This window comes from Campylobacter sp. 110, assembly GCF_002383965.1.
GTDB classification, from domain to species: domain Bacteria; phylum Campylobacterota; class Campylobacteria; order Campylobacterales; family Campylobacteraceae; genus Campylobacter_D; species Campylobacter_D coli.
Genome location: NZ_NXBD01000042.1, coordinates 111,871 through 169,092, shown reverse-complemented (window position 1 = coordinate 169,092; position 57,222 = coordinate 111,871). Strand labels below are relative to the sequence as shown.

Below are 57,222 nucleotides of genomic sequence, written 5' to 3'. Positions count from 1 at the left end.
TGTTCTATTAAAGACAAGATGCGTTTAGGAGATTCGTAAATAACACTAGGATAAGGATGATTGAGTATTTTTTGGATATCTTTTTGGCGTTCTTTGCCTTTATTGGCTAAAAAACCCATAAAAATAAATTCTTTTTTGCACAAAGCCGAGCTTACAAGTGCCACCAAAGCTGCATTAGCACCGGGTAAAACTTCAAATTGAATATCATTTTCTAAAGCAAAATCAATTAAAAATTGTCCAGGATCACTAATCCCTGGCATACCCGCATCACTCAAAAAAGCAATGTCTTGATTAAAAAATTCCAAGTCTAAATTTTCTAAAACTTTTTTTTCATTGTGGGTGTGAAAAGATATAAATTTTTTATCTCCAAAATCGATTTCAAATTTAGAAGAAAGTAAAGAAAGTAAAGACTTGCTTACCCTTGTATCTTCACAAAAAAAAATATCGCAAGTCTTTAAAAGCTCTAAAGCACGAAAAGAAATATCGCTTAAATTTCCTATGGGTGTAGGAATAAAATAAAGCATAATTATTGCATTGCGTATTTTTTCTTAAATTTCTCTACACGACCTGCTGCATCTACGATTTTTTCGCTACCTGTGAAGAAAGGATGGCAGCTCGAACAAATATCAACTCTTAACTCACTTTTGTTTGATTTAGTAACAAAAGTATTGCCACAAGCGCAGCTAACTTTGCATTCTACATATTCTGGATGAATTTCTTTTTTCATAGCTTTTTCCTTAAAATTAAAACAATAAGCGGTGATTATATTAAATTTAATATAAAAAAAACATTAATTTAAGTAAAATTAAAGCAATATTTTTGCAGCCACTGCAATGGCAGCACTTTGACTTCTCAAAATATTAGGAACTTTAAGGCAAATTTTTTCTTTAAACATTTGTTTTTCTTTGGGGCTAAATCCACCCTCTGGACCTATAAAATAAAGTCGAGTTTTATCAAATTCCTTTACCTCACCTTCAAAATCAACCAAAACAGCATCAGGAAAAACCTTGCTAAATTCTTGTATATTTTTATAGCTTTGAATTTGCATTTTGTGACTTCTTCCGCACTGCTCACAAGATGAAATGATGATTTTTTCTAATCTCTCAAAATCAAGTTTAAAATTTCTTTGAGAAAATTCAGTAAAAACAAGGTGTAATTTTTTAACTCCAAGTTCATTTAAAAAAGGAAGTGTTTTTTCCAAAATTTTAGTATCAATAACCGCCAAGGCTAAATCAAGTTCGCTTTGTGGATGAGACTTAAAATGCTTATGTAAAAAATAAAGCAAACAAGAATTACGATCTAAATTTGAAATTTTATATTCATAAATAAAATCATCCTCTAAATTTCTTAAAGATAAAATTTCACTTTCTTTAATTCTTCTTGCTTTCAAGTGAGCAAATTCTTCGCCCTTAAGTTTTAAAATTTCTTCCCCTGCTTGCTTGTGGTATAAAAATTGCATTTATAAATATTTACCTGTTAAAAAAGGTAAGATTAAAAGGACAAGTTCACAAAATAAAATCATAAAACTAATGCGTCTAAAAGTTATATAGCGTCTTAATCTACGAGCTTTTTTAAATTGTATAAAATGAAAAATAGCTAAAGCAAAAATAAAAATCCAAGAAAAAATCATGAGCCAAAGATTTAAATGTGTTTGAAATTGTTTAATCGCTAAAAGCAAAGAACCTGTAAAAAGCATCAAGGCTAAAAAAACATAGTATATAGGTAAAAACAAACAGATTCTGCGGATAAATATAAATTCGGTTTTAAAATTTCCTTGAGTCAAGACAAGATAAAAAAACATTAAAAATCCACTAGCATAAAGACTATAAAGATGTAGAGCTAAAAAAAATTCATAACTTTTATCCATTTATTTCTCCTTGCTGATATATTTTGCTAAATTTTCTCTTTGTTCTTGGGTTAAGAAATTATGAGCTTCATCTTTTAAATTTTGAAGTCTTTGAATAAATTTTTCACTGCTTAAATTTTTAATTGCAATACCTTTTTTGGTTTTAACTTCTCCTTTTTCTCCATGACAAGTAGCGCATTTTTGTTTATATAAAGAATTAATAACACTTGGATTTACATCATAGTCTTCGCTGATACTGGCCTCATCATCAACCGGTAAGGGCAAATTCGTATCGCTAAATTCGGTTTTTTCATCATTTTGTTCAATTTGTACTATTTCTTCGGTAGTATTTTGGTTTTTGTGATTAAATTCTTTATCATCACTACAAGCGTTTAAAAATAAAACTGCAAATAAGCTTATTAAAATACTTAAGTTTTTACCCATTAAACCTCCTTAGGATTTGTAAAAATGTGTAAATTTTTCAACTTATCATAAAATTCTATATCATTCCATTCTGCTTTTATAGCAGGTGAAAATTCTATATCTTCAAGTGTGATTTTTGGCATAGTAGGACTATAAGCATCTTCTTTAAACCCTTGTGCATAGCCTGTTCTTGTTTCATGTACTATAATGCTTTGCAAATTTACACCTTGTTCGCCATTTATCATCTTGGTTTGTTTTAATAAAGCATCGATTAAAATAAAAAATACACGGCAAAAATTTTCAGCACTGACATTAACAGGCAAGCTTATCCAGCGCTGCGAGTATTTTTTCATTTCATTTAAATAAGATTCATCATCTTGATTAAAAAGTGTAATAGCATGATCAAAGCTGTCAATAATTTGACGCATATGGGTTTTTAAAAGCCCAAAGTCATAAACCATTCCCGCATTATCTAAATACTTGCTTTCAAGTAAAACCTCAACCTTGTAAGAATGTCCATGAATACTACTTTTACAACGACTTGAAGAACAAAATCTAACAATATGAGCATTTTCAAATTCAAATAATTTTCTTATAATCATACACCCTCTTTATCATTCCAAAGACGAATATGGATTCTATCAGAATAATTATAACCATTTTTAATACAAAACTCGGCTATTTTTAAAGCATTTTGTTTTAAATTTTGCTCATTTTCCCCCATGGGCATACAAAAAATTTCATTAGGCGCTTTTTCTAAAATTTCTAAAATTTCTAATGCTGAACTTTCTAATTGACTAGAATTTAAAACAAATTTATAAAAACTATCTTTAGCGTATTGCTTAAAAGCTTTAAGAGCGTTGATATTTAATCTTCTTTCTTTACTCATCCCGCTATTTTGAAGCTTGACACTTAAAGCAAAAATACATTCTTTATAAAAAGGATATTTTTCAAAATCAAGTTCTATGCTTCCATTGCTTTCAAAATACACTTCAAAATTATTTTTCAATAAAGCTTGGATAAAATCGATAAATTCTGGATTTTCATGATGGATTAAGGGTTCTCCTCCAGTAATCACCACAATAGGATTAAAATCTTTTTTTAAATCAAGCACGCGTTTAAAAAGTTCACTTGCATTTAAAATTTCATATTCTTCATTAAATTCTTTAGTAAAAACTGCCCTTATAGTATCGCAACCTTTAAGAGTTTTTCCATTTTTAATAAGCTTTACCCCAAAGCCTGAGCAATTAAAATTACATCCTGCAAAACGCATAAAAATGGCTAGTTTTCCGCTATATTTGCCTTCTCCTTGTATACTTAAAAAACTTTCAACAAGTTGCAAATTTAACCTCCGGTTTGATAAAAAGCGCGAGATGAAGTTTCGTTATCTACCACACTCCATCTATTTTTTTCAGGTTTATTGCGTAATACTTCTTGTAAAATGTTTGCAGCAGCGTTAATATCACCTTTTCTCACTGCTTCTTTAATGCTTAAAGCCTCATCAAAATAAAGACAAGGTATAAGTAAACCCTCAGCGCTTAAGCGAATGCGGTTGCAAGAATCACAAAATTCATGGCTATGTGGATCTATAATCCCAAATTTATAACCATCCGCACTATAAATACTCACAGGAGCTTTTTCAGCTTTTTTAATGAGTTTTACTTGATATTTTTGACTTAGAATTTGTATGATTTCATCTCTTTTTAGACCTTGTAATTTCCCATAAGCGTGTATATTTTCCATAAATTCTATAAAGCGAATTTGAATATTTTTTGATTTTGCAAATTCCAAAAGAGGTATCAACTCATCATCATTTAAACCCTTTAACACAACAGTGTTTAGCTTGACTTTTAAACCTACGCTTAAGGCCTCATCAATCCCCGCTAAGACACTATCTAAAACATCTTTTTGCGCGAGAATTTTTGCTTTTTTGCTTTCTAGGGTATCAAGAGAGATATTTAAACGCTTCAGTCCAGCATCTTTAAGATCTTTAGCAAAATCTTTTAATAAAAAACCATTCGTTGTAATGGCTAAGTCAAGATCTTTTTTATAATCATTTATCATTTTTATAAACACACTTAAATCTTTACGCAATAAAGGCTCTCCTCCAGTGATACGAATTTTTTCGATCCCTTCATCAATAGCCACTTTAACAAACAAAAAAAGCTCTTCAAAGCTCAGTAAATTTTCTTTAGGTTGATGATTAAAAGGAATTTTTGGCATACAATAAAGACAACGAAAATTACATCTTTGGGTTACTGATATTCTAAGATAATTAATTTTTCTACCAAACTGATCAATTAACATTTTACCCTCCCTTGCGATTATTTGATAAGTTGTTTAAATTTTAAAACAAGCTCGACATTTCCCGTGCCTATGCGTAAATCTTTTGCAATTTGCTCTATACTTTTTCCCTCTTTAAACAAATCCACAATTTTTTGTTCTTCAGTATCATAATTTGGCGTTAGCTTTGTCATGCTTTGTGCCTTTTGTTCCAAATTTAAAATACGATTTTGTTGTTCATTTTGAAAATCTTCTATAATATACTCCATGGTTTTTAAAGTTCTTAAAACAGGAGTAATTTTTGCACTGATTTGTTTTTCAAGCGTGATTTGAATTTCTTCTTTTAATAAAGTGATTTTATAATCCTCTTCCTCTTGATCACCCTCATCTTTGACACCCAATTCTTTACGCAAATAATGAAGTTCTTTTGTGATATCTTCAACCACGCCTTGGAGTTTGTTTATTTTTGCATTGCTTTCTTTATCTTTGATATTCATATAAGCTAATATTGCAACCAAAAGCACGATCATAAAAACTAAATAAAGCACATCGTTACTCATTTTTGTCCTTTTTATTTCTTATCATATCTCTTTGCAACTGAACCACAAAAGCATCAAAAGCTATCCTATCTTCGGGTTTTATTTTGATAATTTGGGCTAATTTTTTATTTTGAGCTTTAGCAAAAATAGCCATTTTTTGATTATTAAGATCAAATCTTATGTAATACTCTTTTCCTTCTTCTAAAATTTCATCTAAAAAATTTAAATACTCAAAATTTAAAGATTCAACCACGCCTTTTTGTTTGAGTGCTAAAAGATCTTTATTTTTATCCAAAGAATCCTCAAGTCTTAAAATATCTTCTTTTAAGCTCAAAAGTAAATCAAAAATGATTTTCTCACCCTCATCAAAATCCACACGCAAGGCGAGTTTTTTCCACTTTGAAAGTTGAGAAATGGCACCTAATTTTAAATATTCTTGTAAAAAGTGGTTGTTTTCAATATCACAACACTCTAAAGAAGCTTCAAAGCCTGCTTTAAAAAGACTTATTTCCATACTAAATCAATCCAAATAAAAATAAAAAATATTATACTTAAATATCCATTTAAAGTAAAAAATGCTTTATCAATGTGAGCAAAATTTTTATGTACGATTTTATGTTCAAAAGCTAAAATAATGCCGCTGATAATCACTCCAAGTAATGCGATATTTCCAAGTGCTACTCCCCAAACCTGCCAAACAAAAAGCAACCAAAACAATACTGCTAATATATGACAAAAAGCTGAGATAAATAATGTCGCTTTAGAGCCAAATTTAGCAGGGATAGAATGAAGCCCTACTTTTTTATCGTACTCCATATCTTGTAAAGAATAAAGTAAGTCAAATCCAGCCGTCCAAAAAGTGACCCCTAAGCATAAAATCACGCTATAAATGTGAATTTCACCCATGACTATTACACTACCTGCAATAGGTGCAAGTCCTAAACAAAATCCTAAAACCAAGTGCGCTAAAGAACTAAAGCGTTTAAAAGCAGAGTAAATTGCTAATACAAAAAGTACAGGAAAAGAGAGATAAAAAGCCAAAGTATTGATAAAATAAGAACATACTATAAAAATAATTGCATTAAGGATGATAAAAATCCAAACGCTTTTGCGTCCTATTTTTCCACTGACATTAGGACGATTTGCACAGCGAGGATTGTCTTTATCGATATCTTCATCCATTAAACGATTCGTTGCCATAGCAAAATTTCTTGCACTTACAGCACAAATAATACCCAAAATCAAAGCCTTAAAACCAAACCAAGCGCTATCATTAACGAGTTTTGAAGCCACTATCATAGATGAAAATAAAAAGGGCAAGGCAAAAATAGAATGCTTAAATACCACAAGTTCTAAAATATCTTTAAATTTATTCCAAATTATATTCATGTTTCCACTTTAAAATATTTTTTGCTATGATTTTACTAAAATTTTCATAAATTTTAGGATAAATTATCACATGTTTTTTCAAATCGCACTTATAGGAACCACAGCCAGCGGAAAGACTTATATAGCAAATGCCTTAGCTAAAGAATTTAATGCAGTGGTTTTAAGCCTTGATAGTCTTTGTGTTTATAAAGAAATCAATATAGCTAATGCTAAGCCATCTAAAGATGAGCTTATGAATTTAAATTACTTTGGAGTAAATTTATTAAGTGTTGATAAGCATTTTAATGTAGAATTATTTATAAGAGAATACCAAAAAGCAAAAGAATTTGCTCTTATGAATGATTTGCCTTTGATTATAGTGGGTGGAACAGGCTTTTATCTAAAAACGATGATAGATGGTTTAAGTCAAAAAATTCAAGATACAACTAGCATTCTAAGTAATGATGAAATTTATACCCTTTTGTTAAAAATTGATCCGGCTTATAAAATAGAAAAAAATGATACTTATCGTCTTAGAAAATGGTTAAGCATTTATGAAAATACAAAGGAAATTCCTAGTGATTTTTTAAAAAGAACACAAAAAGATGGAGTGCTTAAGGATATTGAAATTTATGAACTTGTATGGGATAGGGAAATTCTAAGAAAGCGCATAGAAGCAAGAACAAAAGAAATGATTGATAGTGGGCTTATAGAAGAAGCAAGAATGCTTTTTTCAAATTTTGACAACAATCTTAAAGCATTAAATTCTATAGGGCTTAAGGAATGTAAAGAGTATTTAGAAAATAAAATTTCTTTAAAAGAGCTTGAAAGTTTGATTAGTATACATACATCACAGCTTGCCAAGCGTCAAAGAACTTTTAATAAAAAATTCCAAAGCACTCCTTTGGAATTTTCTAAAGCCCTAGAATTACTTAGAAATAAATTTTTAGCTAAAGAATAAATGCTCAACTAAAATTTTTATCCCTAAGATTATCAAAACAGCTCCTCCTAAAAATTCAGCTTTGTTTCTAAAGCGAGTGCCAAATTTATTGCCTAATTCTAAAGCAATAGCACATAAGATAAAAGTAATAGAGCCTATTAAAAATAATGCCAAAAACAAATCAACATCTAAAAAGGCAAAGCTAACTCCTATAGCTAAGGCATCAACACTTGTAGCTACAGCTAAGGCAAACATGATTTTAAATCCAAATTGATTTGAATTGGTGTCGCAATTTTCATTCTCAAAAGATTCTTTAATCATTTTTAGCCCAATTAAAGAAAGTAAAACAAAGGCTATCCAATGATCAATACTTGCAATAAAAGATGCAAAAGTGATACCTATAGCATATCCAATAGCTGGCATTAAAGCTTGAAAACCACCAAAATAAACTCCTGTAATAATATAGTGTTTTAAATTCAATTTTTTAACACTAAATCCCTTACATAAAGATACAGCAAAAGCATCCATCGCTAGTGCACAGGATAAAAGAATAAGACTATAAAAATCCATGATGACTCCTATGAAAGATGTAAAAGTTGAGAATTATAATAAAAATTTTCTTAATTAATTTTTTTAATGAAATTATGATTAAAAATTTATAGCAGTGGATTATATTTAATTAAACTTTAAGAATAAAAAATATATAATTCAACTTCATTTTTATTTTTACTCCTTTTAAACGTGGCCCATTCGTCTAGCGGTTAGGACATCGCCCTTTCACGGCGGTAACACGAGTTCGAGTCTCGTATGGGTCACCACTTAAATCCTTTTTTAATATTTCCGAAATCAATCATAGATGTTCTTTAGGATTTTTGCTTAATATTTTTATTGTTTTTCATAAAAATGGATTTATAAACTTATAAGAATTTTATTTGTAGAATTTTTTGTTTTATTAGAATGATGAGGATTAATAAACAAATGAGCCATGATACCAATTTTTTCTTGTTATATTTTAAAGATAAAATTCCAAAGGATTCTTTAATTTTTCTTAAGGAAAGTTTAGAAAAAGCAAGCGAAGAACAAAAAGAAAAGCTTTTGTTTACTAAACTGAAAAATCCCCTATATGGACTTTTATTTGCTTTTTTTGCTTCCTGGTTTAGATAGAATTTATAATGGCAATATAATTTTAGGTATACTTAAAATCATATCAGCAATACTTGTTTCTATAGGTTTAATAATAGCAGAAGATAAAAATGATGAAAGCGCTATGTTAATTTTTATAATTTTAGTTTTCATGCTAAGTGTTTGGGTGATTTTGGATTATTTTTTGGTATGGAAAGATATTTGTCAAAATAATCTTAAAAAAATTTTTGAAGTTTTACAATGAAGCAAGATAAAACGATATTGCTCATATTTAAAGATAAGATTCCCGAAGAAAGGCTATTTATCTTAGAGGAAGAATTAAAAAAAGCCAAAAAGATCTAAGTGCTCTTTATGCTATCTCTCTTAAAAATCCTTTGGTTGGCCTTGTATTAAGTATAACTGTGGGATTATTTGGGGTTGATAGATTTTATAAGGGCGATATCTTGTTAGCTTGTATTAAATTAGCTTTTTTTATAATACCTTTATTTGCTACTTTTGCTATCTTGATAGCATTGTTAAATGACAATCATTCGATTTTTATAGATTATTTTGCCATTTTTGCTTTAATGTTTGTTGTTGCTAGCATTTGGAAGCTTGTAGATATTTATCTTGTTTTTGTAGGTATTAAAAAAGATAATTTTCATAAAATTCTTAATTTTTTCTCTTAAAAAATGTCTTGGAAATTTAAAGAAATAATTAAAGACTTTCTTAGTCTTTTTATATAATTTTTATGCTACAATATTTTGTCAAACTACTAAATTAAAGGAGAAATTATGTTTGAATTAAGAAAATTACCTTATGATACCAATGCTTTTGGTGATTTTTTAAGTGCTGAAACTTTTAGTTATCATCATGGAAAACACCACAATACTTATGTAACAAATCTTAATAATCTTATCAAAGATACTGAATTTGCAAGTAAAGATCTTGTAAGCATTATTAAAAGTTCAAGTGGTGGAGTATTTAACAATGCTGCTCAAGTTTATAATCATGATTTTTATTTTGATTGCATTACTCCAAGCGCCTGTGAAGCAAAAGGCGATCTTAAAGCAGCCTTAGAAAAAGAATTTGATTCTTTAGAGAATTTCAAAGCTGAATTTATCAAAGGTGCGACAGGGGTTTTTGGTTCAGGTTGGTTTTGGTTAGTTTATAATACTAAAAATCAAAAATTAGAATTTGTGGGTACTTCAAATGCAGCTACGCCTATCACTGAAGATAAGGTTCCTTTACTTGTTGTGGATGTTTGGGAGCATGCTTATTATGTAGATCATCGCAATGCGCGTCCTGCGTATTTAGAAAAATTCTATGCTCATATTAACTGGGAATTTGTAGCAAAAGCTTATGAATGGGCTTTAAAAGAAGGTATGGGATCAGTTAGCTTTTATGCAAACGAACTTCACCCTGTAAAATAATACAAGGCATCTTCAAAGATGCCTTTTTACTCTCCTAAACTTGGAGTCATTTCGATAATCTTCCATGGAAGTCCTTGAGAATTAAGCTCATCCATAAAAGGTTTTGCGTCAAATTCTTCCATATTAAACACACCTTTTCCTTGCCAAATTCCTTTAGCGATTAGTTTTGTACCTATCATCGCAGGAACTCCTGTAGTGTAGCTTACCGCTTGTGCGCCGGTTTCTTTATAACATTCTTCGTGATTGCAAACATTATAAATATAAACTTGTCTGTCTTTGCCATCTTTTATACCACGGATTACACAACCTATATTGGTATAACCTTTTGTGCGAGGACCTAAACTTGCAGGATCAGGAAGTAGGGTTTTTAAAAATTCTATAGGAATGATTTCTTTACCTTGATGCATCACAGGTTTTATACCTAGCATTCCGACATTTTCAAGGCATTTCATATGGGTTAAATAACTTTGTCCAAAAGTCATAAAAAAGCGAATTCTCTTCAAGCCCTTGATATTTTTTACCAAGCTTTCAAGCTCTTCGTGATAAAGTAAGTAACTATCTTTTACGCCTACTTCAGGATAATCCCATTCCATTTTTATTTCCATCGGTTCGGTTTCTATCCACTCGCCTTTTTCCCAGTAGCGTCCCTTAGCAGAAACTTCTCTAAGATTGATTTCGGGATTAAAATTAGTCGCAAAAGCATAGCCATGATCGCCTGCGTTACAATCTAAAATATCTATATAAGAAATTTCATCAAATAAATTTTGCTGCGCATAAGCACAAAAAACATTTGTAACGCCAGGATCAAACCCACTTCCTAAAAGTCCTAAAATTCCTGCTTCTTTAAATTTATCATTTCTTGCCCATTGTTCTTTATACTCAAATTTAGCTAGATCTGGATGCTCATAGTTTGCTGTATCAACATAATCAATTCCTGCTTTTATGCAAGCATCCATCAAGCTTAAATCCTGATAAGGCAAAGCTACATTAAGCAAAATTTGCGCCCCTGTTTTTTTAATAAGCTGTACAACCGCATCGCTATCATCTGCATCAATTTGTGCGGTTTGAATTTCTACTCCTAGACGCTCTTTGATAAAACTAGCAATTTCATCGCATTTGCTTTTGGTTCTACTTGCTAGAGTGATTTTACTAAAGGTATCTGAATTCATTGCGCATTTTACGGTAGCTACGCGACTTACTCCGCCTGCACCTATGATTAAAAGATTTTTCATTGGTCGTGTCCTTAAAGAAATTTTAGGAATTTTAGCTAAAAATTGATAATATCAAAATTTATTTTTTCTTTTAGCATGTAATTTGAGCTTAGCAACATAAAAAAATCTATATTTTTATATCTTACTTTGAGTCTATAAAAAGCTCCTAAAAATTCTTTTTGCAAAATTGTAGCTTCAAAACGATTTCCTATTTTAAGTTCTGCATAGCCAAAAGTATAATTTTTCGAAGCGATCCACTGAAAAAATTCATCTTCTAAATCAAGCTCTTCTTCTATGATATTTAAATCAGGTAAAATTCTAGCACTTTTATGATTAGGCTTAAAATAAAGCTCTTTAGGATCTGCATGAGCTAGAATTTCTCCTTTATCAAGAAAGGCGATTTTATCAGACATACAATAAGCATCCTCAATATCGTGAGTTACCATAATGGCTGTAATTTTTTGTTTTTGTATGAGTTTTTTTAGCTCTCTTCTTAAGTCTTGTTTTAAATTCTGATCTAAATTAGAAAAAGGTTCATCTAAAAGCAAAAGTTTACAGCCTCTTGCTACTGCTCTAGCAAAACCCACTCTTTGAGCTTGTCCGCCTGAAATTTCATCAATTTTCTTATATCTTAAATTTTCAATTTCAAAGGTTTTTAACAAATCCTCTAAAATTTGTTTTTTATCTTTTTTATCATAGAGTGCAAAAAGTATATTTTTTTCAACATTTAAATGGGGAAATAAAGCATAGTTTTGAAACATCATCGCCACTTCACCCTTGCATTTTAAAAATTCACAAGAGCTCGCTTGTTCTAACTTGGCGATGATTCTTAAAAGTGTACTTTTACCACTTCCGCTCCCTCCTAAAATGCTTAAAAATTCTCCTTCTTTAACATGAAGATTGATATTTTTTAAAGCTTGTATTTTGCCAAAATTTTTTGATAGGTTTTTAATTTCTAACATCATCTTTCCTTGTGATTTTATCCATCCAAATAACAACTATTAAAGAAAGTAAAACAATGAGCAGCGAAGGCAAAGCAGCATCATAAATTCTTTCATCGCTTGCAAACCAAAAAGCTTTTACGCTTAGAGTTTCAAAACCAAAAGGAGCTAAAATTCTACTCAAAGGAAGTTCTTTTATAGTATCGATAAAAACAATGATAAAAGCCAAAAATAAAAAATGTTTCATTAAAGGAGTATGAATTTTAAAAAATAAGATCAAATAGCTAGGCCTTAAATTTAAACTTGCTTCATCGGTGTTAAGATGGATTTTATTACAACCCCCTTCTAAAGAATAAATTGCACTCGCTAGAAAACGAATAATATAAGCAAAAACTAAAATAATCAATGAAGTGCCTAATAAATTAAGATGAAAAATTTTATCTAAAAACACGAAAAGGACAATCATGCTAATCCCTAAAGCAGCTGCGGGTATAGAATAACCCAAAGAACTTAGCTCAAGGATGCATAGGCTGAAAAAATTATTTTTTATGATTCTTGAGCTAAACATTAAAAAATAAGCCAGTAAAGTCGTAATCAAAGCTGTGATGAAAGCTAGTATAATGGTTTGAAAACTAATGATATAAAATTCTGCTTCAAAAAGTTTAAAATCTTTTAGCCCCCAATAAACAAGCCATATAAAAGGCAAGATAAATCCTAATAAAGCGATGATAAAACAATAAAAACAGGCTAAAATTTGCTTTATATGACTTAATTTCCTTTTTTTGATAAAAAGAGTTAAATTTTGATTAAAACTATAATGATGCTTGTTTTTATAATAATAATCTATATACATGATTAAAAAAACAAAAATCATCAAAATTCCTGATAAAATACTCGATGAATAAGAATCATTTAAATCATACCATAGTTTAAAAATCCCTGCCGAAAAGGTATCTACTCCCAAATAAGCCGAAGCTCCATAATCGCTTAAAGTTTCCATCAACACAAGCAAGGCTCCAGAAAAAATAGCAGGCCTTGCACTTAAAAGCATGACGCGTGAAAAAATTCTAAATTCAGAATATCCCATAATTTTAGCTACTTCATAAGCTTCTATGGCTTCGCTTTTAAAAGCGGTTTTAGCAAATAAGTAAATATAAGGATATAAAGAAATTCCTAAGACAAAAATAACTCCATAATGGTTGAAAAAATCTATCCTAAAACCAAAAATTTCATGAAAAAAGCCCTGAAAATCCATAATCCCAACATATACAAAAGCTAAAATATAAGCAGGTATTGCCAAGGGTAAAATAAGTAATTTTTCTAAAATCCTGCAAAAGTAAAAATTATAATTTGCCATCAAATAAGCACTACTTACACCTAAAATCAAACTTAACAATAACACCCCTATACTAACTATCAAAGTATCTTTGATGAATTTTAAAAACAAATAATCAAAAAAATGACTCAAATTTTCTTTAATAGATGAAATTTCAGCCAAATTGCTTGTATTGAAATTTTGAAAAAGAATATAAAAAAGCTCAGCAAAGATACCAAAAATAGGCAAAGTAAGAAAAAGGGCAAGTAAAATTGCCCCTATCTTGTAATATTTTAGGGTTTTAAGCATTATCTAAAACCGACTTGATCATAAATTTTAACAGCCTCTTTAATATTTTCTGCTATTTGACTCACAGGTATTTGATCTTCTTTAAAAGTTCCAAAATCTTTTACCGTTTGGCTTAATTCTACATCATTTCTTATAGGAAATTCATAATTGCTATCAGTGAGAATTTTTTGAATTTCTGGAGTTAGCATAAATTCCATAAATTTCTTAGCAGCTTCTTGATTTTTACTTGATTTTGTCATAGCAATACCGCTAATGTTTATATGGGTTCCTCTATTGTCTTGATTTGGAAAAATAATACCTAAGGAATTTCCAACTTCTACATCTTTTGGATTTTTAGAATTTTTTAAAAGCCCTATATAATAAGTATTCATAACAGCAAATTTAGCCTCACCTGCAAAAACTTGTCTGGCTTGATCCCTATCTCCACCCTTTGGCTTGGTCGCAAGATTGTCAAGCACGCCCTTAGCCCATGCTTTAGCGTTTTCATCTCCATCATTAGCTATAATAGAAGCTAAAAGAGTTTTGCTATAAGGAGCTGTAGCACTTCTCATAACGATTTGCCCTTTAAATTCAGGCTTAGCTAAATCTTCATAGTTTTTCATTTTACTAATGTCTGTATTTGCATTTTTATTATAAGCGATAATCCTTGCTCTTTTTGTAATCGCAAACCATTCTCCATCCTTATCTCTTAAATGAGCGGGTATAGTATCTTCTAAATATTTTGACTTAACGGGGCTTAAAAGTCCAGAATTTTTTGCTTCTGTAAGATTGGATATATCGGCTGTTATAAAAATATCAGCAGGCGAATTGCTTCCTTCAAGCGAAAGTCTTTTGATGAGCTCTGAAGCTTTAGCTTGAGTATGATTGACTTTAATGCCCGTTTTTTCTTCAAATTTCTTAATGATCTGAAAATCAGCATCGTAATGTCTTGCTGAGTAAATGTTAAGTTCTGCAGCACCTAGTAAAGAAAAACCTAATAAACATAAAGAAAAGATTTTTTTCATTATTTGTCCTTATATTGAGAATTATAGTTAGTTTTATCATGATCTTTAAAATCAGCATTAGAATGTTCAGAGCACGCAAATGCAAAACCTAAACAAAATAAAAATAAAACTAATTTTTTCATTATTTCTCCCCTTTTTTATGATTAAAATTAGACTAATTTTTGATAAAAGATATTAATATTAAAAAGTAAATATAAAGTAACTTAATGATTTTTCTAATGATAAGTATTTTCATTTTATTATAATTAATTTTGATACTAATTATAAATAATTAAATTTAATATAAATATTTAAGAGTATTTTTATATATAAAATATTAATATTCAATATCAAAAATAAACCACTAAGAAAGTAACAATAACAATGAAATTTTATACTATTTTAAACATTCTATTTATAAGCTTTATGTTGAGCGCTTGTGCTGTTTTACAAAAATCACCTCAACTTCAAGAAAATAAAGATTTTTATATACTTGATACTCATACTCAAAAAAAGATTTCTTTTGAAGATATGATTTTAGAATTATTAAAAGCAGATGTGATACTGCTTGGTGAAAAACACGATGAAACAAAACACAAGATAAGTCAAGTTATGATTTTTAATGCTTTAGAAGGAAATTTAAGTTCTCAAAATATAAGCTTTGATGTGGCTTTAGAAATGTTAGCAAGCACAGAGCAAAATCACTTAGATAAAGCTTTTAAAAATAAAAAAACCATTAAAACCAATGAACTTACTAATGCGTTAAATTGGGATAAGGGCTGGAAATGGAAAGATTATGATCAATTTGTCAATGCAGTTTTTTATTCAAGAGCAAAAATATTAGGCGCAAATCTTTCACGCTCAGAAATTACAAGTATTTATAATGGAGTTCAGCCCTTAAAGGGCTATGTTTCAACCACAAATGAAGTAAAAAAACAAATTTTTGACATTATATCCTTAAGTCATAAATTAAATCCTCAAGAAAATAAAGAATTACTAGATAAATTGGTGGAAATTCAACAATTCAAAGACAGGCGTATGGCTGATGTATTGGTTCATCATGTAAATAAAGTTTTATTGCTAGCTGGAAGCTATCATACAAGTAAAAAAATAGGAATTCCTTTACATATACAAGATTTTAAAAGCAGTAAAAAAATAGTTGTAGTGAATTTAAGCTATGGAGAAATAGATTTAAAAGACAGTGATTATGTTTTGATTTATAAGGGGGAGGAATGAAAAAATTAAGTTTATTTTGTGCTGTAGGTTTATGTTTTGCTAGTTTTGCTTTTTCTGAAGAATTAGAATTTGATAGTCTTGAAATTTCAGGCTCAAAAATCAAAAACGATGAAAAGCCCTTTGTAACTCCTGGAGCAACAAGCACAAGAGATAATTTAAATTCAAGTACCCAGAGTATAGATTCTATAGTGCGTAGTGTTCCTGGTGCATACACTCAAGTAGATCAAGCACAAGGTGGAGTTTCGGTAAATATTCGCGGTATGACAGGACTTGGAAGAGTAAATACCCAAATTGATGGTGTAACTCAGACTTTTTTTGGCTCTGCAAGCGATGATAGCTTCCATGGACAAATTGGAACTTCAAGTTTTACAGCCCCAATAGATAAAAATTTTTTAGTTGCCTTAGATGTTAATCGTGGAACTTTTAGCGGGGCAAATGGAGCTAATGCTTTAATGGGTTCAGCTAATTTTAGAACTATAGGCGTAGATGATATAGTGCAAGAAGGAAGAGTTTTTGGCCTTTTAGGAAAATACTCTTATGGTAGTAATGCTATAGGACCTGATTTTATGGGCGCTATAGCAGGAAAAACTATGTTAGAAAATAATGCTAGCTTGGGCGTTTTATTTGCTTATAGTGGGCAAAATGTTTCTCAAAATTATAAAATTGGAGGTGGAGGCTATATAGGCGATCAAAAGCCCCCAATCGATACTGATGATGATGGCATTCCAGATGATAATTTAGCAGCACCTATAAACCCAAATAATCTTTATAATCAGCCTAGAAGTCAACTCTTTAAAGTAGAATACAAATCCGATATTAGTGAGGCGATTTTAAACTATAGAGCTTATAAGAACAATCTTGCGGGTAGAAAGATTACAAATGATACTTATCAAATTGACTATCGTTTAAATCCTGATTCTAATCTTTTGGATTTAAAATTTTTATTTGCTTACAATGATGGAAAGCAAAAGTATAATCAAGGCAGCACTTGGGGTTATCACGATATGAGTGGAGTTAAGACTAAAAATCGAGCGGTAACTTTTGATCTTAGCAATACCATGAATAAAGAATTTTCACAAGATTCAAATTTGTATTTTACTTATGGGGTTAATATTTTAAACAATCGTTATAGTAATGATTTTCCACAAGATAGAGTGCTTTTGCCTTATATTTTAACTAGTTTTTATCCTAAAGGAAAACAAGATGTCAAAGCCCTTTATTTGGATACGAGTTTTACAAAGGGAATTTTTACTTTAAATTCTAATGTTAATTGGATCAATGCACAACTAAGTGGGTATAAAGGAGTTTGTAGCGCAGCTAATCCTTATTGTCAGCCAAAAAATGCGACAAATTTAGAAAAGGATTACAGTAATTTTAATTATTCTTTGATGCTTTCAGCAGATATCCATCCGCTTTTTAATCCTTTTATTTCTTATTCTAAAAACCATAGAATTCCAAATGTCCAAGAGTATTTTTTCACCCATGATGCAAGTTTTGAGCATAATATGAACACATTTTTAAGGGCTGAAAGTGCAAATACTTATCAAATCGGTTTTAATTCTTTTGCACATGAAATTTTAAATGATAGTGATACTTTAGGTTTTAAAGTGCTTTATTATGATACTCAGGTAAAAAATTATATTTACAATAGAAGATATTGGCAAAAAGCTGACGATGCTATCTTTCTTATGCAATTAAATGATGATGAAAAAGCTAAATTCCACGGAGTTGAGCTTGAATTCAAATATGATACAGGATTTTTTTATTCTATACTATCTTATACTTATCAAAAATCCAAGCATAAATTTTCAGATACAGAATCTTTAGAAACAGGTGGAGCCCAATCAGGCCAAAGCCAATTTGCTCAACTTCCAGAGCATTATGCTAATCTTGATATGGGTGTAAGATTATTTGAAGAAAAGCTGACTTTAGGTGTTCTTGCTAAATACACAGGAAAAGCAAAGAGAATAGCTCCTGTAGGCAGTTTAGATGATGATCCAAACAATCCTGATGCTATAGCTCCGCTTAAAACTACAGATGAATTACCAAAAATACCAACTATCGTTGATCTTTATGCAAATTATAAAATTTTGAAAAACTTTACAATCAAAGCAGAAGTACAAAATTTATTTGACAAAAACTATATGGATGCGCTTTATGCTTATAATACTGGTGATAGTCAAAATGTTGGAGGGTTATTTAATCCTATTTATATTTATAATAACTCTGCTCGCGGTCGCACCTTTATAGTAAGTTTTGAATATAAATATTAAGGAAATACATAAATGCTAAAAAAAATATTTTTATTTTGTTTTTTATTGTTAAATTTAAATGCAACAGATACAAATTTATCTTTTGATTCTTCTAAGATAGAAACCAAAGCACCTAAAATAGAGCTTTCTCTTTCTAGTCTTTATCAAAATGCTGATGAGGTGGTAAAAGGTGTTATTTATATATTGGTTTTATTTTCCATTTTAGCATGGGCAGTTTTTATTTCCAAGCTTATGCAATTTTATTTTATGAAAAAAAATTTAGACTCATCCATACAAAAGATAAAAGAATTAAAAAATCTCAATGAATTAGATCAGACAAAGGATTTTGCAGGTGTTTTATCTTTAGAAATTCAAGATGAGCTTGAAAAAAGTGAATATAAAAATGATCACATAAAAGAGCGTATAGAATTGCGTTTGCAAAATACCATCTCAAAGCAAATCACAGCAAGCAAAAATGGCTTGAGTTTGCTTGCGAGTATAGGTGCTAGCGCACCTTTTATAGGGCTTTTTGGAACAGTTTGGGGGATTATGAATGCATTTATAGGTATAGCCAATCTTGGTAATGCCTCCTTAGCAGTCGTTGCACCGGGTATAGCTGAAGCCTTGTTTGCTACAGCTTTTGGCTTGGTAGCTGCTATTCCTGCGGTGCTTTTTTATAATTATCTTACAAGAAAAAATTTAAAACTTATGCACCATTTAGACGAGCTTGCAAATTTTGTTTATATACTTTTTCATAGGAGTTATTTTAATGATAAAAACTGAAATGGCTCACAAAGAAGAGGAGTTAAGTGAGATCAATATAACTCCTTTTATAGATATTATGCTTGTATTATTGATCGTTTTTATGGCTGTTACTCCTCTTATTACAAGTTCTATTAAGATAGAACTGCCTAAGAGTTCGCAGCAAGCAGAGGATAAGCTTAAAAATCCCATCATACTTTATTTAAATACCGATAATACTTTGGCTATTAATGATGATAAATTAAGCCTAGAAAATCTTTCAAGTGCTTTAGATATAAAAACCAAAGGCAATAAAGAAGAAATTATTTATTTTCATATCGATAAAAGTGTAAAGTATGAAGATATTATGCAAGTAATGCAAAAATTAAAAGAGAATGGCTATGGAAAAATAGCCCTTTCAAGTAAGAAGGTGGATTAATTATGAAATCTGGTATGATTTTTGGATTGGTGTCGAGTTTAATATTGCATGCTTTGGTATTAATGTTTTTTCTTTTTTCTTTCTATACTCAAGAAAAATCAAGCGGTGTTGATTTTAAACAAGGAGTGAAATTTACTTCCATTATGATGGTATCAGAGCTTCCTATCGGGGAATTAAAAGAAGTTTCGATTGATCAAAAAAAGAGTAATTCTCAAGATAAAAACAAAAAACAAGACGAAAGAATAAGTTTTAATTCTCAAGATAAAAATGCTGTATTAAAAGTTCAAAAAAAGATTGAAAAGCAAGATGAAAACCAAGCTCAAAAAGAAATAGCTAATGCAAGTGAAAATTCAAAATTTAAAAATGAATCGCTCAGTGCTCCGCTACAAAGTAATGAAGATAAAACACAAACTATAGTAAGTGGCAATGCCAAAGAACAAGTTAAAAGCTATCAAGCTTTGCTTATGGCTCATTTGACTAAATTTAAAAAATATCCTCAAGAAGCGATAATGCAAAAACAAGAAGGCGTTGTAAGAATTCGCGTAAGCATTGATGAAAGCGGAAATGTCTTAAGCAAAGAGCTTAAAAAATCTTGCCCTTATGCAGCGCTCAATGATGAAGCTTTAAGTTTATTTAAAAGAGCTTCTCCCTTGCCAAAGCCACCTAAAGAAATGTTAAAAAATGGTGATAAAATCAGTTTTGTTATGCCTATTGATTACAATATTAAAGACTATTTAGGTAAAAAATAAACTTTTCATTAAAAAAAGTTTATTAGAATTTTTATTTTAAAGGTGATGATTATGTTCTCTTCTTTTTTTAAAAGTAAAAAATGGGCTTTATGGGCTTATTTGGGACTTTTTTTACTGTTATTTTTCTTATATATACAAACAAGCTTAAATGTTGCGATCAATTCATGGTATAGTGATTTTTATAATGTTTTACAAAAACCAAAAATAGAGCTTTTAGATTCTAATACAACGCAAAAGGCGGAAGAGAAATTTGAAAACAATGCCACTTTAATCCAAGAGGCTAATCAAAGAGCCGAGCAAAATTTCCAAAAAGCTAATTTTATCAATAAAGGCGCACTTTATTATTATCAAAGCTTATTAGAGTATTTTTTTAATTCTAGGGCTATGATTGAAAAAGAAAGCTATTCTGCGAGTGATTTTTATGCTTTGATTTTGGTATTTTTAGCCATTGCCATTCCTTATGTTTTAATTGCAACGATTAATATTTATTTTGCTAGTGTTTATGCCTTTAAATGGCGCGAAGCTATGACTTTTTCTTATTTGAAATTTTGGAAAAATAAGGATGATAATATAGAAGGAAGTTCGCAAAGAATCCAAGAAGATACTTATAATTTTTCTAAAATTGTAGAAAGTTTAGGGCTTAGCTTTATAAAAGCTTTGATGACTCTTGTAGCCTTTATACCGATTTTATGGACTTTAAGCGATGTTGTAAGTAAGGCTTTATTTGCAAATTTAAGCGAGAATTCTAACTTTTATTTTTTAAAAAATATTGATGGTTTGCTTGTTTATGTTGCGCTTTTGATTTCTTTAGGGGGATTAATCGTATCTTGGTTTGTAGGGATTAAACTTCCAGGACTTGAATACAACAACCAAAAAGCTGAAGCAGCTTTTAGAAAAGAGCTTGTTTATGCTGAAGATAACCGCAAAGAATACGCTAAAAATGAAACCATGATAGAGCTTTTTACAGGGCTTAAATTCAATTATAAAAGACTTTTTTTGCACTACGGATATTTTAATATTTGGTTGATTTTATTTGAGCAAATGATAGTTATAGTGCCATTTTTAATCATGGCTCCAGGACTTTTTGCGGGAGCTATAGGACTTGGTATTGTAATGCAAATTAATAATGCTTTTGATCAAGTAAGAAGTTCTTTTAGTGTTTTTATCACCAATTGGACAACCATCACTCAACTTAGAAGTATATATAAGCGTTTAAAAGAATTTGAAAAAAACATCGAATACGCAAAAAATAAAAATCATTTATAAAAATATCTGAATTTGCTAAAAATTATTAAGGCGATGAAAAGTAAAAAGGCTGTGAAGATACATAAAAATTCCCAGCCAAAACTTTCATAATAAAAACTTGGTAATACAGAACCCAAAGCACCCCCACTGTAATAAAATGTCAAATAAATTCCATTAGCCAAGCCCTTTTTATCCGCGATCGAATTTAAAATCCCTGAAAATATACAATGACTTATAAACATTCCGCTACAAAATACAAACATAGCAAAAAAGGCAAAATAAAAATTCCCTACTATCATACAAAAACAACCCGCTATAAAAACCAAAAACCCAAATATAGCTGTGCGAATTTTTGAGCCTAAAATTTCTATGGTTTTACCTATAAGTAGTGAGCTTATCACTCCGGTTAAAAATCCTAAATAAACAAGTCCAATTTGAGTTTGGGTGATATCTTTTATGCTTTCTTTAAGATGAAAAGGTAAAAAACTTACTATGCTTTGAAAAGAGAAAAAGATAGTAAAAACACAAAATAATATCACCATAAATCTAAGCTCTTTAACAAAGGGTAAAAAATCCCTCAAGGAAGTTTGTGTGTTTAAGCTTATAGGATGTTCTTTAAAAAATAAAAACAAAAAACCACAAACCATCATCAAAATGCTAAAAAAATTCAAGGCAAAATGCCAAGAAAAAAGATCACTCAAAAAGCTCCCAAAAACCCTTCCAACAAAACCACCAAAAGTCGTAGCGCCTACATAAATGGCTATATTTTTTTGTATATTATCGCTTTCTAAGCGGCTAAGCAAGGTAAGAAGTGCTGTCAGTATAGCAGGTATACAAAGAGCTTGTAAAAATCTAAGAAATAGAAAAAAATAAAAATTATCGTTTAAATTCCCAATAATGCCAAAAACAGAACACAAAAACAATGAAACAACAAGAATTTTCTTTAAGGAAAAAATTTCAAGTAAATAACCATAAACCAAAGGCGCAACAGCCAAGGGAATAAGTGTAACACTGATTATCCAAGAAATTTGGTGCAAATTTACATGAAAATAATTAGATAATAAAGGTGCTATAGGTTGTGGAGCATAGACAATAGATAGGGTTAGTGTAGCACAAAAAATAATCAGAATTTTAAGCATTTTCATGTCTTAAATTAAACTCCAATGCAAATTAATTTTAGCTTAAAAACCATTTTTAAGCTAAAATTTTACTTTTAATTGTGTATAATTAAATATTTTATTTATAAGGAGCTTTTATTGGACCCCAGTCAGGTTTTAGATTTAAACCAAACTTTACCTACAGCATCTTTTGATGCAGGATATTCTATACTTATGGTTGTCATCGCACTAGCTTTAGTGCTTTTAAATGGCTTTTTCGTTTTGTCTGAATTTAGTATTGTTAAAGTGCGTCGTTCAAAACTTGAAGAAATGGTTAAGGAAAAAAAAGTAGGTGCTAAAAAAGCACTAGAAGTTACTTCAAGACTTGATACCTATCTTAGTGCTTGTCAGCTAGGGATTACTTTAAGTTCTCTAGCTCTTGGTTGGATAGGTGAGCCTGCTATAGCAAAAATGTTGGAAATTCCTCTTGCAAATCTTGGATTTAATGGAGTTATTATCCATACTATAGCTTTTATTATCGCCTTTAGTATCATCACTCTTTTGCATGTGGTTTTAGGCGAGCTTGTTCCAAAAAGCATTGCAATTGCTATTGCAGATAAAGCTGTGCTTTGGGTAGCAAGGCCTCTTCATTGGTTTTGGATACTTTTCTTGCCTTGTATTAAAATTTTTGATTTTCTTGCGGCTATGACTTTGAAGCTTTTTGGTATCAAGCCTGCCAAAGAAAGCGAATTAACTCATAGTGAAGAAGAGATTAAAATCATAGCAAGCGAAAGCCAAAAAGGCGGTGTTTTGGATGAATTTGAAACTGAAATTATCCGCAATGCGGTTGATTTTTCAGATACTGTTGCAAAAGAAGTGATGACACCTCGTAAAGATATGATTTGTCTAAATAAACAAAAAACTTATGCTGAAAATATGCAAATTATTTGTGAGCATAAGCATACGCGTTTTCCATATATAGATGGTTCTAAAGATACTATTTTAGGTATGATACATATACGAGATATAGTGCAAAATGAGCTTAGTGATAAGAGTGAAAATTTAGATACTTTTGTTAAGCCTTTGATTTTGGTTCCTGAAAATATCAGCATTTCAAAAGTTCTTGTGATGATGAATAAAGAGCGTTCTCACACTGCGCTTGTGATTGATGAATACGGTGGAACGGCTGGAATTTTAACCATGGAAGATATCATGGAAGAAATTATCGGTGAGATTAAGAGTGAAAATGAAGAAGATAGCTATAAAAAACTTGCTGAAAATATCTATGAGTTCCAAGGTCGTTGCGATATAGAAACTGTTGAAGAAATGCTTTTGATAAGCTACGATGAGGATTTAGAGCAAGTAACGATAGGGGGTTATGTGTTTAACCTTTTAGGACGCTTGCCTGTAGCGGGCGATCGCATTGAAGATGAGCTTTGTTACTATGAAGTTAAAAAAATGGATGGTAATTCTATAGAGCGCGTTAAAGTGGTTAAAAAAACCAACAAAGATGAAGAATAAGCCTTTTTGGCTTATTTCTTTCTATAAACTTTATTTTTAAGTTCTATGCACTCAAAACCCTTTTTATCTAAGGTTACTATACGCAAATGTCCCCCATCATCTACCTTGCCTTCGCATAAAAACACTCTTTTTTCTATTTGTATAGGTAATTTTGTGCGGTTTCTATGTCCAAAGATTTGATAAACATTGTCTTTTGTAAATTCACAAAACTGACTTGCTACTTTTTGACTCTCTTCATAATCTCCCACACCATAAATAAAATCATAACTTGGCATAAAGCTGATTTGATAAGCCTTAGAAGGCAAAGAATTTACTCCACCATGCGAGCAAAAAACTTGCTTTTCATGAAATTTATAATACAAACATTCTTTTAAGTAAGGATAAAACTTTCTAGCATCTCTAGGCGTAAGTTTTTCTTTTCTAAAATCCTTAAGCGTGTTTTCGTTAAATTCTTTAGAGCTTGATAATTCTCCATTGGCCCATTTTATCAAATGTCTTTCATGATTTCCTTCAAGCAAATATACATTTTCTCTCTCACAAATTTTAAGTAAAAATTTCAAAACCTTACCATTTTCTATACCCCTATCGATATAATCTCCTAAAAAGATATAGCATTCATCGTCTTTGATCTCTTGTAGATATTCTTTTAAGACACTAAAGCAGCCTTGAATATCACCTATGTGATGAATTTTTTTATACTTGCTAAGATTAGGCATTTGATAAAGACATTTTTTCCAATCATCAGGATTTAAAATCGTGTATTTTTTAGGAGTTCTTTCAAGCAAGTGATGAGTTTTTTTTAAAAGTGATTGTGAGACTATATAGCCGCGTTCCTTGACTTTTTGCTCGTTTTTTCTAAGACATTCTTCTAAAGAGCTTTTAAAATCTATAATATAAATATCATAGCGATATTGTTTAGCTAGCTCTTTGTAAACCTTAAGGGTTTCATTATAAGCGTTAATGATGCAAAATTCACCTTTTTGCATACGCATTTCTAAAAATTGAAGCAGAATTTTATATAATTCTTCATCATTTTTTAGATTTAAATTTTTGTATTTGCTTACGATTTTACTTACACTCCCTGAAAGCAAACGCAAAGAATTTAAATCAAGAGTATAATCTTTTAAGCGATTTTCTTTGATAAATTCTTCTTGTCCTGCGTAGTAATTCCCCCTTAAAATAAGTAAAATACGCAAATTCTTTCCTAAATTTTCTTTAAAAATTCAGTCTTTAGTACAATAACGCCAAATTTATCTACTTTAGCTTCAATTTCATTTTCTTTAGAAGTAAGTTTGATATTTTTTATCGTTGTTCCGCGTTTTAAAGTAGTGCTAGCACCTTTAACCTTTAAATCCTTTATCACGCTTACACTATCTCCAGTATTTAATTCTGTTCCATTTGCATCTTTAGGCATTTTTTCCTTTTTTAAATTTTTGTATCATTATATATTTTATCATCATTTTCTAAGATTTTTCTTGAGCTAAACGCTTCTTTTTGATATAGATATTGATAGATTCTACACCCAAAGAAAAAGCCATAGCAAAATATACATAAGCTTTTGAAATATGAAAATCCAAACCTTCAGCGACTAAAGTTACACCAACTAAAATCAAAAATGCCAGAGCTAAAATCTTAATCGTTGGATTATCATCAACGAAATTTGAAATACTTTTACTTGCAAGCATCATCACAAAAACAGCTACAACCACTGCAATCATCATAATTTCTATATTATTAACCATACCTACAGCAGTAATAACCGAGTCGAGTGAAAAAACAATATCTAAAACAGCAATTTGTATCAATATGCTAAAAAATCCTCTTTTAGCTCCCTCTTTTAAAACCTCTTCATCGCTTTTTTCTCCAGCATTATCGATATCATGATGAATTTCAAGTGTAGATTTTGCTATCAAAAACAATCCACCTAAGATTAAAATAATATCCCTTCCTGAAATTTCTTGTGAAAATACGCTAAAAAGCGGAGTTGTAAGTTTCATAATCCAAAATAAAGAAAGGAGCAATAACAAACGCGTAATCATCGCCAAACTTAAACCAAAAATTCTTGCTCTTTGTCTTTTTTCCTTAGGGAGTCTTCCTACCAAAATAGCGATAAAAATGATATTATCTATCCCTAAAACAATCTCTAAGCCAATCAAAGTCGCTAGAGCGATCCACATTTCAGCACTAAAAATCCACTCGAACATAACTTTCCTTAAAATTTGAAATTTTTTAAAGTGTAATTTTATAACTTCAAAGCAAATAGCATATATAAAAAAATTCATTATAATATCTAAAAATTTTAAAGCTTGATAAACTGGCAAAAATCAAGCAAGAAATATTAAAATCTTTTAATCTTGAGTATTTAAAATACCGATAAAACACTCAAGTAAATTTAATTTTCTAAAATTTAGCGATAAAATATCTTAACTTAATGACAATTTTCAAAAATTTCTACTACACTTAAGGGTAAAATTTCATGCTCTAGGGCGTGAATTTTTGCTTCAAATTCTTCAAAGGTTAAATTTTGTTTTTCAAAAGCCTTTTGAGCGATGATTTTTCCTCCATCTAATTCTTCATTTACCCAATGCACACTCACTCCAGCTACTTTCATATCGCTTTCATAGCTTTCTTTGATAGCATGAGCTCCTTTAAAAAGGGGCAGTAAAGATGGATGAAGATTGATTGCTTTGATATTTTTTGTAAAAACAGGGCTTAAAATTCGCATAAATCCAGCCAAGATAGTAAGATCTGCTCCGCTTTCTTTGATTTTTTTTACCAAAATTTCGTCAAATTCTTCTCTGTTTTTATAATCTTTGTGTTCAATGATCACGCTTTCAAGGTCAAAGTTTTTAGCTCTTTGTATCCCATAAGCATCTTTTTTATTGCAAAGACAAAGCACGACTTCATAGGTGTTTTTACCTATAGTTTTTTTATGAAGTTTTTCTAAGATATTTTGTAAATTACTTCCATTTCCACTAAAAAGTACCGCTAATTTTACAAGCATTTTAATCCTTTTATAAGTTTTATTGCATCGAAGCTGTTTTTGTTAAATTTATATTTTTTAGCCACAAGAGCGTGTGCTAAACAAGCATTTTTAGCCGCTTCCAAAGCGCTGAATTTTACCCCTAAAAGCGCAGCTATCATACCGCTTAAAACATCGCCACTTCCGCCTTTTGCTAAAGCTTCATTTCCAAGATTTACAACAAAGATTTTTTCTTTTTGTATGATGATAGGATTTACACCCTTTAAAACAAGAACACAATCATAATTTTGTGCAAATTTTTTAGCATAAAAAAAGCGATTTCTTTGCAAATCTTCTATACTTAAATCCTCATCAAAACACATTTTATAAAGTCTTATAAATTCTTTTGGATGCGGGGTGATGACTACATCTTTTCTACTTAGATACCAAAGCACAGCTTCACTTAAAAAGCAATTTGCATCCAAAACCAAAGGAATATTTTGCAAAATCTCATCTTTTAAAATATCTAAATTTTCAAGTCCCATACCTAAAGCAATGGCACTTGCATTATCTTCAATCTTTTCTTTTAATATTAAAAGAGGTGAAAAACTTTTTTTTGCAACTAAGGATACAAGCCCGCTACCAAAATTTAAAGCCCCAAGTCCTGCTAGGGTTCCTGCACTTGCACTAGCTATTATATAGATATGACCAAAATTTCCTTTATTGGAGTTTGTATTTCTTTCTATGGTTTTTAAATCTTTTTCTTCAAGTAAAAAAGCTTTGGAATCAAGACTAAATTTTTTAGCATTGATACCTAGGTTTGCGAGTTTGATTTTGCCTACAAATTCTTTAGCAAAATCCTCAAGCAAAATTTCTTTTAAAGCTCCCATACACTGCGTGATATCGGCTTTAAAGCAAGGAGTAAAACCCAAATTTGTAGGTATGTCACAAGCGATTTTTAAAGCTTTACTTTGATTTACCTTTTCTAAAATTTCTTTTGTTTTTTCATCTACTTCGCGGTTTGTTCCTGTGCCTAAGATACAATCAATAATAATATGAAATTTTTTAAATTTAGGCTCTTTTTTTGCAAATTTAAAACCAAAATTTTTTAAAATTTGCTCTTGTTTTTTAAAAATTTCATTTTCTTTAAAGCCTAGTTTATAAGCTTTTGCATGCTTTAAATTTCTTAAAGCTACTAGGCCATCAGCAGCGTTATTGCCTCCGCCCAATAAAAAAAGTATTTTTACTTTCTTTATCTTGTATTGTTTGCGAATTTTTTTTGCTTCTTTTTTGATAAGCTTAGCTAAATTTAATCCTGCGTTTTCCATTAAAATAAGCTCATCTAAGCCTTTATTTATAGCATTTTGTTCTAAAGTTTTAATATCATCAGTAATAGTTTTCATAATCTTTTTTCACCAGAAAATAAATATTTTTTTCTCGCTCTTCTTCAAATTTTTTCATTTTGGGTAAAAATTTCTGAATTAAAGCACGAAAATTTTTAAAGCCATAATTTTGCGGATTAAAATCAGAATATTTGCGGTTCATATTGGTGCGAATTTGCGCGTATTCGGCGCGTCCTTTTTCATCGATGAGTTGTTCTGTGATATTGATCAAAGCTCTTAAATAATCCTTGCTTAAAATATCTTCTTTTTTGTTTTCATCTTGATCAAGGTAAAAAAACTCACTAAAAGCGTTTACATAGGATTTTATAGACTTTTCAAGACCCATTCCTATAACTTGCTTTTTGTTTTCTCTTAGTTTTTGAATGAGCGAGGTATAGTCACTATCGCTAGAAACAATGACAAAAATATCAATATCTTTCTCATAAAATATACTCATAATTTCAGTGATTAAATACATATCACTTGAATTTTTATTGGCTGCGAAATTAAACTGCTGCATAGCGATTAAAGAATACTCAGCAATTTGCTCTTTCCAAGCTTGAATATTTTTTTGAGTCCAATCTCCATAAATACGCTTGATAATTATTTCACCATAATCCGAAGCGATATCAAAAATACTTTTTGCGTATTTTGCGGGTATATTTTCCGCATCAATAAAAATAGCTATACTTTTATTTTCCAATTTAACTCCTCATCCTAAAACTCAAAGCTTCTAAAATATGATTTTTACTAAGAAGTTCTTTTTCTTCAAAATCTGCAATAGATCTTGAAACTTTTAAAATTTTATTTAAAGCTCTTTGTGAAAGATTATAACGCGAAATGGCTAAATCCAAAGTATCCTTGGCATCTTTTTCTAAAATACAAAATTTTTGCAATTCTGTATCGTTTAATTTGCCATTAAATTCTTTTTGGCCACGTTTTTTGCCAAAGATAAAAGCCTTTAAAATTCTTTCACTCATTTCCTTTGAATTTATACTTGACTTATCATCTTTGCTGATCTCATCCATAGCTACATAAAGATCAATTCTATCCATAATAGGGGCTGAAATATGATTTTTATATCTTTTAATCTCATTTTCACTGCAAACGCAAGATAGGTTTTTAGAAAATAAATTTCCACACGGACAAGGATTTTGAGCGGCAATAAAACTGAATTTAGTTTCATAAGTCGTTTTTGAATTGACTCTTGAAATATGAATTTTATGATCTTCTAGAGGTTCTCTTAGACTTTCGATAATCTGTTTGTTAAAATGAGGAAATTCATCAAAAAATAAAACTCCTCCATTAGCTAGAGCGATTTCACCTATCTTCGCATTTTTTGCTCCACCACCAAAAATACTAGCTCTTGTAGAGGTATGATGAGGGTGTCTTAAGGCTCTTTTTTGCGTAAATTCACAATCTTTAGAATTTAAAGACATATAAGCATTTTGCATTAAAACCTCATCTAAACTTTGCGGAGGCATAATTTCAACAAGGCGTTTTGCACACATACTTTTGCCACTTCCTGGACTTCCTTCAAAAAGTATATTATGCATGCCTAGTGCTGCTATCAAACAAGCTCTTTTAGCTTTTTCTTGTCCTTTGATATCTTTAAAATCAAGTTCAAAATGATGATTTTTAATAAAAATTTCATTTTCTATAATCAAAGGATTTGCAAATAAAGGATGGCTTTGGATGAATTTGAATTTCTCATAGTTTTTTTCTTTAAAAAATTCAATCACTTCATTTAAATGCTCAAGTCCATAAATTTCTAGATTAGGTATCATAGAAGCTTTTAGAGCTATATTTTTTGGGACTACAACTTTTGCACTTTTTACCTTTGTGGATAAAAATAAAAGTAAAGAAAAAAGCTCATTAGTGCTTTTGATACTTCCATCAAGGCCAAGCTCGCCTACCACAAAAAAATCATCAAAGTCTTCATTTTGCAACAATATAAGCGTAGCGATAACTAAATCAAAATGAGAACCTTTTTTTGGAATTCCTGAAGGGCTAAGATTGATGGTGATTTTTTTAGCAGGAAATGAAAAATTGCAAGTTAAAAGTGTGGCTTTGATACGCTCGATACTTTCTTTGATTGCAATATTTGCAAGTCCGACTATGCTTAAATTAGGCAAGCCTCTTGTAAATGTAGACTCTACATCGATGATATCTAAATTCTCATCAAAGCTTACACATTGTAATTTTTTCATTTAGATTTTTTTTGATTTTTAAGTTTCTTTTTAAATTCTTTATCAAATTTTTGTCTTTTTAAAAAAGAAATCTTTTCTATAAATAAATGACCATTAAGATGATCATTTTCATGCTGGATAGCCACAGCTAAAAATCCTTGAGCTTCTAATTCTTTAAAATTTCCAAAGCGATCTTGATATTTAAGCAAGATATGATTATAACGCTCCACTTCTTCAAAGAAGTCAGGCACGCTTAAACAACCCTCAGTGCAGGTGATTTTTTCTTCATCTAAAGGAATGATTTGTGGATTTATAATTTCTAGTAAGTCTTCTTTTTTCTGCTCTTCATTTTCATCTAAAATATTTACGATCAATGCACGAAGTGGGATATCTACTTGTATAGCAGCCAAACCCACTCCTTGACTAGCAATCATAGTATCATACATATCATCAAGCAAAGTATGAAGTTCTTGATCAAATTGCTTTACAGGTTCAGAATTTAAAAAAAGCCTAGAATTAGGATAAGTGATAATTTTTCTAACCATAAAATAACCTTTATTTAAATGATTTTACTCATTTAAAACTTTTTTCTAAAACCTTATCGATCAAACCATACTCTTTAGCTTCTTGTGCTGACATGAAAAAATCTCTTTCTGTGTCTTTTACTATTTTAGCGACTTTTTGCTTGGTATTTTTTGCCAAGATATCATTAAGTATAGCTTTTAATCTTAAAATTTCTTTAGCTTGAATTTCTATATCCGTAGCCTGTCCTCTTGCACCACCTAAAGGCTGATGTATCATGATGCGTGAATTAGGCAAAGCAAAACGCTTGCCTTCTGTTCCACAACTCAATAAAAATGCACCCATAGACGCAGCTTGACCTATGCAGATAGTACAAACATCAGGCTTGATATAATTCATAGTATCATAGATACTAAAACCGCTTGTGATCACGCCACCTGGAGAATTGATATAAAGATATATATCTTTTTGTGGATCTTCAGCTTCTAAAAAAAGAAGCTGTGCTACGATAGAAGCGGCAAGTTCATCGTGAATTTCGCCACTTAGCATAATGATTCTGTCTTTTAAAAGGCGTGAATAAATGTCATAACTTCTTTCACCGCGGCTTGTTTTTTCGATTACATAAGGTATGTACATTATTTATCTTCTTTCTCTTTTTTACTTGCTTTATCGGTTTTTAGCATAAAAATATCGCTGAAAAGTTTTTCTTCGATCAAAGCCATTTTTACTGCAGGTAAAGCCCCTTGTTTTTTATAATTTTCTAAATGTTCTTTTGGATTCATTCCATAACGATAAGCTTCAAAATAAATCGCTTGAATCAATTCTTGATCATTTACTTCAATCTTACGCAATTTTGCAAGTTCATCAATGATAAAAGTAAGTTTTACACTTTTTTGTGCTTCTTCTTTAAAAGAATCACGTTTTTCTTGATATTTTTCTTTACTTGCTTTAAGCTCTTCAATTTCTTTTTCGCTAAATGTGTTAAATGCGTTGCGGAATTGCATATCAGTTTCTTGCTCTACTATACCGCGTGGTAAGTCAAAATTATATTTTTCGATTAAAGCATCAGCAAATTTAGCTTTTAGCTCATCATTTACAAGCTTGAAAAGCTTTTCATTTTTAATTTGCTCTTTAAGTTTTTCATCTAAAAGCTCAACTGTTGGTTTTTCTTCATTTGGTAAAAGTTTTTTGAGTGTTTCTTCATCAAGTTCAGGCAATTTCAATTCTTGAATTTCGTGTAATTTTACTTTAAATACCGCATCTTTTCCAGCTAAATGTGCTGCGCCGTATTCTTTAGGAAAAGTTACTTTTATATCTTTTTCTTCTCCGCTTTTCATTCCTACCATACCTTCTTCAAAGCCTGGTATAAATTGTTTAGAACCTATTTCTAAAACATAATTTTCAGCTTTACCCCCATCAAAAGCTTTCTCATCTACAAAACCTTCAAAATCAAATTTTGCAAAATCACCCTCTTTTAAAGCTCTTTTGGTTTTTATAGCTTCAGGAGTAGTAAAACGCTTTAAAAGTTCATCTTTTTTCTCATCAATTTCTTTTTTACTTACTTTTGGAGTTTGATATTCAGGGATGAGTTTTTCATAACCCTCAAGTTTGATTTCAGGTTTAAAAGAAAGTATTAATTCAGCAATAATTTCTCCATCTTTACGATCAAATTTTTCAAAATATGGCTCACCTACAAGCTCTTTATTTTCTTTTTTAAGTTCTTGTAAAGCGCTATTTACAGCGGATTTAAAAAGATTTTGTTCTGCATCTTGAGTGAGCTCTCTTTCATATCTTTTAAGTACGGCACTTACAGGAACTTTTCCTGGTCTAAACCCATCCATTTTTACACTTTTAGAAGCTTTTTTTGCTAAATTTTCTACTTCACTTTTGATCATTCCTGAAGGAATTTTTACACTAGCAGTCGCATTAACAGAATCTAGTTGCTTTGCCTTTACTTCCATAGTTTTTTTCCTTATAAAATAAAATTTGCCTTCAATGATAGCAAATTTTTCCTTATTACTTGCATAAAATTTTAAAGTAATTTATGATAAAATTGCAATATTACATTATTATTAAAATATAAAAAATATTTTTGGAGAAAAATTTGCAAAAAAAATTCGAAAATTGCGTAAGAACTATGCTTGAAATTATGGGAGAAAATCCAAATCGTGAAGGGCTTATTAAAACGCCAAATCGTGTTTTTAAAGCTTATGAATTTCTTACTAGTGGTTATACGCAAAATGTCAAAGAAATTTTAAATGACGCTTTATTTGAAAGTTCTAATAATGAAATGGTTTTAGTGCGTGATATAGAATTTTATAGTCTTTGCGAGCACCATCTTTTACCTTTCTTTGGTCGTGTGCATGTGGCTTATATCCCTAATCAAAAAGTAGTAGGTTTAAGCAAAATTCCACGCCTTGTAGAAGTGTTTGCAAGAAGACTTCAAATTCAAGAACAACTTACTGAACAAATCGCACAAGCTTTAATGGAAAATGTTGATGCAAAAGGCGTAGGTGTAGTCATAGAAGCAAGACATATGTGTGTTGAAATGCGTGGAGTGCAAAAAGCTAATTCCACCACTACAACTTCAGCTTTGCGTGGAATTTTCTTGAAAAATGAAAAAACCAGAGAGGAATTTTTTTCTCTCATAAACTCTGCTAAACAGGTAAGATTTTAATGAATCTTGAAAAACTACGCTCCAAACTTGGTAAAGAAAATTTAAGTGCTATTTTTGGAGAGATTACAAAAATTTCTGCTACGAGTATAGAAATTCGTGGGCTTAAAACAGGGGTTGGAGATATAGTGAAGCTAGTTTCCAATGAAAATGAAAATTTAAACACTCTAGCTATGGTCGTAGAAATCAAGGAACAATTTAGCTATTTAAGCCCTTTTTCTTTTATAGAAGGTTTCAAAATAGGCGACCGCGCTTTTATAAGTGATGCAGGAATGCAAATAGGCGTTAGTGATGAGCTTTTAGGAAGAGTGGTGGATCCTTTTATGCGCCCTAAAGATGGCAAGGGTGCCATAGAAGCAACTAAATATATGCCTATCATGCGTGCACCTATTGATGCGATGAAAAGAGGACTTATAGAAGAGGTTTTTCCTGTGGGAGTTAAAACCATAGACGCGCTTTTAACTTGTGGCGTGGGACAAAAATTAGGCATTTTTGCAGGAAGTGGCGTAGGAAAATCCACCCTTATGGGTATGATAGTTAAAAATTCAAAAGCTCCTATTAAAGTCGTCGCACTTATAGGCGAAAGGGGACGCGAAATTCCTGAATTTATACAAAAAAATTTAGGTGGAAAGCTTGATGATACAGTGATTATCGTTGCAACGAGTGATGATAGTGCTTTGATGCGTAAATACGGTGCTTTTTGTGCAATGAGTGTGGCTGAATACTTTAAAGAACAAGGTAAAGATGTACTTTTTATCATGGATAGTGTAACGCGTTTTGCTATGGCGCAAAGAGAGATAGGACTTGCTCTTGGTGAGCCTCCTACTACAAAAGGTTATCCTCCAAGTGTTTTAAGTCTTTTGCCTCAACTTATGGAAAGAACAGGAAAAGAAGAAGGTAAAGGAACTATAACGGCATTTTTTACTGTTTTGGTTGATGGAGATGATATGAGCGATCCTATCGCCGATCAAAGCCGTTCTATCTTAGATGGACACATTGTTTTAAGTCGTGAATTAACAGACTTTGGAATTTATCCTCCTATTAATATACAAAATTCAGCTTCAAGGGTAATGAGCGATATTATAAGTCCTGAACACAAACTTTGGGCTAGGAAATTTAAGCGCTTAAATTCGCTTTTGAAAGAAAATGAAGTATTGCTTCGTATCGGAGCTTATCAAAAAGGTAGCGATAAGGAGCTTGATGAAGCTATAGCTAAAAAGGAATTTATGCAAAAATTTTTAGGACAAAATCCCGAAGAAAGCTTTGAATTTGAAGAAACTATAAGACTTTTAAGTCAAATTGATGCTAATGTCGCTCCTAATGCTATGCAACAAAATATCAACATGGGAAGTTCTAACGCAACACTGCCTAATCCAAACCTTAAATAATCTCATTTTGCATCAAAAAAATTTCATTCCATAAAAACAAATCAATACCTAACCAAACAAGGTATTGATAAGCATATCCATTCAAATCTTTTCTTTGAAAGTAAAATTGAATTTTTTGCTATAAAATACCAAAATTCTTTCTAATAAATTCTCTACGATTCTTTTATCAATAGATATAAAAAATTTAGAAATTCTATTTATAAACTTAATATTGTTATAATTTTTAAAAATTTCATTCTCTTTAGGATATAAAATAATGAAAAAAATATTGCTTTTTTTTATATTTTTGGGGCTTTTTAAATCCTTTCTTTATGCTAAAACTTTACAATCAAATGAAAATTCAAATCTACCTTTAATCAGTGTAAGCATAGCCCCACAAGCTTTTTTTGTTAAAAAAATAGCAGGCGATACTCTAAATATCAACATTTTATCTACAAATATACACAAGCCAAAATCCAAATCAAACTCTATGAAAAAGCTTGAAAAAAGCGAACTTTACTTTACTATAGGTTTAGATTTTGAAAAGAATTTGACAGATAGATTAAAACAAAAATTTCCAAAAATTGAAATCATAGACATGCAAGAAAATATTTCCCTAGCTAAAGCTAGTTCTAGTGACTCTGAAGAAATTTTAGATCCTTTCACATGGCTTGATCCCATTTTGGTTCAAAATATAGCCTTAAATACCTACAATGCTCTAGTTCAAAAATACCCACAAAATAAAAGCTTATACAAGCATAATTTAGATAAATTTTTAACAGAGTTAGATGTCTTAAATTTACAAATCTCTTCAAAATTACAAAAAGTAAAAAATAAAGAATTTATAACATATCATCCCGCTTGGTCATACTTTTCCAAGCGTTATAATCTTGTGCAAAATTATGAGGCGGCTTTAGAAAAAAAGCTAAAAAATGAAGATTTGAAAAATTTAGGTAAGTTGATTAAAGAAAAAAATATTAAAGTTGTTTTTGTACAAACTCGTTTCCCTGAAAATGCAGCAAAAACACTTGCCAAAGAATGTGATGCAAAAATTTACAAAATAGATTACCTATCTTATGATTGGGAAAATGAGCTTTTAAAAACAGCCAATGCTTTTCATGAAAATTTATAATTAGGTTTTTTAATGCTTTTTCTTGAAATATCAAATCTTAATTACGCTTACAATAACGAAACAATTTTAAAAAATATCAACTTAAGCTATGATAGTAAAGATTTTCTTTCCATCATAGGCCCTAATGGCGCAGGAAAATCAACACTCGTAAAACTTATCTTAGGACTTTTAAAGACTAAAAAAACTATCAATTTTCATGGACTTAAAAAAAATGAAATCGGCTATGTCCCTCAACACACTCTAGCTAATCCTAACTTTTGCCCAAGGGTTATAGAAATCGTTTTAATGGGACTTGTCAATAAAAAAATTTTTGGTTTTTATAGCAAAAAAGATAAAAACAAAGCCTTAGAAGCTCTAGCAAGTGTGGGTATGCAGGATTTTTGGGATAGAAAAATCAATGAATTAAGCGGAGGTCAAAAGCAGCGCGTTTTTATCGCTAGAGCTTTAGTCGATGAATGTAAAATGCTGATCTTAGATGAGCCTACAGCAAGCGTTGATAGCAAATCTGCGATTCAAATTTTTGAACTTTTGAGCTCTTTGCATGAAAAGGGTATAGGAATTTTACTCATTTGCCACGATATCAATCTCGTGCTTGCTTATAGTGATAAAATCGCGTATTTAAACAAAGAACTCTTTTTGCATACCAATACCAAAGAAAAAGACAAAAGCGTATTTTTAAAACACCTTTATGAAAATCATTCGCATTTTTGCGATGTAGAAATGAGTTTAAATTCTTGCTTTTGCGATGAAGAAAATTGTGAGAAGAAAAAAATTTGTGAACAAGAATTTGCAAGAAGAAATTTAAAAAAATCAAATTTTAAAAAAGAAAATTTTTGTTTGAAATTTTCAAAGGAAAGCCATGTTTGAAATTTTAAATTTCACCTTTTTTCAAAATGCTTTATTGGCTGCGGTTTTAGTCAGCATTGCTTGTGGAGTCGTAGGTACGCTTGTGATGATAAATCGACTCTTTTCCATAGCAGGAGGCATCACGCATGGGGCTTTTGGGGGTATTGGTATAGCGTTTTATTTTTCTTTGCCTATATTGATCAGCACAGGTATTTTCACGCTCTTTTTAGCCTTTTTGGTAGCATTTTTATCGAAGCGTTATGAGCACAGAAGCGATAGCATAGTCGCTGTGATTTGGGCTTTTGGGATGGCTTTTGGGATCATACTTATAGATTTAAGTCCAGGTTATAGCACGGATTTGATGGCTTATCTTTTTGGAAATATTTTAGCAGTAGGAATGCAAGATCTATGGCTGATGGCGATAGTAGATGGGGTGGTGATTGTTTTAATGCTTTTATTTTATAGACAATTTGAAGCTTTAAGCTTTGATGTCGAATTTGCAAAAGTGCGAGGGATAAATACAAGCTTTTTTCATTATCTTTTAATCGCACTTATGGCATTTTGCATAGTGATTTCTATACGCCTTGTGGGGATTATTTTGATCATGGCTTTACTTAGCATACCTAGCTTTATAGCTGAAAATTTTACAAAAAAACTAGGTTTAATAATGATTTTAGCAAGTGTATTGAGTATGATTTTTTGCGTTTTAGGGCTTATAATAAGCTATTATTTTAATCTCTCAAGCGGTGCTTGTATCATAGCTGTAGCTTGCTTTGGCTTTTTGATACACTTGCTAGCAAAGTTTTTACTAAAAAGGTAAAGGTGCAAAAATCACTTGCACTTTTATATTTGTTTTCAAAGGGCTATTATCATTTAAAAATACCAAATGCTCATTTGCATTGAATTCTAATTCTTTTATTGTATTTTGCAAACTCATCGTTCTTTCACATAAAGGATAGATCAATTTAATATCATGAATTTTAAATTTACAAGCATAAGCAAACATTTGATACAAATCACTTTGCGCTATGCCATGCTTTTTATCTTCATTGCTATCTGGAATTTTCCACTTGGTATCTAAAATCGTTTCATTTTCTATATACAAATCAGGCTTTAACATAAAGCATTTTTCACCCTTTTTTGAGATCAGGTATTTTCCGCTGCTTTGAGTTTTGATATTTTGAGTCGGATTTGCTTTTTTTAGCATATGAGCTACATAATCTTCAAAAAGTTTTTCCATAGGAAAAAGCAAGGCAAAAGCTTCATTTTTGCCCTTATAAGGTGCAAAAGTTTGATTTTGCAAAAAGATCTTACACCAAGAAAGTAGATTTTCATAATAATCAAAATGTCTTGAAATTTTATAAGTGAAATCTTTTTCATAATTTGTAGAAAATCCCACCTCATCAAACATTTCCAAAGCTTTGATGATTTTAAATTTATGGTGAGTGGTTTTGGATTTTAAAAGATTGAGAGTGGATTTTATAAGGCGATTGGGCGCAATATCGAGCATAAATTCATCACTTTGAGTGAAAAATCTTTCTTTATGAACTAAATTTTGTTTTAAATGTTGGCTAAATTGCAATTTTCCTTTAAGAAAATTTCTATTTTCTTCAATGCTTATATAATCCTTTTTCAAACCCTTTTTATAAACCCCGTCCAATTCATCCAAAAACATTGCGATAAATACCTCTAGCAAAGGCATTTTAGAAATTTGCAAAGATGAAATTTGGGATTTTTTAAAAGGAGAATTTTTTAAGGTTTTTAGCATATTGATTAAAAGGGTTTTGGGATTGAAAGCAAAATCCTCTCCATAAAAATTCTCACTGGTTTTAGCTTGACTTATTTGATTTAAAATATAATTTTTTAGTAGTTTTTCTTTCGAGATAGTAGATAATTTGCACTCTTTATCTTTATAACCGTCCAAATTTGTACATTTTGGTAAAATTTCTAAAACTCCACTTTTGGTTTGGATAATGCCTACATAATTTTTAGCTGTTAGGGTGTTTTTGTTTTTAAAGCCTAGAAAATTTTCATTATTTTTAGCAAAGTCTTCTAGCTCTTGATAGAATTTTTTAGCCTTTTCTTTGAAAATTCCTTGTAAATCTTCTTTAGAAAAAGCTTGGTGTTCGATGATGGAAAAAGCGTTATTGTTCATCATTTTTATATATTTTTATAAAAGTATTTTCATTCCAAACTTTACTATCGCTAAATTTATAAATAACCTTATCGCTATCTACATTATCTAAATTTTTTATTTTCTGTAAATATTTATCATCTTCTTTATCTTTATAAATCATACCATTATCATTTAAAACCGCGCTAATTAAAGCATAGTCATTATAAAAATACTCCTGCAAAAGTGGGATGATTTTATTTTGAAAAACTTTTTTTAAATCCTCCAAATTTTCAACACCTATAAAAAACGCATGTCCTATAGTTTTTTCTCTATCGAGCAAGTATTCTATACGAGTGTTTATAGCTTCTAATAATTTTTGTAAATCTACACCTTCACAATTATCAGACAATTTACTAACATCAGGTATCATCTCTACAAATTCAAATCTTCTTCTTAAGGCTGTATCAAGAGAAGTGATACTTCTATCGGCTGTATTCATAGTACCTAGAATATATACATTTTTAGGCACTCCAAATTTTTTACCGCTATAAGGCAAAGTAACTTTTAATTCCTCGCTTTCACCTATTCTTTTACTAGGCTCTATCAAGGTAATAAGCTCACCAAAAATCTTACTTACATTACCGCGATTGATTTCATCGATGATGATTATGTAAGAATTTAAAGAATTGCTACTAATTTTATTATCTTCGGTTTTCAATACTGCTTGTTTTTCATACTCTTTAAATTTATTTACTAAATTAAAATAATAAGTATGTGTTCTATCAGCATAATCTCTATCAAATACTTTTTTAAACATTTCAACAGCACTATTAAATTCAATATTAGATTTTAATAATGTTATAAATGTAGATAAACTTAATTTAAAAACACCGTCAAACCTTTCTACATCTTCACTATAAATTTCAATTGTATTATTATTGAAGCTATTGATAAAAAAATTTCCACCTTTTGTTTTGCTAATAGGCTCATTTGTTTCTAAAAGTCGATTTAAAAATTTTTCGACTTTTTCTCGTAGCTCTATCTTTTCTCTCAACTCTTCTGTATTTAAATTACTATTTTCATAATTTTCCAAAGCCTTATTACATATATCTTTAAAAACTCCATCTTTTATTTCATATTTTAATTCTCGAGAATTTGCTCCATTGCTCATCATAGGTTTTATACCCTCGACAAATTCTTCATATCCATAGCTTTGATGAAAAGTTATAAAAACTATTTGTCCATTTTTTACATACTCATCAAATTTAGCTTTTTTCTCATCTCTACTTTTTAAATTTTCGCCCAAGATTTCCAAAGCCTTATCTATAGTATGGTAAGTTTTTCCTGTACCTGGAGGCCCATAAAGAATTTGATTTGAGAGTGTGCTTTTCAACATATTACCATCCTTTATAATTTTAAAATCATCTTTAGAAAATACATTTTTTGGTATAGCAAAAAATTTACAATTTTTATAATATCTATAAAAATATTTTCCATTTTTGCTCATAGTTTTGAGATAATTAAAAACAGGTGAGGTCCATCTATAACCTTGACTTTTAGTATGAAATTCATCTATCAATCCACCCTCTTGATAAACATACACACTCATACCGCCATTTTTTACAACTGCTTCTTTAAATTCATCCTCATCTTTTGGAAAATGGTAATACACATTACTATTTTGATCTGCTTTGCTTATTTTCCAATCGTATTTATTTTCTAGCATTGTATGCCTTTTGAATTTTTGTGTTTAATTTTAATTATATAAAAGATAGGTAAAAATTTAAAAATCTAAATTTTTACCATTGTATGAAGGTTCTGGCTTTTTTAATATCGCTAAATTTTAAAGTAGTTTTTTCTTGATTTTCTAAATTTTCTAAAGTGATATTTTCATCCTCTACGCTGATGATTTTTGCTTCGATTTTTTCTTTTTCACCTGTTGTGATTTTTACAAGCTCATTGATACTTTTTGCAAAATGCTCTATCTTGCTAAGTTTTCTCTCAAGTCCTGCTGAAGATACTTCTAAAAAATACTCCCCACTTACAGGTGGTTCCACATCGAAAATAGGTGATAAAATTTCACTAAGCCTTGCACAATCATCCAAATTCACACCCCTTCTTTCACCCTTTTCATCTAAGGGCTTCATCACATAAACGCGGTAAATTTTCTTGCCATTTTCGCTAGTTAATTCGCTATCATAAAGCTCTAAATTCACTTCTTTGCATAAAGCTTCAAGATTCATTTTTATCCTTTTTTATTTTTTCAAAAAGTGCATCCATATGGTTTTGATACTCAAGCCTATCATCAAATTTAAAATGAAAATTCGGACACCTATACCAACCCTGCTCACTCATGCAGTAATTTTGCAAAGCTCTACTTGCCTTTTTTAAAGAATTTAAAATTTTTTCTTGCTCATGAACATTAAAAAACATCTTATCAAGATACACAAAAGCATCATATCTGCCTTTTTTACACTCTACATCCACTACACACAAATTTTTCAAATTTTCATCATCTAAATTTGCTAAAGCTTCAGGGATCAGCTCTTTTAAGATACTTTCGGTGCGTAGTTTTTTAATCTCACTTGGATTCATAGACTTGCTTGTTCCTCTACTTCTTTATAGCTTTCTATATAATCACCCACTCTCATATCATCGCACCCTTCTATACCTACGCCACATTCATAGCCTTTTGCCACTTCTTTAGCATCATCTTTAAAGCGTTTAAGTGAGCTTACATTTCCCTCATAAACCACAACTCCATCACGGATAAGGCGAATTTTAGCCCCACGGTTAATCACCCCTTCGGTTACCATACAACCTGCAATTTGTCCGATTTTTGGTACATTGATCACTTGTCTAATCTCTGCTTGTCCAAGTTGTTCTTCAGAGATGATAGGGCTCATCATACCACCTAGCAAGGCTTTTACATCATCAAGTAGATTATAAATAACATTATAAGTTTTTATTTCCACGCCTTTATCTTTAGCACGCTCTTTGATCTCTCCTGTTGGGCGTATGTTAAAGCCTAGTACGATAGAGTTTTCACTTGCACTTGCAAGCTCTATATCACTTTGGGTGATCCCCCCTACTCCACTGTGTATGATATTGACTTTAATTTCATCATTTCTAAGCTTTTCTAAGCTTGCTTTTAGGGCTTCTAATGATCCTTGCACATCAGCTTTTAAAATCACAGGAAGGGCTTTTAAATTTCCTTCTTTGATCTTCGCTCCAAGTTCATCTATGCTTACTTTAGTGGATTTGCTAAGTTCTTTTTGGCGGTTGTATTCGTGGCGCTTGTTAGCATACTCTCTTGCTTCTTTATCGCTCTTCACTGCGATTAGAATTTCACCCGCATCAGCCACTTCGCTAAGCCCTACGATAACACCACATTCACCCGGTTTGATCTCTTTTAAAGCCTTACCTTGATCATCGCTCATTGCGCGCACTTTTCCATAAGCTTCGCCCGCAACGATAGTGCTTCCTACTTTAAGCGTTCCATTTTGCACGATGATAGTAGCTACCGCACCGCGTCCTTTTTGGATAGAACTCTCTATAACACTTGCTTTTGCAAAGCTTTTTGGATTGGCTTTGAGCTCTAAAATATCAGCTTGTAAAAGCACAATTTCAAGCAAATCTTCTATGCCCATTCCTGTTTTAGCAGAAACTCCTACAAATTCATAGGATCCGCCCCATTCTACTGGCATGATTTCCATTTCTGCAAGTTGAGTTTTTACCATGTCAGGATTTGCAGCTTCTTTATCCATTTTGTTAATCGCTATGATGATAGGCACACCTGCTGCTTTAGCGTGATTGATCGCTTCTTTAGTTTGTGGTTTTACCCCATCATCTGCTGCTACAACGATGATAACGATGTCTGTTATACTCGCACCCCTTGCACGCATAGCAGTAAAAGCTTCGTGACCTGGAGTATCTATAAAAGTGATTTTACGCCCATTTTTTTCCACCATATAAGCGCCCACATGTTGAGTGATCCCCCCTGCTTCGCCACTAGCAACGCGAGATTTTCTGATATAATCAAGCAAAGAAGTTTTACCATGATCAACATGCCCCATGATAGTAATCACCGGTGCTCTACTTACCAAATCTTTCTCATCAACTTCTTCTTCATAGTCTTTTACATAATCAAACTCATCTGCTTCGTTGATGATATTGATCTCTATACCAAATTCAGCAGCTAAAATTTCAATCGCATCTTCATCTAAAAAATCATTTTTAGTTGTCATCATACCCAGCATGAAAAGTTTTGAAATCACTTCACTCACGCTTTTGCCTATCTTATCTGCAAATTCATAAACACGAATTTCTTTTGAAATTTCTACGCTCGAAACCGCTTCATTTTCTTTTTTCTCAACTTTTTTAGGTGGTTTTTTACGACTTCTTCTTTGAATTCCACCCTCAAGTCCAAGGTTGGCTGAATTTCCTACTGCTTGACGCAAAAAGTTAGGTGGTTTTTTCATAGTATTTTGTGGTTTTTCTTGTTCTTTTACACTAAAATCAGGTAAAACCACTACATCTTCATCTTCTAAAGAAATATCAGCAAAATCATGCCCTTCTAAAAAGTCCATTTTTTCAGCACTTTCTTTCTTAGTCGCTACAAAAGGCTTTTTCTCTTTTTTCTTTTTCTTTAAATTTTCATCCGCATTTGAAAACATGGTTTTTAAGCTAAGACGCTCTTCATTTGAAGGAGTGCTAGCCTTTGGCTCTTCTTTTTTCGCAGCTTCTTCTTCATCTTTTTTCTTTTTGACAATCACAAGCCCTCTTCTTTTAGCTAAAGTCGCACTCGCTAAACTCTCTTGAATGTTTTCTTTAGGCTCTTCAGGACTTTTTGGCTCAGGCTTTGCTTCTTCTACAACTTTAGTTGGAGCTTTTGTTTCTACCTCTTTAGGTGATTTTTCTTCTTTTTTTTCTTCTTTGGGTGCAGCTTTGGCTTTTTTTACAGGATCTTGTTTTAAATTTTTCTTGAAAGTCTCGGGTATAATTTTAGTTTGTATATACTCATAAATTCCTGCTGCAACTTCAGGTTCTACAGCATTAGATGCGGTTTTGATATTCAATCCCAATTCATTTGCTTTCTCGATAATTTCTTTGCTGTCATAGCCTAATTCTTTCGCAATTTCATGAATTCTAATTTTTGCCATTTAAAACTATCTCCTTTAAATTCTGCTGAGTGATTTTTGTATTTAAATTTTTGCAAGATTTAAAAAATGCTTTTTGCAAGACTTTGCCTTCACTCAAAATACAAGTCTCACACAAATAAACACTGCGTCCAAAAGCAAAGTCTTTATAAAGCTCGCCTTGAAAATGTTTAAATCGATGCATATTTTTTTGTAAATATCGATTTTTACAGACTATACACATTCGAATAGGCTCATGTTTATCTTTTACAAAATTATATCTTTTTTTTTCTTCTTTTAGCAAATTTTAAAGCCTTTATTATCAAATTCCAAACAAAGAATTTTAAAATTTCTAAATTTTTGCTCCATTTTTTGAGCTAAATGCTTTGCATCATCCTTGTATGCTAAATTAAAAAAGCTTGATCCTGAACCCGAAAGCGTACTCATTAAAGCCTTATTTTCAAGAGCAAATTTTTGCACCTCAAAAAGCTCGGGTAAATTTTGCATTCTACGCGTTTGGTGCAATAAATCCTTGCTAGCAAGAGCGAGCAAATCATGCTTTTTTTCTAAAAAACAAGCCGTAAGAAAAGAAGAATGACAAAGATTAAAAACACAATCTTTCAAACTTAAATTCGAAGGCAAGGCATTGCGACTTTGTTCTGTACTCATCGCCACATTAGGTATAACCACAACAGCATTTAAATTTTCATCCAAATCTTTTTTTATACTGAAAACTTTTTCATTTTCTACCATGGATACTACAAAGCCCCCAAGTGCTGCAGGGGCTATATTGTCAGGATGATTCTCGTATTTTAACGCTTCATTTAAAATTTTCTCTTTTTCTGCTTTAAAACCTGCCATCTCATAAGCACTTGCAATAGCACCGATAATCACTGCTGAAGAGCTGCCAAGTCCGCGAGATAAAGGAATGGCATTATCAAAAATAAATCTAAAATGATCTTTTCTACCACTTAATCTTTGATAAATTTCATTAAAAATACTTACAAAAATATTATTTTTTTTAAGGCTTAAATTCTCGCTTCCTTCACCATTGACACTGATACTAAAAAAATTTGACTTCTCGATAATAGTATGATTAAAAAGTGCTAAACTCAATCCCAAACAATCAAACCCAGGACCTAAATTTGCACTTGTAGCAGGTACTAAAATTTTCAATTTTTTTCCTAAATTTTTTAAATTGCAGATAAAAAGTAAAAAGGTAGATTATCATCTTTTTTATTAAGCTTGCTTAAATTTGGAGGTAAAAAAAACTCTCCAGCTGTATTTTCCTCCAAGATGATCTCATCTTCTTTTTTTACAAAACACATATTTTTATGAGCGGCAATGGGTTGATTGTTGTTAAGCTCAAAGGCACTGATAGCAAAAAGAGGGATATTTTTCACTATACTCAAAGTCCTAAGACTTACATAAGAAATTTTAATCCCCATATAAGAGCCTGGACCATTGGCATAAATTAATTCATCAAAGCTAAATTCTTTTAGCAAAATCTTTAAAATTTTGGATACAAACTCACTTGCCTTTTCTTCACTCTCTATGCTTTTTACAAGTTTATCATCTTGATAAATCCCAATCATCAAAGGCTTAGATAAGGCATTAAGCAATAATGAATTTTTTATGCAAAAACCTTTTCATAAACTTTTTCATTTGCTTTTTCAAGAGTTACTATCTCATAAGCATCTTTATCTTTTAAAACTTCTTTAGTAAGTAAATGATTTAAATGATGGCTTCCAGCATATGAAATATAATCTCCAAAAACACGGTACCCAAGCAAAGTCAAATCCCCAATCGCGTCTAAAATTTTATGTCTTACAAATTCATCTTTAAAGCGCAAACCTTCAGGATTTAAAATACGATTTTCATCGACAACTATAGTATTTTCCAAGCTTCCACCCAATGCCAAATTCATATCTCTAAGGGCTTGAACATCTTTTAAAAAGCCAAAAGTCCTAGCTCTTGCTATATTTTCTATATAGTTTTTCTTACTGAATTCAAAATTATAGCTTTGTTCGCCTATAACAGCATTATCAAACTTGATAGTATAATTAATACGCGGTTCTTTGGTCGGAGTTAAACGCACATATTTATCACCGTCTCTTACCTCTATAGGCTTTTTAATCACCATAATTTTTTTAGGTGCATCAAGCTCTTTAACCCCTGCTTCATCAAGCATCATACAAAAGCTAATGCTTGAACCGTCCATCACCGGTGCCTCATTAGCATTTAAAACAATGCGGACATTATCGATTCCATAAGCATTGATTGCACTCATTAAATGCTCTATGGTAGAAATAAATCCCCTTTCATCGCCCAAAACCGTTGCCATTTGGGTATTGATAACATTTTCAGGACTTGCCTTATAAGTAGCATTTAAATCGCTTCTAAAAAAAACTATACCACTATTTGCTTCTAAAGGCTCTAGGGTAATCTCTATAGGCTCTCCTTTATGAAGCCCTATACCCACGCCTTTTACAGCTTTTGCTAAAGTTAATTGTTTCATTAATTTTTTCCTAAAATTATCTTTTTACCATCATTTAAAACATTGTAAATATTATTTTCTATCCATTTTTTATCTTGCCATTGTTCAGGACGCGTTTCAACCCCTTGAACCAAAACTCCAAAATGCAAATGATCGCCTAAGGCTAAACCACTTGTTCCTGTTTTGCCTATAATGCTTTGTTTATTAATCATTTCATCTAAATCAACATTTTTAGAAGAACAGTGCCCATAAAGACTATATACTCCAAAACCATGATAAACAATTAAATTTAAACCATAAATTCCATTTTCAGCAGCAAAAACAACCTTGCCTGCGTTATTACTTATGATAGGAGCTTCTGCCACGCTTGCTAAATCTATACCCATATGATAAGAATCGCTTACAAATTGTCCATTGTAAGAATAATACCTATGATCAGCAAAATCCGCTACTTTCATACCATTTTTAAGAGGTAAAAATAAATTCAAATCAAAATTATCAATTTTTTCCTCAGGTACTTTTGAAGTGATTTCATGGATAAGTTTTTCATTGCTATTTCTTAAAGTTTCATTGACAAACTTAAATTTTTCATAACGATTGAGATTATTATCTTTTGGAGCGTACTGATTTGCTAAATTCTCAATCTTTCCATCTAAAAATTTATCCGTTAGATTGATATTTGAAACACGATATTTACGATTAACAAAATAATACCTTATACGTTCTTTTGAAATATTGCCCGCTTTATCCGTAGCGATAACAAATGCACGAAATTCCTCATCTCTTGCATCCCAAGCAATCAAAGCCGCATAATATCCTTCTTTTACATAAGGTGTGGCTTTAAAGATTTTACCTTTATTTGTTTCTATATATACCTTATCTAAATTAGCATCATCAGCCTTAAAAACAACTGCCCCAGCACCACCTTGCTCGATTTGGTAAGAATTGCTTATGATATTGATTTTTGGAGCCGTATTATCTACTAATACCGCAATTTGTTTTCTTGCTTCATTGCCACTAAAAAAATTCCAAAAACTAGAATCTTTAGCTATCACCTCCAAAACAAAAGATTTTACATTTTCTTTGTAACCAAATTTTGGCAAAGCAACTTGTAAGGTAATATCTTTTAAATTAGAAATCTTTTCATCTGCTATAACCATTGCACTAGTATTGTCGTCTTTATGCAATATAATTTGTACGTTTTTGATAGAACTTTCATCATCTTTAACATGCACTAAAATAGGTTTTTTAAGATCAGTATATACAACATCTGGCATTAAAATTTGAGGAGGATTTTTTTCAAAAATACTTAATCTTGAAATAAAAAAAATCAAAATTGCTATTAAAACTAAAATTAAAACAGATAAATAAGTTTTGCCTTTTCTTTTTGCCATAACCTTCCTTAAAAATTTTCAATGTTTTTGTTGCTTTTAATATAAATTCTATTATATTTTCAGTAAATATCTAGCAAATTTATAAAATTTCTCTTAGGGTATTAGCCTGTTTCATCCATTCTCTTAATTCATCGTTTTTGTCTAATTGTATCATTTGTTTACATCTCTCTAATTCTTTTTGAAAAAATTCAATAGAACTTAAAACATTATCTTTGTTTTGTTCAAAAATACTCCCCCACATAATAGGAGATGATTTAGCAATCCTACTCATACCCTTAAAAGAACCACCCGCTAAATGAACGATATTTCTTTTATCCTCTTCTTTCATCACAAAATTTGCTAAAGAAAAACTAATCACATGCGGCAAATGCGAAATAATAGCAGCATGATGATCATGAGCTTTACTATCCATAAAAACAATCCTCATACCCAAATGCGAAAAAATTTCTACTGCTCTTTTTTGGTGCAAATCATCAGCCACTTCACTATCACACAACACGCAAACAGCATCCTTATAAAGCTCTTTAAAAGCCGCTTTTGGGCCGCTGTTTTCAGTTCCTGCCATAGGATGGGCAAAAAGAGTTTGCTTAATAAGTTTTGCAGGCAATTTTTCTATGATTTTTCTTTTTGTACTTCCAAGCTCTATAATAGTTATATTTGAAGGCAAATTTACTAATTTTTGTAAAATCTCTATGATAGCATTTACAGGCGTTGCGATAAAAATCATATCGCACAAATGCAAATTTTCAAATTCTATAAGCTCATGAACAAGTCCTAAATTTAAAGCATCTTGCTCATTTTCCTTGCTTGAATCTAAACCATACACACAAGAAATTAATTTATTTTCCTTTAAACAAAGTCCTAAAGAACCCCCTATCAATCCAAGCCCTATAATTGCTACTTTCATAATATTATCTCAATCCCTTTGTTAAATTTTTTCTGCTATTATACAAATTTTTAATAAAGCTTTAGGTAAAAATAAATGAAAAAAATCATCAGCATTTGTGCCTTAGTTGCACTAAGCAATGCAGCAGCAATTAAAGAAATTAAATTTAGCGGATTAAATCATCTTTCAAATGCAAGTGCTTTAAATCTTACAGGATTAAAAATCGGCGAAACAATAAATCTTGATAAAATCAATACCGCCATACTTAACCTTTATAAACAAAATTATTTCGAAAATATTGCCGTAGAAGAAAATAATGGTATTTTAAATATCATTGTCACAGAAAAACCAAGCATAGCTAAAATAAGCATTACAGGAATTGCATCTAATGATAGAAAACAAGTAGAGAGTATTTTGGGTATAAAAAGAGGAACTTTATTTGATGAAGCAAGCGCTAAAGAAGCAAGTGAACGCATCAAGGCTTACTATGAAGCTAAAAGCTATTTTGACACCATAGTAGAATATAGAAAAAAAACTCTAGAAAATACCGAAGGACTAGAGCTTGAATTTATAGTCAATCGTGGAGAAAATATCATCATTAATAATGTCAATTTAAGCGGGGCAGAGAAATTTTCGTATTCAGATATTGAACCTGCTATAGTCAATAAAGAAAAAGAATTTATGGGCTGGATATGGGGAAGAAATGATGGAAAACTCAAAATTTTTGAATTAAGCAATGATAGCGCAAGAATCAGCGATGAGTACATGAAAAAAGGATATCTTGATGTACAAGTATCCTCGCCTTATCTTAAAACCTATACCGATACTTATCAGGCCAATCTGACTTATTTTATCAAAGAAGGCAAGCCTTATAAAATTGAGAGTGTAAGTATAGAAAATCCTTTATTTAGCGAGGAAGAAAATATGCAAAATGTAAAAAACCTACGCTCAACCCAAGGCAAACTTATCAATATAGAAGACATTCGCAAAGATGTAAAAACCATAGAAACACAAAGTGCTGATTTAGGCTATGCTTTTGCAGAGGTTTATCCTGATATTCAAAAAAATGATCAAACCCAAGAAGCTAGCGTTGTATTTAAGGTCATTCCTCACGATAAAGTCTATATAAGAAATGTTATCATTTCTGGAAATTCTCGCACGGTCGATAGAGTAGTACGTCGCGAACTTTATATCACCGAAGGAAATTTATACAATCGCACCGATTTAAGTGAATCTACAAATGCTTTAAGAAGAACTTCTTATTTTGATGATGTAGAAATTAAAGAAGAAAAAGTAGATGATACACATATAGATTTAATCGTCAATGTTAAAGAAGCTTCTACGGGTGCTATTTCAGGAGGCATTGGTTATGGTTCAAGCGATGGTTTGTTACTCAATGCTTCATTATCAGATACCAATATTTTTGGTTCAGGTATTAAAAGTTCTGTGAGTGTAGATAAAAGTGATGATACCCTATCAGGGAGAATCAGTCTTATAAATCCACGCATTCTTGATAGTCAATACAGCTTGGGCGGAACGCTTTATTCTAATGATTATGAATGGGATAATTACTCTGAAAAAAATTACGGTTTTGATATCACCCTAGGTCGTCAATTTGCAAGATATTATAATGTAAGTCTAACTTACAATCTTGAGCAAAGCGATATCTATCATCTAAGCCCAACGCTTTTAAGAACAGGTTATGAGCTTGGCAAAACTATAAAAAGCTCTATCACTCCTGCTATCACCTTTAACAACACCGATGATTATTATCTGCCAAGAAAAGGTATTATCGCTTCAACAAGCTTAGAATATGCAGGACTTGGAGGAGATCAAGAATTCCTTTCATCGAGTTCAAAATTTAACTTTTATCAAGGTTTGCAAGATTATATAGGTTATGATCTTATTTATCGTTATAAAGCAAGTTTTTATAAAGTTTGGAATGAGGGCTATCTTCCAATCAATCAAAGAATCTATTTAGGTGGTATTCGCTCCCTTCGAGGTTTTGAAAGTAGAACTGTAAGCCCTAAAAATGAATGGGGAGATGAAGTGGGTGGAACTATAGCTTTTGCAAATTCTGTAGAGCTTAGCTTTCCTTTAATCGATAGAATTAAACTTCGCGGTAGTGTATTTTTTGATTATGGGATGATAGGAAATAAAAATCTTGATGAAATTCAAAGAATGAGTACAGGTTTAGGTATAGAATGGATCACTCCTATTGGGCCATTGCAACTTGTATTTGCTAAACCACTCAACGATAAAAAAGGTGATGATACCAATACTTTTGAATTTAACCTAGGAACACGCTTTTAATGAAACAATTTCTAGATGCTTGCCTAAAAGCAAATTTGCAAATACGCAAGTATCTAAACAATATCCCACAAAATGATCTTAGACTTTGCTCTAAATTAAGCTATGATAAAAATCAAGGCTATGAGCTTGACTTAAAATGTGAACAAATTTTCATAAAATATCTTAGTTGTTTTGGACAAATTTTTTCTGAAGAAAGCGGATTGATCGGAAAAGCTAGCCCAAAACAAATGATTCTTGATCCTTTGGATGGAAGTTCAAATTTTGTTTCTAAAATACCATTTTATGGAACTTCTATAGCTCTTATGGAAAAAGATCAGGCAAAAAGTGCTTTTGTTTGCAATCTTGTCAGTCAAGAAATTTTTGCTTTTAATAACAATCAAGCTTTTAAATCTAATCTTTCGGATCCAAAATACTCACCCTTAACACCTAATCTATTTCCTAAAATAGGTATAGTTGAAAAAATTTCACTTTATCCAGAACTTCTCGATTTTTTAACAAAAAATCAATTAAAATTTCGCTCTTTGGGTGCAACAGCCTTAAGTCTCGCTTATACTTCGTATTTTAGTTTTGTATTAATTCTTGGAAAAACACGAATTTTTGATACAGTAGCTGCTTTAACAATTCATCAAAATTTATATATAGAAAAAAATGAAAATTTCCTTCTCCTAAGCCAAGACAAGAAAATTTTTGATATAATCTTGGAATTTTTAAAATAATTAGGTGAATTATTATGAATTTTGCAGATATTTTTTCAAAAATCAGAAGACAACAACCTAGCACCAAAGAGGCTCCAAATCATTGGGTAAAATGCCAGAGTTGCCATGCTTTAATGTATTATAAAGAAATAGAATCTTGTTTTAATGTATGCCCTAAATGCTCTTATCATATGAGAATTTCTCCTATGGATAGAATCAAGCTTTTAAGTGATGAAAATACCTTTGTTGAGTATGATGCAAATTTAGAAGCCATAGATCCGCTCAAATTTGTTGACAGCAAGTCTTACAAAAAACGCTTGAGCGAAGGCGAAAGTAAAACCGGTAGAAAGTCTGCAGTCATTAGCGGAGAATGTCTTATAGATGGACTTAAAATTCAGCTTGTGGTGTTTGATTTTTCTTTCATGGGAGGATCTTTAGGCTCTGTAGAAGGCGAAAAAATCGTTAGGGCAATCCAAAGAGCTATCACAGATAAAACTCCTGTTGTTATCGTAAGTGCAAGCGGTGGAGCTAGAATGCAAGAAAGTACTTATTCTTTGATGCAAATGAGTAAAACAAGCGCTGCTTTAAAACTTTTAAGCAAAGAAAAACTCCCTTATATCAGCGTATTAACCGATCCTACTATGGGAGGCGTGAGTGCTTCTTTTGCTTGGCTTGGGGATTTAATCATCGCTGAACCAGGTGCTTTAGTAGGTTTTGCAGGAGCAAGAGTGATTAAACAAACCATAGGTGCAGATTTACCTGAAGGCTTCCAAAAAGCCGAATTTCTACTCGAGCATGGACTCATAGATGCGATAGTAGAGCGTTCGGATATGAAAAAATACCTTAGCGATACTCTTAAATTCTTTTGCGGAAAATAACTTGCAAGTTAATATTTTTCACATACAAAAAAACGATGAATTTAAAATTTGGGGTGAGAAATATACAAAACTTATCTCCAAATTTGCAGATCTTAAAGAGCACAATCTCTTTAATAAAAAAATAGCTGCTGCGCAAAATTTAAATACACAAGCTGCTAAATTAAGCTATGAAGAGGCATTTGCTCCTTATACAAAAGGCTTTTGCATAGTTCTTGATGAAAGAGGCAAGGAGCTTACAAGCGTAGAATTTGCAAGACTCATAGCGGATAAAAATAATTTAAATTTTTTTATAGGTGGTGCTTACGGCTTAAGGGATGAATTCAGCCAGAGCTTAGATTTTAGACTTTCATTAAGCAAACTCACCTTAGCACATCAATTTGTAAAAATCTTACTTTTAGAACAAATTTATCGTGCTTTTTGTATCAACTCAAATCATCCTTATCACAAATAAAAGGTTAAACAATGAAAAAGAATGAAATACAAGTTTTTAAAACTATCTTAGAAAATAGAAAAAAAACTATATTGGAAAATTTGCAAAGCAATTCTAAAGAAATTGAAGCCTTACATAATAGCGTCCCAAGCGATAGTGTGGATTTTTCTGTTATTGAAACAGGATCGCAAATTGATTTTGCTATCAGTGCTAATTTAAAACAAGAATTAGAAGAAATAGAAGATTCTTTAGAAAAAATCAAAGATGGCACTTATGGAGTATGTGAATCTTGCGATGAAGAAATCGCCATAGAAAGACTTAAAATCAAACCTCATGCAAAATACTGCATCGTATGCCGTGAAAATTTAGAAAAAGGAGAGTTATGAGAATTAGATTATTTTTTATAGCAAGCTTTATTTATATAGCTCTTATATTTGCTCTTGCTTGGTATTTAGAATTAGGAAATTATACTTTAAATTTCAATGCATATAGTTTTGAACTGCCTATAATGATATGGCTTATTTTGCCTTTGATACCTTTAGTGTTTTTTGCCATCATTCATATGGGTTTTTATTATTTTTTACTCACTTTAAAATTTAAGCATTTTTTCAAAGATTCTACCAAATTTGAAAATTTTACCCGCGACCTTCTTTTGGAAAAAGAATCAAATATCAGCTTTCAAACAAAGGAATTTAGACAAGTAGCACAGCTAGCTAAAACCCTAAAAACACATGAGAAAATCCCTAATGCAAACAAAATCAATGAAATTTTAGATCTTATAGATGGTATTAAAAAAGAAGAATACTTCAATCTTAACAAATTTAAACTCGAGAATAATAATATTTTATTTTTAGAAAATGAAAAAAATCATATCAAAAATGATATAAATTATGCTTATTCTAAAATCAAAAACCTTAGTCAAACTCAAGACGAATTCCAAGATCTAGCTTTTGAAAGCTTGATAAAAAAAGGAACTTATGAACAAATTAAAAATATCAAAATCGCAAAAAAACCTTGTCATATCCTTACACTCATCAAGCGTTTTAAAGAAGGAAATTTAGAACTTAATACTGCCGAATATGAAGTTTTACTTTCTCACAATATCCTTAGTGAAAAAGACTATCTTGATATAGCAAAACTAAGCATCAAGCTTTTAAATCCTGATGCACTTATAGGAATTTTTAACAAAATCAAAAATGAAAAAGGTGAAGCTTTAAGAGCGTATTTATATCTTTTGGCTGAATTTGGACTTTTAGATGAACTCAGAGAGCAAATTCATAATGATGATAAAAAATTCAATGATTTTAAAGCCTTTTTAGCCTTGCGTGAAAAAAATATCAAAATCGATTTAAATCAGCTTATACAATGATAGATTTTAGCAAAAAGCCTTTATTTTTAGCTCCTATGGCGGGTTTTTCGGACCTGCCTTTTCGCAATGTGGTAAAAAAATTTGGTGCTGATATTACCATAAGTGAAATGATAAGCTCTAATGCTTTGGTCTATGAAAGCTCTAAAACCTTACATATGCTAGAAAGAGCCGAACTTGAAAACCCTTATATAGTCCAAATTGCAGGGGGTGATAAAGAAGTGCTTAAAAAAGCAGTTCAAATGCTTAATGAAATGGATTTTGTAGATGGCATTGACTTTAATTGTGGCTGTCCTGTAAATAAAGTCGTCAAACAATGTGCAGGAAGTGCTCTGCTAGAAAATTTAGAGCTTTTTAAAAGCCTTGTGGGAGTGATTAAAGAAAACAATAAAAAAAGCCTTACAAGTGTGAAATTTCGACTAGGATTTAATGAAAAATATCCTGAAAAAATGGCTAAAATTTGCGAAAGCTTGGGGGTGGATTTTGTAAGTATTCATGGACGCACAAGAAAACAGCTTTATAGCGGAAAAGCCGATTATGAATCCATTGCCAATGCTAAAGCAAGCGTGAAAATTCCTGTGATTGCAAATGGCGATATTAACGCACAAAACGCTAAAGAAGTTTATAAAATCACAAAATGTGATGGACTCATGATAGGGCGTGCAAGCGTAGGAAATCCTTGGATATTTTATGAAATCAAAGGCGGTAAAAGTGTAGATGAAAAACTCAAAAAAGAAATCATACTCACTCATTTTGATGAAATGATAAAACACTACAAAGATCAAGGCGTAAGTATATTTCGCAAGCATTTACACGAGTATTCTAAAGGACACAAAGACGCTTCAGCCTTTAGAGATACCGTTAATCGTATCGACAATGTCGAAGAAATGCGAAAAAAAATAGAAGAATTTTTTAGTTTAACTTGATTTTTATAATTTAAAAAATCTTAAGCTTTAATATCTATACTTTTTGGTGCAGAATTTAAAGAAAGGATTTTATTAAATTCTCCTGCATCATCATCGCTAAATTTCATACCAAAAAGAAGTTCTAATTCTTTACTTGTGCTAAATTTACCTTCTAATAGTTTTTTTACAAGATCATTTCTTGTATTATCATCTTTATAAGTTTCTTTGTTTTTACTTTCTGCCTGTATAGGTTTGAAAGTTTTTTTGTCTTCTTTTTGATTGTTTTTATTAGCTAAGAACCTATCTATATCTTCTTGAGTAAGTGGCTTACCAAGTTCATTAAAAAATTGTTTTTCTCTTTGCGCCCTTTCAGCACCCCATATTTTCTCAAATTCATTCATACTTGTAAGAGTTTTTAAAAGATCAACTTTTCGTCTATGAAGTGCGGTCAAATCTACGCCTTCTACAAGATAGTCTGTGCCAAATTCATTAAGTATTTTTATTTCATCCTTGCTTAGTTTATCTTCCATATATCTTTTATATAAAGAGTTTTCTACTTCTTTTACATCAGGAGATCCATTATACCCTTGTTCTTCTTTGGTTTTTTCAGAGAAATTAAATTTTTTTATTACGGAATTAAAATAAGTATCTTCATTTTTAGATACAACTTTTTTATTATTCATGTTATTGCTTAGATGATTAATATTTGTATATTGAGTATCAAAATTTACCATAGAAAACCCTTTTTTTATAATATTTTATTAAAACAATCTTGGATTCCAACCACCCATAGCATCTTCTATCACGCTCTTATATTGATGGGCGAATTCTCTTATAATTCTATTGTTATTTAACATAGGAGAGGAATTATACTGATAAATTTGACCATTTTTTCTATCATAAACAGCAACCCCATAAGTAAATAAAACATAAGGTTGTCCTAAATTTGAATATTTAATTTGTCTTTTTACCTTATATACAGGACGATAATCAGCAGGGGAATTCGCACTGACTTGCAACCAAGCAAATAATCTGTCTCTACTAGGATTTTGACATTTATCTTCTCCTGCACCGCACAAACCTTTGTTAAGATTTTCGAGTTCATATTGCGTAAAATCTACAATAGCATAAACTTCTGAGGTTAAATTGCGTCTGTCTTTAAAAATTTTATAATCCCCAAAAACATACCCACCCTTAACTTGTTTCATCTCATCTAAATTAAGAGCTTTAACCCCTTGAGAATTATCACTTAAAACACCATTGCTAACTTTAGCTAAAAAATCCTCAGCAAAAACAGAACTAGTCAGTAAAGAAGTTAAAGCTAATAAAGCAAAAATCTTTTTCATTGAAAATCCTTTCATAAATTCTTTTTGTAAGTTCTTTAAAGCTACTATCGACTTATTCTAGCAAAAGTTTAATCTTGCTTTGAAAGTTAAGTGAATTTTCTTTAAATACTTAAAATTTTATTCTCGGTTTGTTTCCTTGTTGTAATAAATTTTCATTTTTATCTTAAATTATATTAAGCAAGTAAAAATAT

General features: G+C 30.9%; 64 protein-coding genes and 1 tRNA gene (1 of these 65 only partly in view). 24 read left to right on the top strand and 41 right to left on the bottom strand.

All coding sequences use genetic code 11. From position 1 onward, the window contains the following. From rsmI to mqnP, 11 genes are all read right to left on the bottom strand, one after another. Positions 1–524, bottom strand: partial view of a 16S rRNA (cytidine(1402)-2'-O)-methyltransferase gene (rsmI, locus tag BGS43_RS06050; RefSeq protein ID WP_002825613.1) — the 5' portion only. Its footprint begins 301 nt before the window's first position; 524 of the gene's 825 nt are visible here — the first part of the coding sequence; its start codon is at positions 522–524; its stop codon lies beyond the left edge, outside the window. Between the two features lie 2 nt (positions 525–526). Next, positions 527–727 carry a 50S ribosomal protein L31 gene (rpmE, locus tag BGS43_RS06045; protein ID WP_002778612.1) on the bottom strand — a complete coding sequence of 67 codons (201 nt, stop codon included), beginning with the start codon at positions 725–727 and terminating at the stop codon, positions 527–529. A 78-nt stretch (positions 728–805) separates the two neighbouring features. Further along, positions 806–1,459 carry a 16S rRNA (uracil(1498)-N(3))-methyltransferase gene (locus BGS43_RS06040; protein WP_072226936.1) on the bottom strand — a complete coding sequence of 218 codons (654 nt, stop codon included), beginning with the start codon at positions 1,457–1,459 and terminating at the stop codon, positions 806–808. After that, positions 1,460–1,867, bottom strand: a complete 408-nt coding sequence (locus tag BGS43_RS06035) for a hypothetical protein (RefSeq protein ID WP_057044575.1) — start codon at positions 1,865–1,867, stop codon at positions 1,460–1,462. Then, on the bottom strand, positions 1,868–2,290 hold the full coding sequence (locus BGS43_RS06030; RefSeq protein WP_002778601.1) for a c-type cytochrome: 423 nt from the start codon (positions 2,288–2,290) through the stop codon (positions 1,868–1,870). Next, the gene (locus BGS43_RS06025) at positions 2,290–2,871 is read right to left on the bottom strand and encodes a 6-pyruvoyl trahydropterin synthase family protein (RefSeq protein ID WP_002778599.1); all 582 of its coding nucleotides are present in this window, start codon (positions 2,869–2,871) and stop codon (positions 2,290–2,292) included. The genes BGS43_RS06030 and BGS43_RS06025 overlap by 1 nt, the downstream gene beginning before the upstream one ends. Continuing rightward, a complete protein-coding gene (locus BGS43_RS06020; protein WP_096569184.1) occupies positions 2,868–3,611 on the bottom strand; it encodes a 7-carboxy-7-deazaguanine synthase QueE in 744 nt (247 codons plus the stop codon). Before BGS43_RS06020 ends, BGS43_RS06025 begins: the two co-directional genes overlap by 4 nt. A gap of 2 nt (positions 3,612–3,613) precedes the next feature. Then, positions 3,614–4,576: a GTP 3',8-cyclase MoaA gene (moaA, locus tag BGS43_RS06015; protein WP_044600549.1), complete on the bottom strand. Its 963-nt coding sequence runs from the start codon at positions 4,574–4,576 to the stop codon at positions 3,614–3,616. 17 nt (positions 4,577–4,593) lie between these two features. Then, positions 4,594–5,112 (bottom strand): DUF6115 domain-containing protein, encoded by a 519-nt coding sequence (locus BGS43_RS06010; RefSeq protein WP_002825620.1) that lies wholly within the window; start codon positions 5,110–5,112, stop codon positions 4,594–4,596. Beyond that, positions 5,105–5,605 (bottom strand): hypothetical protein, encoded by a 501-nt coding sequence (locus BGS43_RS06005; protein WP_002825621.1) that lies wholly within the window; start codon positions 5,603–5,605, stop codon positions 5,105–5,107. The genes BGS43_RS06010 and BGS43_RS06005 overlap by 8 nt, the downstream gene beginning before the upstream one ends. Continuing rightward, positions 5,596–6,480 carry a menaquinone biosynthesis prenyltransferase MqnP gene (mqnP, locus tag BGS43_RS06000; RefSeq protein WP_002825622.1) on the bottom strand — a complete coding sequence of 295 codons (885 nt, stop codon included), beginning with the start codon at positions 6,478–6,480 and terminating at the stop codon, positions 5,596–5,598. The genes BGS43_RS06005 and mqnP overlap by 10 nt, the downstream gene beginning before the upstream one ends. A 70-nt stretch (positions 6,481–6,550) precedes the next feature. Here mqnP and miaA point away from each other — a divergent pair, with 70 nt between their 5' ends. Next, positions 6,551–7,420, top strand: coding sequence for a tRNA (adenosine(37)-N6)-dimethylallyltransferase MiaA (miaA, locus tag BGS43_RS05995; protein ID WP_002825624.1), 870 nt, complete (start codon positions 6,551–6,553; stop codon positions 7,418–7,420). On the opposite strand, the gene BGS43_RS05990 is transcribed toward miaA, so the two are convergent. Beyond that, a complete protein-coding gene (locus tag BGS43_RS05990) occupies positions 7,406–7,969 on the bottom strand; it encodes a manganese efflux pump MntP (RefSeq protein WP_002778585.1) in 564 nt (187 codons plus the stop codon). The genes miaA and BGS43_RS05990 overlap by 15 nt on opposite strands. 173 nt (positions 7,970–8,142) lie before the next feature. Between BGS43_RS05990 and BGS43_RS05985 the strand changes: the two genes are divergently transcribed. The 4 genes from BGS43_RS05985 to sodB all read left to right on the top strand — a co-directional run bounded on the left by BGS43_RS05985 (position 8,143) and on the right by sodB (position 9,954). After that, a tRNA-Glu gene (locus BGS43_RS05985) sits at positions 8,143–8,217 on the top strand. Between the two features lie 317 nt (positions 8,218–8,534). Next, on the top strand, positions 8,535–8,786 hold the full coding sequence (locus BGS43_RS09870; RefSeq protein ID WP_002825629.1) for a hypothetical protein: 252 nt from the start codon (positions 8,535–8,537) through the stop codon (positions 8,784–8,786). Positions 8,787–8,943: 157 nt separating this feature from the next. Continuing rightward, on the top strand, positions 8,944–9,210 hold the full coding sequence (locus tag BGS43_RS05975; protein WP_059008157.1) for a hypothetical protein: 267 nt from the start codon (positions 8,944–8,946) through the stop codon (positions 9,208–9,210). Between the two features lie 105 nt (positions 9,211–9,315). Next, positions 9,316–9,954, top strand: a complete 639-nt coding sequence (gene sodB / locus BGS43_RS05970) for a superoxide dismutase [Fe] (RefSeq protein ID WP_025399305.1) — start codon at positions 9,316–9,318, stop codon at positions 9,952–9,954. A 26-nt stretch (positions 9,955–9,980) separates the two neighbouring features. On the opposite strand, the gene BGS43_RS05965 is transcribed toward sodB, so the two are convergent. From BGS43_RS05965 to BGS43_RS05945, 5 genes are read right to left on the bottom strand one after another with little or no spacing between them, the layout of a single operon-like run. After that, positions 9,981–11,186 carry a saccharopine dehydrogenase family protein gene (locus BGS43_RS05965; protein WP_002825632.1) on the bottom strand — a complete coding sequence of 402 codons (1,206 nt, stop codon included), beginning with the start codon at positions 11,184–11,186 and terminating at the stop codon, positions 9,981–9,983. Positions 11,187–11,221: 35 nt separating this feature from the next. Next, a complete protein-coding gene (locus BGS43_RS05960) occupies positions 11,222–12,130 on the bottom strand; it encodes an ABC transporter ATP-binding protein (protein ID WP_096569181.1) in 909 nt (302 codons plus the stop codon). Then, positions 12,114–13,730, bottom strand: coding sequence for an ABC transporter permease (locus BGS43_RS05955; RefSeq protein WP_096569176.1), 1,617 nt, complete (start codon positions 13,728–13,730; stop codon positions 12,114–12,116). Before BGS43_RS05955 ends, BGS43_RS05960 begins: the two co-directional genes overlap by 17 nt. Further along, the gene (locus tag BGS43_RS05950; protein WP_002825635.1) at positions 13,730–14,734 is read right to left on the bottom strand and encodes a Fe(3+) ABC transporter substrate-binding protein; all 1,005 of its coding nucleotides are present in this window, start codon (positions 14,732–14,734) and stop codon (positions 13,730–13,732) included. Before BGS43_RS05950 ends, BGS43_RS05955 begins: the two co-directional genes overlap by 1 nt. Next, entirely contained in the window at positions 14,734–14,856 is a 123-nt protein-coding gene (locus BGS43_RS05945) for a hypothetical protein (RefSeq protein ID WP_052785078.1), read from the bottom strand. The genes BGS43_RS05950 and BGS43_RS05945 overlap by 1 nt, the downstream gene beginning before the upstream one ends. Before the next feature lie 241 nt (positions 14,857–15,097). On the opposite strand from BGS43_RS05945, the gene BGS43_RS05940 reads away from it, so the two are divergent. The 6 genes from BGS43_RS05940 to BGS43_RS05915 are packed head-to-tail and all read left to right on the top strand — an operon-like array spanning position 15,098 to position 21,396. Beyond that, the gene (locus BGS43_RS05940; protein WP_002838013.1) at positions 15,098–15,949 is read left to right on the top strand and encodes a ChaN family lipoprotein; all 852 of its coding nucleotides are present in this window, start codon (positions 15,098–15,100) and stop codon (positions 15,947–15,949) included. Then, positions 15,946–18,222 carry a TonB-dependent receptor domain-containing protein gene (locus BGS43_RS05935; protein WP_025399306.1) on the top strand — a complete coding sequence of 759 codons (2,277 nt, stop codon included), beginning with the start codon at positions 15,946–15,948 and terminating at the stop codon, positions 18,220–18,222. Before BGS43_RS05940 ends, BGS43_RS05935 begins: the two co-directional genes overlap by 4 nt. 12 nt (positions 18,223–18,234) lie before the next feature. Next, positions 18,235–18,984, top strand: coding sequence for a MotA/TolQ/ExbB proton channel family protein (locus BGS43_RS05930; protein WP_061210574.1), 750 nt, complete (start codon positions 18,235–18,237; stop codon positions 18,982–18,984). Next, the gene (locus BGS43_RS05925) at positions 18,971–19,381 is read left to right on the top strand and encodes a biopolymer transporter ExbD (protein WP_002780077.1); all 411 of its coding nucleotides are present in this window, start codon (positions 18,971–18,973) and stop codon (positions 19,379–19,381) included. The genes BGS43_RS05930 and BGS43_RS05925 overlap by 14 nt, the downstream gene beginning before the upstream one ends. A 2-nt stretch (positions 19,382–19,383) precedes the next feature. Next, complete coding sequence (locus tag BGS43_RS05920) at positions 19,384–20,130, top strand: energy transducer TonB family protein (protein ID WP_042962648.1); 747 nt, start codon at positions 19,384–19,386, stop codon at positions 20,128–20,130. Positions 20,131–20,175: 45 nt separating this feature from the next. Continuing rightward, positions 20,176–21,396 (top strand): putative transporter, encoded by a 1,221-nt coding sequence (locus BGS43_RS05915; RefSeq protein ID WP_096569173.1) that lies wholly within the window; start codon positions 20,176–20,178, stop codon positions 21,394–21,396. On the opposite strand, the gene BGS43_RS05910 is transcribed toward BGS43_RS05915, so the two are convergent. After that, entirely contained in the window at positions 21,387–22,514 is a 1,128-nt protein-coding gene (locus tag BGS43_RS05910; RefSeq protein WP_025399313.1) for an MFS transporter, read from the bottom strand. The two genes, BGS43_RS05915 and BGS43_RS05910, sit on opposite strands and share 10 nt — an antisense overlap. A 117-nt stretch (positions 22,515–22,631) precedes the next feature. Here BGS43_RS05910 and BGS43_RS05905 point away from each other — a divergent pair, with 117 nt between their 5' ends. After that, positions 22,632–23,993 carry a hemolysin family protein gene (locus BGS43_RS05905; RefSeq protein WP_002825643.1) on the top strand — a complete coding sequence of 454 codons (1,362 nt, stop codon included), beginning with the start codon at positions 22,632–22,634 and terminating at the stop codon, positions 23,991–23,993. An 11-nt stretch (positions 23,994–24,004) separates the two neighbouring features. On the opposite strand, the gene BGS43_RS05900 is transcribed toward BGS43_RS05905, so the two are convergent. The 10 genes from BGS43_RS05900 to tig all read right to left on the bottom strand — a co-directional run bounded on the left by BGS43_RS05900 (position 24,005) and on the right by tig (position 33,009). Then, the gene (locus BGS43_RS05900) at positions 24,005–25,189 is read right to left on the bottom strand and encodes a serine/threonine protein phosphatase (protein WP_025399314.1); all 1,185 of its coding nucleotides are present in this window, start codon (positions 25,187–25,189) and stop codon (positions 24,005–24,007) included. Between the two features lie 8 nt (positions 25,190–25,197). Continuing rightward, the gene (locus BGS43_RS05895) at positions 25,198–25,407 is read right to left on the bottom strand and encodes an alkylphosphonate utilization protein (protein WP_057032142.1); all 210 of its coding nucleotides are present in this window, start codon (positions 25,405–25,407) and stop codon (positions 25,198–25,200) included. 49 nt (positions 25,408–25,456) lie between these two features. Further along, positions 25,457–26,197 (bottom strand): TerC family protein, encoded by a 741-nt coding sequence (locus tag BGS43_RS05890; RefSeq protein WP_002785461.1) that lies wholly within the window; start codon positions 26,195–26,197, stop codon positions 25,457–25,459. A 224-nt stretch (positions 26,198–26,421) separates the two neighbouring features. Continuing rightward, on the bottom strand, positions 26,422–26,997 hold the full coding sequence (purN, locus tag BGS43_RS05885) for a phosphoribosylglycinamide formyltransferase (protein ID WP_002825646.1): 576 nt from the start codon (positions 26,995–26,997) through the stop codon (positions 26,422–26,424). Then, positions 26,988–28,358, bottom strand: a complete 1,371-nt coding sequence (locus tag BGS43_RS05880; RefSeq protein WP_002825647.1) for a bifunctional ADP-dependent NAD(P)H-hydrate dehydratase/NAD(P)H-hydrate epimerase — start codon at positions 28,356–28,358, stop codon at positions 26,988–26,990. The genes purN and BGS43_RS05880 overlap by 10 nt, the downstream gene beginning before the upstream one ends. Beyond that, positions 28,342–29,040: an NYN domain-containing protein gene (locus BGS43_RS05875; protein ID WP_002778537.1), complete on the bottom strand. Its 699-nt coding sequence runs from the start codon at positions 29,038–29,040 to the stop codon at positions 28,342–28,344. The genes BGS43_RS05880 and BGS43_RS05875 overlap by 17 nt, the downstream gene beginning before the upstream one ends. A 1-nt stretch (position 29,041) precedes the next feature. Beyond that, positions 29,042–30,547 carry a YifB family Mg chelatase-like AAA ATPase gene (locus BGS43_RS05870; protein ID WP_025399315.1) on the bottom strand — a complete coding sequence of 502 codons (1,506 nt, stop codon included), beginning with the start codon at positions 30,545–30,547 and terminating at the stop codon, positions 29,042–29,044. Next, positions 30,544–31,071: a peptide deformylase gene (def, locus tag BGS43_RS05865; protein WP_002825650.1), complete on the bottom strand. Its 528-nt coding sequence runs from the start codon at positions 31,069–31,071 to the stop codon at positions 30,544–30,546. The genes BGS43_RS05870 and def overlap by 4 nt, the downstream gene beginning before the upstream one ends. Positions 31,072–31,099: 28 nt before the next feature. Further along, positions 31,100–31,684 carry an ATP-dependent Clp endopeptidase proteolytic subunit ClpP gene (gene clpP, locus BGS43_RS05860; RefSeq protein ID WP_002783575.1) on the bottom strand — a complete coding sequence of 195 codons (585 nt, stop codon included), beginning with the start codon at positions 31,682–31,684 and terminating at the stop codon, positions 31,100–31,102. Next, positions 31,684–33,009 (bottom strand): trigger factor, encoded by a 1,326-nt coding sequence (gene tig, locus BGS43_RS05855; protein ID WP_057041759.1) that lies wholly within the window; start codon positions 33,007–33,009, stop codon positions 31,684–31,686. The genes clpP and tig overlap by 1 nt, the downstream gene beginning before the upstream one ends. A 143-nt stretch (positions 33,010–33,152) precedes the next feature. On the opposite strand from tig, the gene folE reads away from it, so the two are divergent. The 5 genes from folE to BGS43_RS05830 all read left to right on the top strand — a co-directional run bounded on the left by folE (position 33,153) and on the right by BGS43_RS05830 (position 37,887). Beyond that, a complete protein-coding gene (gene folE, locus BGS43_RS05850; protein WP_044600875.1) occupies positions 33,153–33,725 on the top strand; it encodes a GTP cyclohydrolase I FolE in 573 nt (190 codons plus the stop codon). Further along, complete coding sequence (gene fliI / locus BGS43_RS05845) at positions 33,725–35,110, top strand: flagellar protein export ATPase FliI (protein ID WP_057044584.1); 1,386 nt, start codon at positions 33,725–33,727, stop codon at positions 35,108–35,110. The genes folE and fliI overlap by 1 nt, the downstream gene beginning before the upstream one ends. Before the next feature lie 256 nt (positions 35,111–35,366). After that, positions 35,367–36,221, top strand: a complete 855-nt coding sequence (locus tag BGS43_RS05840) for a metal ABC transporter solute-binding protein, Zn/Mn family (RefSeq protein WP_096569170.1) — start codon at positions 35,367–35,369, stop codon at positions 36,219–36,221. A 12-nt stretch (positions 36,222–36,233) separates the two neighbouring features. Next, positions 36,234–37,088 (top strand): metal ABC transporter ATP-binding protein, encoded by an 855-nt coding sequence (locus BGS43_RS05835; RefSeq protein ID WP_096569167.1) that lies wholly within the window; start codon positions 36,234–36,236, stop codon positions 37,086–37,088. Continuing rightward, complete coding sequence (locus BGS43_RS05830; protein WP_002778637.1) at positions 37,081–37,887, top strand: metal ABC transporter permease; 807 nt, start codon at positions 37,081–37,083, stop codon at positions 37,885–37,887. The genes BGS43_RS05835 and BGS43_RS05830 overlap by 8 nt, the downstream gene beginning before the upstream one ends. On the opposite strand, the gene BGS43_RS05825 is transcribed toward BGS43_RS05830, so the two are convergent. The 11 genes from BGS43_RS05825 to BGS43_RS05775 all read right to left on the bottom strand — a co-directional run bounded on the left by BGS43_RS05825 (position 37,876) and on the right by BGS43_RS05775 (position 49,119). Next, the gene (locus BGS43_RS05825; RefSeq protein WP_002788906.1) at positions 37,876–39,225 is read right to left on the bottom strand and encodes an McrC family protein; all 1,350 of its coding nucleotides are present in this window, start codon (positions 39,223–39,225) and stop codon (positions 37,876–37,878) included. The genes BGS43_RS05830 and BGS43_RS05825 overlap by 12 nt on opposite strands. Next, positions 39,212–40,909, bottom strand: a complete 1,698-nt coding sequence (locus tag BGS43_RS05820) for an McrB family protein (protein WP_096569164.1) — start codon at positions 40,907–40,909, stop codon at positions 39,212–39,214. The genes BGS43_RS05825 and BGS43_RS05820 overlap by 14 nt, the downstream gene beginning before the upstream one ends. 73 nt (positions 40,910–40,982) lie before the next feature. Continuing rightward, on the bottom strand, positions 40,983–41,426 hold the full coding sequence (gene rimP / locus BGS43_RS05815; protein WP_002778643.1) for a ribosome maturation factor RimP: 444 nt from the start codon (positions 41,424–41,426) through the stop codon (positions 40,983–40,985). After that, a complete protein-coding gene (rbfA, locus tag BGS43_RS05810; protein WP_057033212.1) occupies positions 41,416–41,778 on the bottom strand; it encodes a 30S ribosome-binding factor RbfA in 363 nt (120 codons plus the stop codon). Before rbfA ends, rimP begins: the two co-directional genes overlap by 11 nt. Further along, positions 41,775–44,345: a translation initiation factor IF-2 gene (infB, locus tag BGS43_RS05805; protein WP_002825666.1), complete on the bottom strand. Its 2,571-nt coding sequence runs from the start codon at positions 44,343–44,345 to the stop codon at positions 41,775–41,777. Before infB ends, rbfA begins: the two co-directional genes overlap by 4 nt. Next, complete coding sequence (locus BGS43_RS05800) at positions 44,332–44,565, bottom strand: DUF448 domain-containing protein (RefSeq protein ID WP_025399319.1); 234 nt, start codon at positions 44,563–44,565, stop codon at positions 44,332–44,334. Before BGS43_RS05800 ends, infB begins: the two co-directional genes overlap by 14 nt. Before the next feature lie 53 nt (positions 44,566–44,618). After that, positions 44,619–45,497 carry a homoserine kinase gene (gene thrB, locus BGS43_RS05795; protein ID WP_042963848.1) on the bottom strand — a complete coding sequence of 293 codons (879 nt, stop codon included), beginning with the start codon at positions 45,495–45,497 and terminating at the stop codon, positions 44,619–44,621. Positions 45,498–45,514: 17 nt separating this feature from the next. Then, entirely contained in the window at positions 45,515–45,943 is a 429-nt protein-coding gene (locus tag BGS43_RS05790; RefSeq protein ID WP_002796974.1) for a hypothetical protein, read from the bottom strand. Positions 45,944–45,954: 11 nt separating this feature from the next. Beyond that, positions 45,955–46,839: a UDP-3-O-acyl-N-acetylglucosamine deacetylase gene (lpxC, locus tag BGS43_RS05785; RefSeq protein WP_057033211.1), complete on the bottom strand. Its 885-nt coding sequence runs from the start codon at positions 46,837–46,839 to the stop codon at positions 45,955–45,957. Continuing rightward, positions 46,839–48,212 (bottom strand): M23 family metallopeptidase, encoded by a 1,374-nt coding sequence (locus BGS43_RS05780; protein ID WP_002825672.1) that lies wholly within the window; start codon positions 48,210–48,212, stop codon positions 46,839–46,841. The genes lpxC and BGS43_RS05780 overlap by 1 nt, the downstream gene beginning before the upstream one ends. Positions 48,213–48,291: 79 nt before the next feature. Then, the gene (locus BGS43_RS05775; protein ID WP_042963852.1) at positions 48,292–49,119 is read right to left on the bottom strand and encodes a prephenate dehydrogenase; all 828 of its coding nucleotides are present in this window, start codon (positions 49,117–49,119) and stop codon (positions 48,292–48,294) included. Between the two features lie 75 nt (positions 49,120–49,194). Here BGS43_RS05775 and bamA point away from each other — a divergent pair, with 75 nt between their 5' ends. The 7 genes from bamA to BGS43_RS05740 are packed head-to-tail and all read left to right on the top strand — an operon-like array spanning position 49,195 to position 55,706. Next, positions 49,195–51,411, top strand: coding sequence for an outer membrane protein assembly factor BamA (gene bamA / locus BGS43_RS05770; RefSeq protein WP_096569160.1), 2,217 nt, complete (start codon positions 49,195–49,197; stop codon positions 51,409–51,411). Then, a complete protein-coding gene (locus BGS43_RS05765; RefSeq protein ID WP_042963857.1) occupies positions 51,411–52,127 on the top strand; it encodes an inositol monophosphatase family protein in 717 nt (238 codons plus the stop codon). The genes bamA and BGS43_RS05765 overlap by 1 nt, the downstream gene beginning before the upstream one ends. Before the next feature lie 14 nt (positions 52,128–52,141). After that, complete coding sequence (accD, locus tag BGS43_RS05760; RefSeq protein ID WP_002778671.1) at positions 52,142–52,984, top strand: acetyl-CoA carboxylase, carboxyltransferase subunit beta; 843 nt, start codon at positions 52,142–52,144, stop codon at positions 52,982–52,984. Position 52,985: 1 nt separating this feature from the next. After that, positions 52,986–53,435: a 23S rRNA (pseudouridine(1915)-N(3))-methyltransferase RlmH gene (locus BGS43_RS05755; RefSeq protein ID WP_042963859.1), complete on the top strand. Its 450-nt coding sequence runs from the start codon at positions 52,986–52,988 to the stop codon at positions 53,433–53,435. An 11-nt stretch (positions 53,436–53,446) separates the two neighbouring features. Continuing rightward, complete coding sequence (gene dksA / locus BGS43_RS05750; RefSeq protein ID WP_002825678.1) at positions 53,447–53,800, top strand: RNA polymerase-binding protein DksA; 354 nt, start codon at positions 53,447–53,449, stop codon at positions 53,798–53,800. Beyond that, entirely contained in the window at positions 53,797–54,783 is a 987-nt protein-coding gene (locus tag BGS43_RS05745) for a hypothetical protein (protein ID WP_032685768.1), read from the top strand. Before dksA ends, BGS43_RS05745 begins: the two co-directional genes overlap by 4 nt. Further along, positions 54,780–55,706 (top strand): tRNA dihydrouridine synthase, encoded by a 927-nt coding sequence (locus BGS43_RS05740; protein ID WP_002825682.1) that lies wholly within the window; start codon positions 54,780–54,782, stop codon positions 55,704–55,706. Before BGS43_RS05745 ends, BGS43_RS05740 begins: the two co-directional genes overlap by 4 nt. A 20-nt stretch (positions 55,707–55,726) precedes the next feature. On the opposite strand, the gene BGS43_RS05735 is transcribed toward BGS43_RS05740, so the two are convergent. Continuing rightward, the gene (locus tag BGS43_RS05735) at positions 55,727–56,419 is read right to left on the bottom strand and encodes a hypothetical protein (protein ID WP_096569156.1); all 693 of its coding nucleotides are present in this window, start codon (positions 56,417–56,419) and stop codon (positions 55,727–55,729) included. A gap of 27 nt (positions 56,420–56,446) precedes the next feature. Further along, positions 56,447–57,046: a hypothetical protein gene (locus tag BGS43_RS05730; protein WP_096569153.1), complete on the bottom strand. Its 600-nt coding sequence runs from the start codon at positions 57,044–57,046 to the stop codon at positions 56,447–56,449. Positions 57,047–57,222 lie beyond the last annotated feature (176 nt).

Coding starts and splice junctions, on each gene's coding strand:
- mqnP (WP_002825622.1), bottom strand. CDS start 6,480: ATGAATATAATTTGGAATAAATTTAAAGATATTTTAGAACTTGTGGTA.
- accD (WP_002778671.1), top strand. CDS start 52,142: ATGAATTTTGCAGATATTTTTTCAAAAATCAGAAGACAACAACCTAGC.
- BGS43_RS05740 (WP_002825682.1), top strand. CDS start 54,780: ATGATAGATTTTAGCAAAAAGCCTTTATTTTTAGCTCCTATGGCGGGT.
- bamA (WP_096569160.1), top strand. CDS start 49,195: ATGAAAAAAATCATCAGCATTTGTGCCTTAGTTGCACTAAGCAATGCA.
- BGS43_RS05950 (WP_002825635.1), bottom strand. CDS start 14,734: ATGAAAAAAATCTTTTCTTTATGTTTATTAGGTTTTTCTTTACTAGGT.
- BGS43_RS05940 (WP_002838013.1), top strand. CDS start 15,098: ATGAAATTTTATACTATTTTAAACATTCTATTTATAAGCTTTATGTTG.
- BGS43_RS05775 (WP_042963852.1), bottom strand. CDS start 49,119: ATGAAAGTAGCAATTATAGGGCTTGGATTGATAGGGGGTTCTTTAGGA.
- BGS43_RS05835 (WP_096569167.1), top strand. CDS start 36,234: ATGCTTTTTCTTGAAATATCAAATCTTAATTACGCTTACAATAACGAA.
- BGS43_RS05965 (WP_002825632.1), bottom strand. CDS start 11,186: ATGAAAAATCTTTTAATCATAGGTGCAGGCGGAGTAAGTCGCGTAGCT.
- moaA (WP_044600549.1), bottom strand. CDS start 4,576: ATGTTAATTGATCAGTTTGGTAGAAAAATTAATTATCTTAGAATATCA.
- sodB (WP_025399305.1), top strand. CDS start 9,316: ATGTTTGAATTAAGAAAATTACCTTATGATACCAATGCTTTTGGTGAT.
- BGS43_RS05870 (WP_025399315.1), bottom strand. CDS start 30,547: ATGAAAAAATTACAATGTGTAAGCTTTGATGAGAATTTAGATATCATC.
- BGS43_RS05915 (WP_096569173.1), top strand. CDS start 20,176: ATGATTATGTTCTCTTCTTTTTTTAAAAGTAAAAAATGGGCTTTATGG.
- BGS43_RS05925 (WP_002780077.1), top strand. CDS start 18,971: ATGATAAAAACTGAAATGGCTCACAAAGAAGAGGAGTTAAGTGAGATC.
- rimP (WP_002778643.1), bottom strand. CDS start 41,426: ATGAATCTTGAAGCTTTATGCAAAGAAGTGAATTTAGAGCTTTATGAT.
- BGS43_RS05990 (WP_002778585.1), bottom strand. CDS start 7,969: ATGGATTTTTATAGTCTTATTCTTTTATCCTGTGCACTAGCGATGGAT.
- BGS43_RS05945 (WP_052785078.1), bottom strand. CDS start 14,856: ATGAAAAAATTAGTTTTATTTTTATTTTGTTTAGGTTTTGCATTTGCG.
- BGS43_RS05880 (WP_002825647.1), bottom strand. CDS start 28,358: ATGAAAACTATTACTGATGATATTAAAACTTTAGAACAAAATGCTATA.
- BGS43_RS05840 (WP_096569170.1), top strand. CDS start 35,367: ATGAAAAAAATATTGCTTTTTTTTATATTTTTGGGGCTTTTTAAATCC.
- BGS43_RS05735 (WP_096569156.1), bottom strand. CDS start 56,419: ATGGTAAATTTTGATACTCAATATACAAATATTAATCATCTAAGCAAT.
- clpP (WP_002783575.1), bottom strand. CDS start 31,684: ATGTACATACCTTATGTAATCGAAAAAACAAGCCGCGGTGAAAGAAGT.
- BGS43_RS05765 (WP_042963857.1), top strand. CDS start 51,411: ATGAAACAATTTCTAGATGCTTGCCTAAAAGCAAATTTGCAAATACGC.
- tig (WP_057041759.1), bottom strand. CDS start 33,009: ATGGAAGTAAAGGCAAAGCAACTAGATTCTGTTAATGCGACTGCTAGT.
- BGS43_RS05960 (WP_096569181.1), bottom strand. CDS start 12,130: ATGATGTTAGAAATTAAAAACCTATCAAAAAATTTTGGCAAAATACAA.
- BGS43_RS06025 (WP_002778599.1), bottom strand. CDS start 2,871: ATGATTATAAGAAAATTATTTGAATTTGAAAATGCTCATATTGTTAGA.
- BGS43_RS05825 (WP_002788906.1), bottom strand. CDS start 39,225: ATGATGAACAATAACGCTTTTTCCATCATCGAACACCAAGCTTTTTCT.
- BGS43_RS05930 (WP_061210574.1), top strand. CDS start 18,235: ATGCTAAAAAAAATATTTTTATTTTGTTTTTTATTGTTAAATTTAAAT.
- dksA (WP_002825678.1), top strand. CDS start 53,447: ATGAAAAAGAATGAAATACAAGTTTTTAAAACTATCTTAGAAAATAGA.
- BGS43_RS05890 (WP_002785461.1), bottom strand. CDS start 26,197: ATGTTCGAGTGGATTTTTAGTGCTGAAATGTGGATCGCTCTAGCGACT.
- fliI (WP_057044584.1), top strand. CDS start 33,725: ATGAATCTTGAAAAACTACGCTCCAAACTTGGTAAAGAAAATTTAAGT.
- BGS43_RS06005 (WP_002825621.1), bottom strand. CDS start 5,605: ATGGAAATAAGTCTTTTTAAAGCAGGCTTTGAAGCTTCTTTAGAGTGT.
- BGS43_RS06035 (WP_057044575.1), bottom strand. CDS start 1,867: ATGGATAAAAGTTATGAATTTTTTTTAGCTCTACATCTTTATAGTCTT.
- BGS43_RS05935 (WP_025399306.1), top strand. CDS start 15,946: ATGAAAAAATTAAGTTTATTTTGTGCTGTAGGTTTATGTTTTGCTAGT.
- BGS43_RS06040 (WP_072226936.1), bottom strand. CDS start 1,459: ATGCAATTTTTATACCACAAGCAAGCAGGGGAAGAAATTTTAAAACTT.
- BGS43_RS05780 (WP_002825672.1), bottom strand. CDS start 48,212: ATGGCAAAAAGAAAAGGCAAAACTTATTTATCTGTTTTAATTTTAGTT.
- BGS43_RS05910 (WP_025399313.1), bottom strand. CDS start 22,514: ATGCTTAAAATTCTGATTATTTTTTGTGCTACACTAACCCTATCTATT.
- BGS43_RS05820 (WP_096569164.1), bottom strand. CDS start 40,909: ATGCTAGAAAATAAATACGATTGGAAAATAAGCAAAGCAGATCAAAAT.
- purN (WP_002825646.1), bottom strand. CDS start 26,997: ATGCTTGTAAAATTAGCGGTACTTTTTAGTGGAAATGGAAGTAATTTA.
- BGS43_RS06030 (WP_002778601.1), bottom strand. CDS start 2,290: ATGGGTAAAAACTTAAGTATTTTAATAAGCTTATTTGCAGTTTTATTT.
- BGS43_RS05920 (WP_042962648.1), top strand. CDS start 19,384: ATGAAATCTGGTATGATTTTTGGATTGGTGTCGAGTTTAATATTGCAT.
- BGS43_RS05745 (WP_032685768.1), top strand. CDS start 53,797: ATGAGAATTAGATTATTTTTTATAGCAAGCTTTATTTATATAGCTCTT.
- miaA (WP_002825624.1), top strand. CDS start 6,551: ATGTTTTTTCAAATCGCACTTATAGGAACCACAGCCAGCGGAAAGACT.
- BGS43_RS05800 (WP_025399319.1), bottom strand. CDS start 44,565: ATGTGTATAGTCTGTAAAAATCGATATTTACAAAAAAATATGCATCGA.
- BGS43_RS05730 (WP_096569153.1), bottom strand. CDS start 57,046: ATGAAAGGATTTTCAATGAAAAAGATTTTTGCTTTATTAGCTTTAACT.
- infB (WP_002825666.1), bottom strand. CDS start 44,345: ATGGCAAAAATTAGAATTCATGAAATTGCGAAAGAATTAGGCTATGAC.
- lpxC (WP_057033211.1), bottom strand. CDS start 46,839: ATGAAACAATTAACTTTAGCAAAAGCTGTAAAAGGCGTGGGTATAGGG.
- rpmE (WP_002778612.1), bottom strand. CDS start 727: ATGAAAAAAGAAATTCATCCAGAATATGTAGAATGCAAAGTTAGCTGC.
- BGS43_RS06010 (WP_002825620.1), bottom strand. CDS start 5,112: ATGAGTAACGATGTGCTTTATTTAGTTTTTATGATCGTGCTTTTGGTT.
- BGS43_RS05955 (WP_096569176.1), bottom strand. CDS start 13,730: ATGCTTAAAACCCTAAAATATTACAAGATAGGGGCAATTTTACTTGCC.
- BGS43_RS05830 (WP_002778637.1), top strand. CDS start 37,081: ATGTTTGAAATTTTAAATTTCACCTTTTTTCAAAATGCTTTATTGGCT.
- def (WP_002825650.1), bottom strand. CDS start 31,071: ATGGTTAGAAAAATTATCACTTATCCTAATTCTAGGCTTTTTTTAAAT.
- rbfA (WP_057033212.1), bottom strand. CDS start 41,778: ATGAATCCAAGTGAGATTAAAAAACTACGCACCGAAAGTATCTTAAAA.
- BGS43_RS05895 (WP_057032142.1), bottom strand. CDS start 25,407: ATGCCTAAAGATGCAAATGGAACAGAATTAAATACTGGAGATAGTGTA.